Origin of the sequence: Streptomyces griseiscabiei, assembly GCF_020010925.1 — a bacterium.
GTDB lineage: Bacteria > Actinomycetota > Actinomycetes > Streptomycetales > Streptomycetaceae > Streptomyces > Streptomyces griseiscabiei.
In genome coordinates this window covers 965,728-1,021,461 of the sequence record NZ_JAGJBZ010000003.1, presented here as the reverse complement: position 1 = coordinate 1,021,461, position 55,734 = coordinate 965,728, and the positions used below count along the sequence as shown (strand labels likewise).

The window sequence follows — 55,734 nt, the reverse complement described above, 5'->3', positions numbered from 1 at the left end:
GTCAACGAGATGGCGGCCCTCTGCCACGACCTGAACGTCGACCTCTGGGACGTCATCCGCTGCGCCGAGACCAAGCCCTTCGGCTTCCAGGCCTTCCGCCCCGGCCCCGGCGTCGGCGGCCACGCCCTCCCCCAGGACCTCGCGGGCCACGCCCCCCGCTCGCTGCGCATGGTCGAACTGGCCCAGCGGGTCAACCACCGCATGCCCCAGTACGTCGTCCAGCGCGCCGCCACCCTCCTCAACGAGCACGGCAAGTCGGCCCGGGGCGCCCGCGTCCTCCTGCTGGGCGTCACCTACAAGCCCGACGTCCCCGACCAACAGGGCACCCCCGCCGACGAGATCGCCCGCCGCCTCATCGAACTCGGCGCCCACGTCAGCTACCACGACCCGCACATCCCCACCTGGAGCGTCCTCGACCGCCCCATCCCCCGCGCCGACTCCCTCTACGAGGCCACCGCCGACGCCGACCTGACGATCCTCCTCCAGCAGCACCGCACCTACGACCTCCAGGGCCTGTCGGTGAAGGCGCAACTGCTGCTGGACACGCGGGGAGCCACGCCCACGGGGGCGGCGCACAGGTTGTGAGAGGGGGCGCACGACACAGCCCTGGCCTCCGGGGCCGCTGGCAGCCGCCCGCCTCCACCGGTACCGTACGGAATCAGGCGGAGCCCGCCGCAGCGGACACTGCGACGAGCTCCTGGATGGTTCACGGAGTGTCCGCCCCTAGTTGACATGGGGGCGGCCGCTCACCATCCGTAAATCCGCAAGATCCACCTCCTCCGGCACTTCACCATCCGCAGACGGATCCGGTCCCAGCGAGTGGGCTTGCGGTGACGTCCCATGGGCGCCCCCTTCCACGACACCGCCCAGTGCCCGGTGGACGGTCCGTCGGAATCGGGCCGGGCCCCGAGGGCGGGGTCCGGATCGTGTCCTTGGAAGGGGGCTCCCAGCCAAGCTGGGGCGCCGGACACGAACGCTATCGCCCGGCTACGCCCGTTCGGCCCACATTCGCCCCGAACACAACCGCACGCTCCCGCCCCCGCAACTCACGCCCCCACCAGCCCACTTGGGCACGCGAAAGGGCCCGGTCGCCCTCAGGCGACCGAGCCCCAAACCCCGCTCAAGCCGAGCGCAGCGTCAGCTCACCGCATGTGCTGCGAGTCCGCCACCGTCACCTCGACGCGCTGGAACTCCTTCAGCTCGCTGTACCCGGTCGTGGCCATCGCCCGCCGCAGCGCACCGAAGAGGTTCATGGAGCCGTCGGGCGTGTGCGAGGGCCCGGTGAGGACCTCCTCGATCGTGCCGACGGTGCCGAGGTCGACCTTCTTGCCACGCGGCAGCTCCTCGTTCACCGCCTCCATGCCCCAATGGTTGCCCTTGCCGGGCGCGTCCGTCGCGCGGGCCAGCGGCGAGCCCATCATCACGGCGTCCGCGCCGCAGGCGATGGCCTTCGGGATGTCGCCGGACCAGCCGACACCGCCGTCGGCGATGACGTGGACGTACCGGCCGCCGGACTCGTCCATGTAGTCCCGGCGGGCGGCGGCGACGTCGGCGACCGCCGTGGCCATCGGGACCCGGATGCCGAGCACGTTGCGCGTGGTGTGCGCCGCGCCGCCGCCGAAGCCGACGAGGACACCGGCCGCGCCGGTGCGCATCAGGTGCAGGGCGGCCGTGTAGGTGGCGCAGCCGCCGACGATCACGGGGACGTCCAGCTCGTAGATGAACTGCTTCAGGTTCAGCGGCTCGTGCGAGCCGGAGACGTGCTCCGCCGACACGGTCGTCCCGCGGATGACGAAGATGTCGACGCCCGCGTCCACGACGGCCTTGGAGAACTGGGCGGTGCGCTGCGGCGAGAGCGCGGCGGCGGTGACCACACCGGAGTCGCGCACCTCCTTGATGCGCTGCCCGATCAGCTCCTCCTTGATGGGAGCGGCGTAGATCTCCTGGAGGCGGCGGGTCGCGGCCTCGTCGGGCAGGCCGGTGATCTCGTCGAGCAGCGGCTGCGGGTCCTCGTACCGCGTCCAGAGCCCTTCGAGGTTGAGGACGCCGAGCCCGCCCAGCTCGCCGATGCGGATCGCGGTGGCCGGGGAGACGACCGAGTCCATGGGGGCGGCCAGGAACGGCAGCTCGAAGCGGTAGGCGTCGATCTGCCAGGCGATCGAGACCTCCTTCGGGTCCCGCGTACGGCGGCTGGGGACGACGGCGATGTCGTCGAAGGCGTACGCCCGGCGGCCGCGCTTGCCGCGCCCGATCTCGATCTCAGTCACGTCTGTGGCCTTTCCCTGATGCGTTCAGCGTCTACCAGTATCGCCGACGGGCACGACGAGGGCGGCCCCGGATGCCCCGGGGCCGCCCTCGCGAAGCCTGGCGACTACGTACGGCTACTTACGGCTGTAGTTCGGCGCCTCGACCGTCATCTGGATGTCGTGCGGGTGGCTCTCCTTGAGGCCCGCGGAGGTGATCCGGACGAACCGGCCATTGGCCTGGAGGTCCGGGACGGTACGGCCGCCGACGTAGAACATCGACTGGCGCAGACCGCCGACCAGCTGGTGGACGACCGAGGAGAGCGGACCGCGGTAGGGCACCTGGCCCTCGATGCCCTCGGGGACGAGCTGCTCGTCGGAGGCGACGCCCTCCTGGAAGTAGCGGTCCTTGGAGAACGACTTGCGGTCGCCGCGCGACTGCATCGCGCCCAGCGAGCCCATGCCCCGGTACGACTTGAACTGCTTGCCGTTGATGAACATCAGCTCGCCCGGCGACTCGGCGCAGCCCGCGAGCAGCGAGCCCAGCATCACGGTGTCGGCGCCCGCGACCAGGGCCTTGGCGATGTCGCCGGAGTACTGCAGGCCACCGTCGCCGATGACCGGGATACCGGCCTCCTTGGCGGCGAGGGAGGCCTCGTAGATGGCGGTGACCTGCGGGACGCCGATACCGGCGACGACACGGGTCGTACAGATGGAGCCGGGGCCGACGCCGACCTTGATGCCGTCCACGCCGGCGTCGATGAGGGCCTGGGCGCCGTCACGGGTGGCGATGTTGCCGCCGATGACGTCGACGCCGGAGGAGTTCGACTTGATCTTGGCGACCATGTCGCCGACCAGCCGGGAGTGGCCGTGGGCGGTGTCGACGACGATGAAGTCGACGCCGTTCTCGATGAGGGCCTGGGCGCGCTCGAAGGAGTCCCCGGCGACACCGACGGCGGCGCCGACGAGGAGCCGGCCCTCGCCGTCCTTCGCCGCGTGCGGGTACTTCTCGGCCTTGACGAAGTCCTTGACCGTGATGAGGCCCTTGAGGATGCCTCCGTCGTCGACCAGCGGCAGCTTCTCGATCTTGTGCTTGCGCAGCAGCTCCATGGCCTCGACGCCGGAGATGCCCACCTTGCCGGTGACCAGCGGCATCGGCGTCATGACCTCGCGGACCTGGCGCGAGCGGTCGGACTCGAAGGCCATGTCGCGGTTGGTGACGATGCCGAGCAGCTTCTTGTTGCCGTCCGTCACCGGTACGCCGCTGATGCGGAACTTGGCGCACAGCGCGTCGGCCTCGGCGAGCGTGGCGTCCGGGTGCACGGTGATCGGGTCGGCGACCATGCCGGACTCGGAGCGCTTCACCAGGTCGACCTGGTTGGCCTGGTCCTCGATGGACAGGTTGCGGTGCAGTACACCGACGCCGCCCTGGCGGGCCATGGCGATGGCCATCCGGGACTCGGTGACCTTGTCCATCGCGGCCGAGAGCAGCGGGATGTTCACCCGCACGTTCCTGGAGACGTACGAGGCGGTGTCGATCTCGTCGGGCGCCATGTCCGACGCGCCCGGCAGCAGCAGCACGTCGTCGTAGGTCAGCCCGAGCGTCGCGAATTTTCCGGGCACTCCGTCGACGTTGGCAGTCATGACACCTTCCCCAAATGGCCTTGATCGGTGCGGATGTCCATGCTAACGGGAAGCGCGGAGCACACATTCCACGGTACGAAGGGACGGCCGGGCTTCGTATGTTCGTACGGAAGCCGCGCCGGTACGTACGGAAAAGGCGCCCCGCCTGTTCAGGCGGGACGCCCGGAGAGCCTGTGCGGCTACTGCTCCGCCAGCGCCCGGAGTCTGCTGAGCGCCCGGTGCTGGGCCACCCGGACCGCGCCCGGTGACATGCCCAGCATCTGTCCGGTCTCCTCGGCCGTGAGCCCCACCGCGATGCGCAGCAGCAGCAGTTCCCGCTGGTTCTCGGGGAGGTTGGCGAGGAGTTTCTTGGCCCACTCGGCGTCGCTGCTGAGCAGGGCGCGCTCCTCGGGACCCAGGGAGTCGTCGGGGCGCTCCGGCATCTCGTCGGAGGGGACCGCCGTCGACCCGGGGTGGCGCATCGCGGCGCGCTGCAGGTCGGCGACCTTGTGGCCGGCGATGGCGAAGACGAACGCCTCGAACGGCCTTCCGGTGTCCTTGTAGCGCGGCAGCGCGAGGAGGACGGCGACACAGACCTCCTGCGCCAGGTCCTCCACGAAGTGCCGCGCGTCGCCCGGCAGCCGGGACAGACGGGTGCGGCAGTAGCGCAGCGCCAAGGGATGGACATGGGCGAGCAGATCGTGCGTGGCCTGCTCGTCCCCGTCGACCGCGCGATGCACGAGCGCACCGATCACTGTCGTCTCGTCGTCGCGCATCGGTCCATGGTGCCTTGCGGCCGGCCGGTCCGTGGCGCCACGTCCGTGGTTGTGCACCGAAGCGTTATGAGCAGGCGCGCCGGAACTCATCTCCTGCGCCCTCCCCTCCCGCTCGTTCGACTGCTCCCCGAGGAACTCCACACCTCAAGGATGCGGCATCCGCGGCGAAACGAGCAGCGGGCCTCCGCCCGGCCCCGCTCACCTGGGCGTGAGCATCCCCGCCGACCTCGGTGTGAGCACCCCGGCCCACCTGGCGGTCAGCGCCCCCGCCCGCCTCTCGGCAGGCGGGGATTCCCGAACCCCCGTCGCGGCTCACCTAGCGAACCAGACCCCAGCGGAAGCCGAGCGCCACCGCGTGCGCGCGGTCCGAGGCGCCGAGCTTCTTGAACAGCCGCCGGGCGTGGGTCTTGACGGTGTCCTCGGAGAGGAACAGCTCGCGGCCGATCTCGGCGTTGGAACGGCCGTGGCTCATGCCCTCCAGCACCTGGATCTCGCGTGCGGTGAGGGTGGGCGCGGCGCCCATCTCGGCGGAGCGCAGCCGACGCGGGGCGAGCCGCCAGGTCGGGTCGGCGAGGGCCTGCGTCACCGTGGCGCGCAGTTCCGCGCGGGAGGCGTCCTTGTGCAGGTAGCCCCGGGCGCCGGCGGCGACCGCGAGGGCCACGCCGTCCAGGTCCTCGGCGACGGTGAGCATGATGATGCGCGCCCCGGGGTCGGCGGACAGCAGCCGCCGTACGGTCTCGACGCCGCCCAGTCCGGGCATGCGTACGTCCATCAGAATCAGATCCGAGCGGTCGGCCCCCCAGCGGCGGAGGACTTCCTCGCCGTTGGCCGCCGTGGTCACGCGCTCGACGCCGGGCACGGTCGCCACCGCGCGGCGCAGCGCCTCTCGGGCAAGCGGGGAGTCGTCGCAGACGAGGACGGATGTCATGGCCGCCCTCCGCAGCTGATGCGCGTCACCTTGAGCCTCCAGGCTGGTACGAAATCGTCACCTGTGCGGTCGACGCTCACGAGCGGACACGAACGCCTGCCCGAGCGCTTGTTCTTTCAACCGCCTCCGCCCGTCTCAACGACGGTCACTCGAAAGAGTTACGGGATGGCCGGCCACCTTCGGCACTCTACGTGAGGGCGCGCACACGGTGCAGACATGCACAACGGACCCTCAATGTTTCACCACAACCTATGCCCCATTCAGCCGTTTTTCTTCCCATTTGTTGGTGTCTGAGGCTAGATTCGCAATGAGTCATATTTTCATCTCCTTAGATAGTCGATGTACGGTCATGGGCAACATCTCCTACCAGAACGGCAACAAGGGGACACGTAATGGCAGATTTCTCCCGCCTTCCCGGACCGAACGCTGATCTGTGGGACTGGCAGCTCCTCGCGGCCTGCCGTGGGGTCGACAGCTCACTCTTCTTCCACCCCGAAGGAGAACGCGGTGCGGCACGGAGCGCTCGTGAGAACTCGGCCAAGGAGGTCTGCATGAGATGCCCGGTGCGCGCGCAGTGCGCGGCCCACGCCCTCGCGGTGCGCGAGCCGTACGGCGTGTGGGGCGGGCTGACCGAGGACGAGCGCGAGGAACTCATGGGCAGGGCGCGCCACCGGCTGGTGACGGCGTCCGCGTCCGGGACCGACGCCGGTTCGAACACCTGAAGGAACGTTTTTGCAAGGGCGGGCGTCCGCCCGGCCCTCCCGCGCGAGCGCTACCGCGCGGCCGCTCCGGCGAGCCGGTCCAGCGTCGCCGCGACCGTGGGCACCCGGGCCAGGTCCGGGAGCGTGAGCGCCACGATCTCCCGGCGCACCGCGGGCTCGACCGACACCGTCCGCACCCCCTCGGTGCGTACGGACTCGATGGCCAGCTCCGGCAGGACGGCCACGCCGAGGCCCGCGCCCACCAGGCCGACCACCGCCGGGTAGTCGTCGGTCGCGAAGTCGATACGGGGCGTGAAGCCCTCGCTCTCACAGATCCGCACCAGCTGCCCCCGGCAGCGCGGACAGCCGGCGATCCAGGGTTCCCCGGCGAGTTCCCCGATGCCGACGGACCCCGTGCGCGCCAGCCGGTGCCCCTCGGGCACGAGCCCGACGAGCCGGTCCGTGAGCAGGGGGCGTACGACCAGGTCGTCCCACTCCCCCTCCTCCGCGCCGGGCGCGCCCTCGTAACGGAAGGCCAGCGCGATGTCGCAGTCGCCCTCGCGGAGCATCCCGACCGAGCGCGGCGGTTCGGCCTCCTCCAGGGAGACACGGGTGCCGGGGTGCGCGGCGCGCAGGGCGGCCAGGGCGGTGGGGACCAGGGTGGAGCTGCCGCTGGGGAAGGAGACCAGGCGGACCCGTCCGGCGCGCAGTCCCGCGATGGCGGCGACCTCCTCCTCGGCCGCGGTGAGCCCGGCGAGGATGCCGGCCGCGTGCCGTACGAGCGCCTCGCCCGCCTGGGTCAGCCGCATCTCCCGGGCGCCGCGGACCAGCAGCGGGGTGCCGACGGAGGATTCCAGCGCTTTCATCTGCTGGCTCACGGCGGGCTGGGTGCAGCCGAGTTCGCGGCCGGCCGCCGAGAAGGAGCCGGTGGCGGCGACGGCGCGCAGGACACGGAGATGGCGGGCCTCGATCACGGGGTCGAGCATAAGCGGGGCTTGGGCAGGGTGCTGAATATCGCGTCGACGCTTTGACCCCCGGCGGCATACCGTGCCCGTATGAAGCTTCTGTCACTGAATGTGGGGCGTCCCAAGGCCGTCGACGTCGTGGAGGAGTCGAAGCGGGTCTCGGGCATCGACAAACGGCCGGTGGACGGGCCGGTGCGGGTGTTCGCACCCGGGCCCAAGGGCGTCGGGGCCAGCGGGGTGGCCGGGGACGCGGTGTGCAACACCAAGCACCACGGCGGCGACGACCAGGCGGTCTACGCCTTCGCCCGCGAGGACCTGGACGGCTGGGAGCGCGAACTGGACCGTACGCTGCCCAGCGGTACCTTCGGCGAGAACCTCACCACCGAGGGGCTCGACGTCTCCGGCGCCCTCGTCGGCGAGCGCTGGCGGATCGGCTCCGAGGTGGTCCTGGAGATCACCTCCGGCCGCGTTCCCTGTCTCAACTTCCAGCGCCACCTGGGTGAACGGCAGTGGGTCAAGCGCTTCACGCGCCAGGGCGCGCCCGGCGCGTATCTGCGGGTGATCGAGCCGGGCGAGATCCGTGCGGGCGACCCGATCGAGATCGTCCACCGACCGGACCACGACGTCACCGTGGCTCTCGTCTTCCGCGCCATGATGGATCAACACTCCCTGCTGCCGAGGCTGTTGGCGGCGGGTGAGGCGTTGCATCCCGAGGTGCTGGAGATCGCGCGGAAGTACGTGGCGGCGCAGGGATGACGGGCCGGTCCCGTGCGGGGCGCCGGTGAAGGTGCCGCGCCGGGGCGGGTGTTCACCGAGGGGCGGGCGAAGACGCTGGTGAACGTGCGGTGGAGCACACGGATGCGCACAGTCCCGGTCACTACGCTTGCGCCATGACAACGGCTCTGATTACGGGATCGACCGCGGGGATCGGTGCCGCCTTCGCGCGGCGGCTGGCGGCGGACGGGCACAACCTGGTGCTGGTGGCGCGTGACACCAAGCGGCTGCGGGAGCAGGCGACCGAACTGCACGACCGGCACGGCATCGAGGCGGAGGTGCTGACGGCCGACCTCGCGGAGGACGACGGCATCGAGACGGTGGCGCGGCGGCTGGCCGACCGCAGGAACCCGGTCGACCTGCTGATCAACAACGCCGGTTTCGGCAACAAGGGCCGCTATCTCGACGTCTCCATGGCCGACGAGCTGCGGATGCTCAAGGTCCACTGCGAGGCGGTGCTGCGTCTGACGTCGGCGGCGTCCGAGGCCATGCGCGAACGCGGTCGCGGCGGGGTCGTCAATGTCGCCTCGGTGGCCGCGTTCGTGCCGCGCGGTACGTACGGGGCCTCGAAGGCGTGGGTCGTGCAGTTCACCCAGGGCGCCGCGCGCGATCTGGCCGGTACCGGTGTCCGGCTCATGGCCCTGTGCCCCGGCTTCGTCCGCACCGAGTTCCACGACCGGGCCGGCATGGGCACCGACAACATCCCGTCCTGGATGTGGCTCGACGCCGACAAACTCGTCACCGCCGCCCTCGCCGACCTCTCCCGCGGCCGGACCGTCTCCATCCCCGACCCCCGCTACAAGGCCCTGATGGGTGTGGTGAAGGTGGTGCCGCGCGGGCTGCTGGGCGGGATCAGCTCGAAGACGGGGCGCAAGTACGGGCCGCAGTAGCCGTCGGGGGCGCGGCGCCAGCGGGTGAGAGGGAGGCGGCGCCGCGGGACAATGGAATCGTTCATCCGGACCCAGGGGGGCCGGGAGGCGGCGCATCATGACATTCGTGCAGCTCATCGACTGCAGGACCAGTCGGTTCGACGAGATGAACCGGCTGATGGACACATGGGTCGAGCAGACCAGGGGCAGGCGGACGGCCACGCACAGTCTGATCGGGAAGGACCGGTCGGACGGGGCGCACTTCGTGGAGATCGTGGAGTTCCCGTCGTACGAGGAGGCGATGCGGAACTCGAAACTGCCGGAGACGGACCGGATCTTCCAGGAGATGGTGGCGCTCTGCGACGAGGTGCCCACGTTCACGGATCTGGACGTGGTGCGGGACGAGCAGTTGTACGCGGCGACCGCGCGGCGGTTCCTGGCGACGATCGCGACGGAGGGCGAACTGCCGCCGCTCGACGATCTGCTCGTGGAGGACTACCACGACCACGTTCCCTCCGACGAGCCGGACGCCATCGGGATGGACGCGTTCCGGCGGACCGTCGAGATGTGGCGGGGCGGGTTCGACTTCGAGTTCACCGTGGAGGACCAGATCGCCCAGGACGACCGGGTCTGCACGCGGTGGACCTGGAACGCGACCCACCACGGGGACTTCCTCGGGATCGCGGCCAGTGGGCGGAAGGTCCGGATGACGGGGACGCTCGTGCAGCGGTGCTCCCCCGACGGGAAGATCGTCGAGGGCTGGTGGGAGTACGACCGGCTGGGGCTGATGGGGCAGTTGGGAGCGCTCGACGACCTGGAGAAGTAGCCGAGACAGCCGGGGGTGGGGCGCGGAAAGGCCCGGCACCCCCGAGGGGTGCCGGGCCTTTCCTACGGCTTACCGACGTCGTACGTCAGTGGGCGTGGCCGTGGCCGCCGTGGCCCGCGTCGGCCGGCTCCTCTTCCTTCTTCTCGACGACCAGGGTCTCGGTCGTCAGGAGGAGGGAGGCGATGGAGGCGGCGTTCTCCAGGGCGGAGCGGGTGACCTTGACCGGGTCGATGACACCGGACTTGACCAGGTCGCCGTACTCGCCGGTGGCGGCGTTGAAGCCCTGGCCCTTGTCCAGCTCGGCGACCTTGGAGGTGATGACGTAGCCCTCGAGGCCCGCGTTCTCCGCGATCCAGCGCAGCGGCTCGACGGCGGCCTTGCGGACGACGGCCACACCGGTGGCCTCGTCGCCGGTCTTGCCGAGGTTGCCCTCCAGGACCTTCACGGCGTGGACGAGCGCGGAGCCACCACCGGAGACGATGCCCTCCTCGACCGCGGCGCGGGTCGCGGAGATGGCGTCCTCCAGACGGTGCTTCTTCTCCTTCAGCTCCACCTCGGTGGCGGCGCCGACCTTGATCACGCACACGCCGCCGGCCAGCTTCGCGAGGCGCTCCTGGAGCTTCTCGCGGTCCCAGTCGGAGTCCGTGTTCTCGATCTCGGCCTTGATCTGGGCGACGCGGCCCTGCACGGCACCGGAGTCACCGGCGCCGTCGACGATCGTGGTGTCGTCCTTGGTGACGGTGACGCGGCGGGCGGAGCCGAGCACGTCCAGGCCGACCTGGTCGAGCTTGAGGCCGACCTCCTCGGAGATGACCTCCGCGCCGGTCAGCGTCGCCATGTCCTGCAGCATCGCCTTGCGACGGTCGCCGAAGCCGGGGGCCTTGACGGCGACCGCGTTGAAGGTGCCGCGGATCTTGTTGACGACCAGGGTCGACAGGGCCTCGCCCTCGACGTCCTCGGCGATGATCAGCAGCGGGCGCGAGGCGTTGGACTGGATGACCTTCTCCAGCAGGGGCAGCAGGTCGGCGATGGCGCCGATCTTGCCCTGGTGGATGAGGATGTACGGGTCGTCGAGGACGGCCTCCATACGCTCCTGGTCGGTGACGAAGTAGGGCGAGAGGTAGCCCTTGTCGAAGGCCATGCCCTCGGTGAAGTCCAGCTCCAGACCGAAGGTGTTGGACTCCTCGACGGTGATGACACCGTCCTTGCCGACCTTGTCCATCGCCTCGGCGATGAGCTCGCCGACCTGGCTGTCCTGGGCGGACAGACCGGCGACGGCCGCGATGTCGGACTTCTCGTCGATCGGGCGGGCGGTCGCGAGGAGCTCCTCGGACACGGCCTTGACCGCGGCGTCGATGCCCTTCTTCAGGGCGGCCGGGGAGGCACCCGCGGCGACGTTCTTCAGGCCCTCGCGCACGAGCGCCTGGGCGAGCACGGTGGCGGTGGTGGTGCCGTCACCCGCGATGTCGTTGGTCTTGGTCGCCACCTCCTTCACCAGCTGGGCACCGAGGTTCTCGTACGGGTCCTCGACCTCGACCTCACGGGCGATGGTCACGCCGTCGTTGGTGATGGTGGGGGCGCCGAACTTCTTGTCGATGACGACATTGCGGCCCTTGGGGCCGATCGTCACCTTGACCGTGTCGGCAAGCTTGTTGACGCCGCGCTCGAGGGCGCGACGGGCGTCCTCGTCGAACTTCAGGATCTTCGCCATGGGAGCGGTTCAGCCCTCTCGAAAAACGTGGGTGAAACGAACTGCGCCCCTCACGCCCGGCTGATTATGGTCGCGGGTGCCAGGGGCGCAGCTCAAAAGCAAGGTGCTTCGGTGAGGAAGCGGGTGAACTACTTCTCGATGATCGCGAGCACGTCGCGAGCCGAGAGGACGAGGTACTCCTCGCCGTTGTACTTCACCTCGGTGCCGCCGTACTTGCTGTACAGCACGATGTCGCCGGTCTTGACGTCGAGCGGCAGGCGCTCGCCGTTCTCGAAGCGGCCCGGGCCCACGGCCAGGACGACGCCCTCCTGGGGCTTCTCCTTGGCGGTGTCCGGGATGACCAGGCCAGAGGCCGTGGTCTGCTCGGCGTCGAGCGGCTGGACCACGATGCGGTCCTCGAGCGGCTTGATGGCAACCTTGGAGCTGGTGGTCGTCACGATCCGACCTCCCCCTTCGGAGATCTCACGGGGTTAACTGTCTGAGGTGGCGACCAGGTGGATCCGTCGTCGCGGGTGCCGGACCTGCCCGTCGCTGGTTGGCACTCTCCAGGGGGGAGTGCCAGACCTGAGACTATGACCGCGATTAGCACTCGGTCAAGCGGACTGCTAATTCCGGCTGCCGATGCCGTGGGGTGCGGCGGTCCTCGCGGCGTGTCAGAGGTAGTCCTCCAGGCGTCCGACCGTCAGGCCCTGGGCCTGGACGCGGCGCAGCAGCCGGGTCGTCATCTCCGTGAGGGTCGCACCCTTCAGCTGCTCCGGGCCCCGGAAGTGGGCGAGGACGATGTCACCGGGGCGGAGGCGGTCGCCGACCGCGTACCGGAGGTCGTTGATCTGCATCGACGCGCGCCACAGGACGACGGCCGTGATGCCGCAGTCGGCGGCGGCGCGGAGCGTGGTGGTGTCGTAGACGCCGTAGGGCGGGCGGAACAGGGTCGGCCGGATGCCGAAGCGCTGCCTCAGCTTGTTCTGCTGGCCGCAGATCTCGGCGCGCTGCCCGGCGTACGGCAGTCCGCGCAGACCGGTGTGGCCGAGCGTGTGGTTCTGCACGGTCGCGCCGACCGCCCGCAGCCGGGCGAAGTGGCCGTATCCCGGCCCCACGACGCTGTCCGTCAGGAACATGCTCACCGGCAGCCGCAGTTCCCTGACCATGTCCACGAACCGGGGGTCCTTCTCCGCGCCGTCGTCGTACGTCAGGAACACCACCTTGTCGCGGGTCCGCACCCGGTCGACGACGGGTGGCAGCCCGGGGCCCGCCGTGCGGGGTCGCGGGGGCCGGTCGGGGGTCTCGGGCGCGGGGGCGAGGGGGGCGGGCAGGCCCCAGCGGCGGTACGGGGGCGGGTGGGGGTGAGGATGGTCGGGGGTGGTGGAGCGGGGGGCGGAGGGGACGGTGAAGGGGGCGGTGCGGGCGGTGGGCCCGGCCGCGCATCCGGCGAGGAGCAGGACGGCGACGGTCGTGAGCGCGGAGAGGGTGGTCAGGGCGCGGGTGACCGCACGCCTCCTTCGCGCCGTGCGCCCAGCGCCCCCAGCCCTCACAGGTAGTCCTCCAGCCTCGCCACCGCGTAGCCCTCGGCGGTGGCGCGGTCCAGGAAGCGGCGGATCATGTCGGGCATGGTGCCCTTCCAGTCGGACGGGCCGCGGAAGTGGGTGAGGACGATGTCACCGGGGCGGAGTTCGCGGTCGGACTCGCGGTGGTCCCAGCGGTCGACGAAGACCTCCTCGTTCCAGAGGGGGACGGCCTCGATGCCGCAGGACTTGGCGGCGCGCAGGGTGTCCCGGTCGTAGTTGCCGTACGGCGGCCGGAAGAGCGTCGGCCGCTTGCCGTACCGCTTCTCGATGACGTCCTGCATGCCGCAGATCTCGCGCTTCTGGGCGGTGTGGGAGAGGGAGGGGAGGTGGCGGTGGTGGAGAGTGTGGTTGTGGAGGGTGACGCCCCGGTCCCGCATCCGCGCGAAGTAGCCGTAGTCCTCCTTGACCAGGTAGTCGCTGAGGAAGGCGGTGTAGGGGATGCCCAGTTCACTCATCATGCGCAGGAACGCGGGGTCCTTCTCCGCGCCGTCGTCGATGGTGAGGAAGAGGACCTTGTCGCGGGTGGGGACGGTGGTGAAGACCGGCGGGAGTCCGTCCTCCTCGTGGCCGTCGACCTCGAAGCCCTCGCGTGTGCCGAGCGCCGGTTTCCGCGCCGGGGGCGCCGGCGCGGTCAGCGGTACCGCCGCCAGCCCCCAGCGCTTCGCCGCGGCGACCCGCGCGGCGTGCGCCCGGCGCAGCCTCTCGGCGTACGAGTCGAGCGCCCGCGCGCCGGGGGCCTCGAAGGGCCGTTGCCCACCCTGCTGCCCGCGTTCCTGGCCGCGCTCCTGACCATGGGCCGCCTCCGCGGGCGCCCGTCGCCCGGCCGGTCCGCTCCGCGACGCGTCCTCCGCGCCGCCCTCCGCGCACCCGGACACGAGCACCGCCGCGGCGAGCAGGGCGACGCCGCCGCTCCCCCACCACCCCAGGAACCTCGACCGCTTCGCACTCTTTCGATCATTTTGTCGTACGAATCGCATGGCGCTGCATCCTCGCAGGGCGACCCCTCCCCACCGCCCCGACACCGCCGCCGGGCCCCGACCATCCACCGAGTGGCCCACACCGCCCCGCCCCCGCTCTCCCGCTGGCCGATGACCGACAATGAGCCGGTGAACGACCTCGACCCCGCCACCTTCCTCGCCCCCCTCCTCACCCCCGAGGGCCGCGCCCTCCTCGACGAGGTGCGCGGAGTCGAACCGGCGCGGGAGCTGGCCGTGGCGACCCGGCTGCGCCGCGACCACCCGGTGGAGCTGGTCTCGGCGGCCCTCGGCCAGGCCAGGCTGCGGCAGCGGGCGGTCGTGAAGTTCGGGGCGGCGGACGCGGACCGGATGTTCTTCACCCCGAACGGGGTCGAGCAGTCGACGCGGACGAGCGTGGCGACGTACCGGGCGGAGCGGATGCGCGCGCTGGGCGTGACCTCCGTCGCCGATCTGTGCTGCGGCATCGGCGGCGACGCGATCGCCCTCGCCCGGGCCGGAATCCGCGTGCTGGCCGTCGACCGCGACCCGCTGACGGCGGCGGTGGCCCGCGCCAACGCCGACGCGCTCGGCCTCGCCGGGCTGATCGAGGTGCGCGAGGCGGATGTGACGGAGGTGGAGACGGCCGGGTACGACGCCGTGTTCGTCGACCCCGCCCGGCGCTCCTCCGGCCGTGGCCGGATCTTCGACCCCGAGGCGTACTCGCCCCCGCTCTCCTGGGCCGTCGCCACCGCGCTCAAGGCCCCGCGAGCCGCCCTCAAGATCGCCCCGGGCATCCCGCACGAGGCGGTCCCCGCCGAGGCCGAGGCCGAGTGGATCTCGGACGGCGGCGATGTGAAGGAGGCGGTGCTCTGGTTCGGCACCGGGGCGGAGGGGGCGGTGCGGGCGACGCTGCTGCCCGGCCCCCGGAGTCTGCGCGGCCGGGGGCTGCCGGACCCCGAAGTCCGGCCCGTGGGGCGGTACTTGTACGAGCCCGACGGTGCCGTGATCCGCGCCCACCTCGTCGCCGAGGTCGCCGAGGAGCTGGCGGGCGGGCTGATCGACCCCACGATCGCGTACGTCACGGCCGACGAGCACCGGCCCGTCCCGTACGCCACCGCCTACGAGATCACCGATCAACTCCCCTTCAACGTCAAGAAGTTGAAGGCGCTGCTGCGGGAGCGCGAGGTGGGCATCCTGACCGTGAAGAAGCGGGGGTCGGCCGTCGAGCCGGAGGAACTGCGCAGGAAGGTGAAGCCGCAGGGGCGCCGTTCGGCGACGGTCTTCATGACGCGGGTAGCGGGGGCGCCGACGATGCTGATCGGGCACCCGGTCTGAAGCGTGCCACGAGGCGGCGGGCGGCCCTCGGCCGCCGGTCCTGGCCTCAGCCGCCGGTCTCCTCCGCCCGTGCGCGCAGCAGCGCGCGTTCCCGTTCGTTCCGGGCGAGCCCGGCCGCCCGTACGAACTCGGCGCGGGCCTCCCGCGTACGGCCGAGGCGGAGCAGCAGGTCGCCGCGGACGCTCGGCAGCAAGTGGTAGTCGCGGAGGGCGGGTTCGGCGGCGAGGTGGTCGACGATCTCCAGGGCGGGAGCGGGGCCGTCGGCCATGGAGACGGCGACCGCGCGGTTCAGCTCGACCACGGGGGACGGGGCGCGGGCGGCCAGCAGGGCGTACAGGGCGGCGATCCGGTTCCAGTCCGTCTCCTCGTACGTGTGGGCCTGGGCGTGGCACGCGGCGATGGCGGCCTGGAGCGCGTACGGGCCCGGGGCGCCGCTCGCCGCGGCGGTCGCGCGGCCGAGGGCGGTGAAGCCGCGGGCGATGAGCAGGCGGTTCCAGCGGCGCCGGTCCTGGTCCTTGAGGAGGACGGGTTCGCCGGTCGGTCCCGTACGGGCGGCGGCCCGCGACTCCTGGAGCTCCAGCAGCGCGACCAGACCGTGCACCTCGGGCTCCTTGGGCATCAACTGGGCGAGGACGCGCGCCAGTCGGAGGGCGTCCTCGCAGAGCGCGGGGCGCAGCAGGTCGTCGCCGGCGGTGGCCGCGTATCCCTCGTTGAAGATCAGGTAGATGACTTCGAGGACGGAGCCGAGGCGGGCCTCGCGGTCGGGGCCGTACGGCACCTCGAAGGCGACGTTCTTCGTCGCGAGCGTGCGCTTGGCGCGGACGACGCGCTGGGCGATGGTCGCCTCGGGGGCCAGGAAGGCGCGGGCGATCTCGGGTGTGGTCAGGCCGCCGAGGAGGCGGAGGGTGAGGGCGATCCGGGCCTCGGCGGAGAGCACCGGGTGGCAGGCCGTGAAGACGAGGCGGAGCAGGTCGTCGTCGATGTCGTCCGGGTCGGCGGGCCGGTCGAGATGCGGCCCCGCCGCCTCCAGGTCCCGCCCCACCTCCGCGAGCTTGCGCGCGTACCGCTCCCGGCGGCGTACGAGGTCGATCGCCCGGTGCTTGGCGGTGGCCGTCAGCCAGGCCCCCGGGTTGTCCGGCACCCCGTCGCGCGGCCACTGCTCCAGCGCCGCGACCAGCGCGTCCTGGGCCAGTTCCTCCGCGATCCCGACGTCCCGCACGATCCGGGCGACCCCGGCGATGACGCGGGGCGACTCGATCCGGAACACGGTCTCGACGGTCGTCTTGAGGTCCGGGGTGGGCTGTGAGGTCACAGCCCACCATCAGACACCCGGAGGACGGTCCCGCCAAGCAGGCTCCGGCTCAGCCCTCCATGACCTCCCGCACCTCACAGGTGACCGTCCACTCCTCCCCGTGCACCTTCACGAACCGCTTGGTCCACTCGATCGCCTCGGCCATGTCCTTGCACTGCATCAGCGCGTAGCCGCCGACGACCTCCTTGGACTCGGTGAACGGCCCGTCCGTGACGGAGACGTTCCCGCCCTCCCAGTGGACCCGCGCCCCCTGCGCGGACGGCGTCAGCCCGGCGGTGTCGAGCATGACCCCCGCCTTGGTGATCTCCTCCAGGAGCTCCCCCATCCGCTCCATCAGCTCAGGGCTCGGGCCCTCGGCGGGCGCGGTCTTCTCGTCGATCTGGACCAGTGACAGATAGCGCGGCATGGTGACTCCCAGAACATCGGCGAGCGGGGCCTGTCCCCGACTCTCACCCATGCGTCGAACGGCCGCACCTCGGATCGACACGGTCGCCGGAATTCCTCAAAAAAACTTCGGCGGGCGATCCAGACATCGCTTCCTACGGCTGCGCTGCGGAGTGGGCAGTGTCAGGAAAGCCCAGTTCGTCCAGCAGCGAGTCGAACAGCTCCTCCACGAAGGTCTCCTGTGCGCGCAGCAGTTCCTCGATCCGAGGCTGCTGTGCCATGGTCCGGACACCAGCTGCCGAAGCCCACCTGAGCGCGCCTTCGGCGTGGTTCGGCACCTCTGCATCGAGCTCAGCACGCCTGTGTCCGAGGGCTTCCTGAAACTCCGGCGTGGCTATCCACAGGCTCACGTCGTCCACGTCCTCGGGTTCCTCGACGAGGAGCGCCGCGGCGTTGTCCAGATTGAGCCATGCCTGCCAGCGGTGCCCGTCGGTGTCCAGACCGGTCACGAGGGCGACGCTGCTGTCGGAGACATCGGCGACGCAGGCCGGCGCACCGGACCATTCGACCAAGGCGAACAGGCTCTCGTCCTCCCAGATGCCGTGCTCCAACTGCAGGGTCTGCCAGCCGCCCGGTCGAGCTTGCCCCTCATGCACGCCCTCTCTCAGCCCTGGACCGGTGCTGCCGAACAGGGGTGCTTCCAGCAGGGGGCGCTCGCTGCGCGCAAAGACCAGATGGCCGGAAAAGCCCATGGAACCTCCTCGTCGAACACCAGCGCACCCTACGAGCCGTCACTGACACTACCGGCGCCGGCTGACTGGTGACCCTGGCTGTCGTGCATGTTCGCGCCGGAGATGCCCAGGGACAGCGGCGGCCCGTTCCTGCCTTCACGCCATGAGGAACGACGCCTCAGGGCAGGTGGCTCACGTCCCACCGGCGGACGGTGCCGTCCGCGCCGGCGCTGGCGAGTCCGGTGCCGTCCGCGCTGAAGCTCATGGCGTGCACCTGCCCCAAGTGTCCGCGCAGCGCCTTGCGGCGGGCCGGTGTCCCGTCGGTGCTCCAGAGTTCGATGGTTCCGTCGAGCGTCCGTTCATCGCCGTCCATCGCGTCCGTCCTGCTGACAGCGGCCAGAGGCTTGCTCGGGTGGAACACTACGGAGACGTCGGAGAGCTCGGGACCGGACTTCTCCCATCGGCCGGTCCGGTCGTTCATCCGCCAGAGCCTGCCGACGATTCCATCACCTTCCAGAAAGAGGTGGTCACCTCGTCGGCTGACCATCAGGTGGAAGCTGTTGACATAGCCGGCGATCACGTCGACCACCGGGGTGGAGACGGGTTCCTCAGTCATGTCCGGGACTCTGATGCGCACCAACCGCCCCGTCGATTTCAAGGCCACCAGGGCGTCCCCGCACATGTCCCACGTGACGATCTCGCGCTGCTCGCGCGCATTCACCTCGATGCGTGTCGGCCAACCGGCCCCATCGAGATCCCACAACGCGAGTCGCCCTTCGGAGCCACCCGCCAGGATGCGGCCGTCCTCACTCAAGGAGAGACGGCCTTCCAGAGCCGCCGGTCCCTGGCGGAAGCTCCAGTGCGACCGCCCCGTCATCCCCACGGCGAGCAGTCCGTCCCGCGCCACCACGAGACGATCCCCCCGGGCGTCGAACATCAACTGATCGACCCCCCGGAGGGTGTCGTAGTAGGGGGCCGCCGGAAGGACCATCCGCTCCTCCTCCCGACGCCCTCCTCGCCATACCCGCCCGTCGCTCGCACCCCACACCAGCTCCCCGGTACGGGGGTGAAACGCAACCGCTGTCATCCACGCCTCGTTCCGGTCCCAGTACACAACCTCCCCCTCCGCCGCATGCCGTCCGACGAACGCGACAGTCCCCCCGACCACCACGGCCGCCCCCACCCCCAGGAGCAGTCGTCGCGGCACCGTTCCCCGCGCCCCGGAGTCAGGCCCCCGCACATACACCGGCTCCCCTGCCAGCCCCTCCTGCAACCGAATGTGCCGGAACTGAAAGGCGCTGTTCGCCTGTCTGACGATCTCCCTGCGTCTGGCCTCACCGAGAAACGCGAAGAACCGCCAGGGCATACGCCCCGTCACCGCCAGCCAGAGCCGCACCAGCAGGAAGCGGAACCACGCGCGCGACAGCAGGACGAACAGCGCGAAGGCCACCCCGGGCAGCACGAAGGGCAGCCCCCAGCCGTGCGAGTCCGGGCCGAGCGCTTCGTTGATCCGCCGCCAGGAGACCTCCGCCGAGTCGGAGACATCGCCGGTCCCTGGCGACCCCGGCCACTCCGTGAGCGTGCGAAAGACCAGATCCCCCACCAACTGCCCGACATGCAGCCCGAACAGCCCGGCGCCGCCCACCACGAGCCCCGCCACGGCCGCTCCCGCCACCGCCGAACGCCGATCCTGGACGTACGAGTTGAACGGAGTGGCCTGGGTCGCCCGGGACGGCGGCGCGTTGAGCCAGTGGTGCGTGGCCAGGGCCACCCCGACCACCAGACTCAGCGTCACGCACATCGTCAGCGACTCGGAGACGATCCCGGCGGCCGGAAGGGACCCAGGACCGGGAGTGAAAGCCAGCACCTGGAACACGCACATCCCGCCGACTACGGGCACCACGGCGACAGCCCCCACCAGCACCCCCAGCCGGAAACCGCGCCACAACCGCCCCGCCGACCCCCGTAGCGAGAAAGAGAGCCGACCCGGCGGGCGGTTGCCCGCCGCGTACCAGATCAGACTGCTGATCAGGGCGAAGACTGCGCCGATGCACATCGGGACCAGCACGGCCTCACCGGACACCCCGGCGGCGAACCCTCGCGTCACCGCCGTCCACAGGATCGCCCCGACGGCCAGCACCAGCCCCAGGCCGAACGACACCGCCGGGCCCACCCACAGGGGAAGCACCCGGCCGCTCATCGCCCACCACTCCAGGTCCCGTTCCCGATGGTCGTGCAGATGGCGGGCCAGGAAGGTGAGCCAGCGCCGGGCCCGTACGGGATCCCACAGGCCGCGGGTCTCCGCGCCGTCCGGCAGCCCTGGATCCGGGCCGTACACGGCGTCCAGCACCCGATGCGTGAGATGGTCCTCCACCGCGTAACGGCAGTCGAAGCGCTCGCGGTCCAGCAGTTCGGCCGGGTCGCCGCAGCCCCGCTGGTACACCAGCCGCGCCGTCGTCACCATCAGCGGCGTCGACAGGGCCTCCGTGAGCGGGCCGTCCGGCTCGGTGCGCAGCCGGTCGAAGACGCGGCCCCAGCCCGTCGCGACGTGCTCGGGCCAGTCCACGGCCCGGAGGTAGGCGATCACGTCCCTCGGCGGCACCGGGGCGACCTCCACCACGGGCGCCTGGCGGAGGGTCGGCGCTCCGCCGTGGATCAGTTCCTCGTACTCCACAGCACGGCAGGTGACGACGACCGGCCGCTCGCCGCCGATCGCCTGGTTGATGCCCCGGATCGCCGCGCGTCGGGCCGACTCCGGGATCTCGTCCAGGCCGTCGAGGACGGGCAGCAGCAGGCCGTGAGCGAGGAGGGCGCGGGGGATCTCCTCGCGACCGCTGTAGTACGGGACCGCGAGGGTCCGCACGAGCCAGTCGTCCAGGGGCTCGCGCACGGGGTCCCAGGTCGAGACGGGGAGCAGGACCGGTACGGGCCCGCCCGGCTGCCGCGCGCCCAGCAGGCCCAGGGTGAGCAGCATCGCCAGGACCGTCTTGCCGGAGCCGGGCTCACCGATCACGACCAGTCGGTTCTGCGGCAACTGGTCGAACCCCTGGGCCAGTTGGGAGATGACTCGATCGAAGCGGCCGTCCAGCCTGCCGTCGAGGTGCACCCGCAGGACGCGGCCCCCCGTCACCGGGTCGCGGAGTTCGCCCGCGACCGGCCTTGTCGTTGTGGCCCAGGCAAGCGGCAGGACCTGAGGGTCGCGCAGCCGTCGGGCCCCCGCCTCCTCGAGCCACTGTGCCCGGAGGATGTGAGCGAGATCGTCGGCGTACCCGGCGGGATCGGGCGGGACCGGTTCCTGGCGGAAGAAGTCGACGAGCGCCAGGGCCAGCGCCGCGACGCCCACGGCGAGACTCGCGATCGTCGCCACGTCGGCGGCCTTGTGGTCGCCGAACTGCATCCAGACGGCGAGGCAGACGGACACCAGGCCCAGTCCGACGAGTGTCAGGTCACGGCCGAGACGCCGCCGCGCGCGTCGCTGAGGTCCCAGAAGCACCGCAGCATGATGGCGAGCGGCCCCCGGTGCTGTCCTCCCCGTCTACCTCCACCCGGGTGACCTGCGGAGATAACGCTCCGGCCGAGCCTCGCCCGTGCTATTCGGCGACGCTCACTTCAGCGACTCCCACAGCTCCCCCGCCTCCGGCTCGTCCGCGACGACGCGGTTGCGGTCGTACGGGGCCGTGACCACCGGCATCATCACCGTTCGGGTGTCGGTCGAGGTCAGGTTCTTCAGGCTTTCGCCGAGGGTCATCAGGTCGCGCAGGGAGGCCAGGCCGGTGTCCGTGGTCAGGCTGCCGGTGATGGCGTCGGCGGCGCGGTAGAGCTGGGCGGGGTTGGTGAGGAGGGCGGTGGAGGAGATCTGGTCGAGCAGGGACTTGACCAGTTTCTGCTGGAGACCGATGCGGCCGAGGTCGCTGCCGTCGCCGATGCCGTGGCGGGTGCGGGCGAGGGCGAGGGCCTGTTCGCCGTCCAGGTGGTGGGTGCCGGCGTCCAGGGTGAGGTGCGAGTCCTCGTCGTCGATGTCCTCGTCCGTGGTGACCGTGACGCCGCCGAGCGCGTCGACCAGGTTCGCGAAGCCGGAGAAGTCGATCTCGATGTAGTGGTCCATGCGGACGTCCGTCATCGACTCGACGGTCTTGACCGCGCAGACGGGGCCGCCGACCGCGTACGCCGTGTTGAACATGACGTTGTACGCGACCGATGTCGAACCGCCCGACTCCAGCGGGCAGGACGGGCGGGTGACGAGGGTGTCGCGGGGGATGCTGACGACCGTCGCCCCGGTCCGGCCCTCGTCGATGTGGACGACCATCGCGGTGTCCGAGCGGGCGCCCGAGTCCGTGTCGCCGCCGCCGAGTTCGGCGTTCTCCTTGCCGCTGCGGGAGTCGGAGCCGAGGACGAGGATGTTGAGGGCGCCGCTCGGCAGGGGTGCGGCGGAGGCCGACGCCGACGGCTCGGCGGCGGACCGGGCCTTCGCGGGGCGGTCGTCGCCGAGCGCGCCGTTGATGTCGACGCTCGTGATGTTGTCGTTCAGCCGCCAGAACGCCCAGCCCGCCCCGCCCGCGCCGAGGACGAGGGCGCCGGCGAGCACACAGCCGGCGATCTTCAGCCGGCGCCGGCGCCGCGGTCCGCCCGCGCTCCCGTTGTCGTCGTCCCCGGCGTCCCCGAACGCACTTTCTTCACCACTCACGCACAGGAACTTACGTCCGAATTGTTACGGGCAGAACCTCCTGCGCCCTTTCCTTCGGAAATTCTCAGACTTCTCAGCCCAGTGTCACCGTCGGTACCGGATTGCTGCCGCTCCAGGTGCCGTTGAAGCCGAAGCTCACCGAACCGCCGCTCGGGACACCGCCGTTCCAGGAGGCGTTGGAACAGGTGACGGCCGCGCCGCTCTGGGCGCAGGAGGCGTTCCAGGCCTGGCTCAGCTGTTGTCCCGCGCCGAACGTCCAGGCGACCCGCCAGGAGGAGAGCGAGGAACCGGCCGCGCAGCTGATCGTGACGTTGCCGGTGAAGCCGGTGTTCCACTGGTTCGGCACGCTGTACGCCGCCGAGCAGCCGGACGGGACCGGCGGTTCGGTCACCGTGCCGCCGAGTGCCGTCACGATGCCGTGGTACGCGGGTTTCGGCGCGTAGTTCTCGTCGTACGGGGTGGCCGCGCCCTCGCCCGGGAACGTGTCGGGGATCCAGGAGTCGGAGTCGGTGAAGCCCCAGACGGTGGCACCGGTGCAGCGGGTGACCGCCACGCAGGCCTTCACCACGGCGTCGTACTCGGTGCGCTGCTGCGCCAGCTTGGCCGCTGTGGCGGGCAGTTGCATACGGATGTCGAGTTCGGTGATGGCGACGTCCAGGCCCAGGTCGGCGAAGCGCTGGATGTTCTGCTGGAGGGTGGCGGGGACCTGGCCGAGGATCAGGTGGGCCTGGAGGCCGACGCCGTCGATCGGGACGCCGCGGGCCTTGAGGTCCCGGACCAGGTTGTAGAGGGCCGTGCTCTTGGCGTTGACGCCCTCGACGTTGTAGTCGTTGATGTAGAGCTTGGCGGCCGGGTCGGCGGCGCGGGCGGCGGTGAGGGCCTGGGCGATGTAGTCGGCGCCGAGGCCGTTGTACCAGAGGGTCTGGCGGTAGGTGCCGTCCTCGTTGAAGGGCTCGTTCACCACGTCCCAGGCGGCCAGGCGGCCCTTGTAGCGGCCGACTTCGAGCGCGATGTGGTCGTTCATCAGCGTACTGAGCTGGGCGGGCGTCCAGCTGCCGTTGGTCAGCCAGCTCGGGTTCTGGCTGTGCCAGACCAGGGTGTGGCCGCGTACGTCCTGGTCGTGGGCCTCGGCGAAGGCGACGATCTGGTCGGCCTCGGTCCAGTTGAAGGTGCCCCGGGTGGGTTCGACGGAGCCCCACTTCATGGCGTTGCCGGGGGTGAGCCAGTTGAACTCGCGGCCCGCGATGTCGCCGTAGGTGCCGGTGAGTTTGGAGCCGGTGACGGCGGTGCCGATCGCCTTGCCCTTGGCCGCGGCGAGGTCGCGCAGGGGCGGGTCGGCGGCGTGGGCGGTGGGGGTGGCGAGGAGCAGGGCGGCGACGGCGGTCAGGGCGGTGAGCAGGCCGCGCGGGGAGGGTCTCATTGCGGGTGCCTCCGAAAGTTTCGGTGGTGCAACCGATTGACTTCGGAGGAGTGTGGGGGTGGGTGACTCGGTCGTCAATACGTCAACTTCCGGCCAGGCGTCTGCCGGGTCGGGTCTGTGGCCGACTGCCGCGCCGCCGTGGCTCGCCGCGCAGTTCCCCGCGCAGTTCCCCGCGCCCCTAGGGCCTGTCTTCACATTCCCGCCGTCGCCCGGAGGGCGGCCCCGCGGCGTCGTGGGGGTACCTCCCGGTCGAGCGAAGCCGAGACTGGGGGAGCGTGCTCTCGGCGTGCCGGGCCCTGATCCGCGTACTGGACGTACTCGGGTCAGGGCCCGGTGCGGCGGTGGGGGTACCTCCCGCTCGAGCGAAGCCGAGAGTGGGGGAGCGTGCATGGCGTCGCGGGGCAGGCGGGAATTTGAAGACAGGCCCTAGAGGGGCGCGACCCCCGTACTGCTCCGCACCACCAGGCTCGTCGCCAGCTCCACCCGCGTCGCCGCCGAAGGCCCCCGGTCCTGGCGCCCCAGGTCCAGCACCAGCCGGGCCGCCGCCTCGGCCATCTCCATCAGCGGCTGGCGCACGGTCGTCAGCGGGGGCCCGACCCAGCGGGCCACCGGGAGGTCGTCGAAGCCGACGACGCTGAGGTCCTCCGGGATGCGCAGGCCCAGTTCACGGGCGGCCTCGTAGAGGCCGAGGGCCTGGAGGTCGTTGCCGGCGAAGACGGCGGTGGGGCGGTCGGGGCGGCGCAGCAGGTCGAGCCCGAGCCGGTAGCCGGTCTCGTGGTGGAAGTCCCCGGCCTTGATCAGGTCCGCGGCGACCGGCAGCCCGGCGGTCTCCAGCGCGGCCCGGTAGCCGTCGACCCGGGCGCGGCTGCACATCATCCGGGACGGTCCGCTGATGGCGCCGATCCGCCGGTGGCCGAGCTCGACCAGGTGCCGGGTGGCGGCGAGGCCGCCCTGCCAGTTGGTGGCGCCGATCGAGGGCACGTCGTCGCCGGGGTCGCCCGCCGGGTCCATCACCACGAACGGGATGGAGCGGCTGGTGAGCAGCGCCCGCTGGGACTCGTCGAGCCCCGACAGGACGAGCACGACGCCGTGCGGGCGCCGGGCGGCGACCTGGTCGGCCCAGGTGCGGCCGGGGGTGAGCCGCCCCGCGCTCTCGGAGAGGACGACGCTCAGCCCCTCCTCCCGGGCGACGTTCTCGACGCCCCGGATGACCTCCATCGCCCAGGCGCTCTCCAGCTCGTGGAAGACCAGGTCGATGAGGGGGGAGCGGGTCGCCTCGGCGCGCCGGCGGCGGTAGCCGTACTCGCGCAGCAGCTCCTCGACACGGGTGCGGGTCGCGGGCGCGACGTCCGCGCGGCCGTTGAGCACCTTCGAAACAGTCGGAGCGGAGACGCCGGCCTGGCGGGCGATCTCGGCGAGCGTCGCGGTCTGCGTGGACGGCGAGACACGCGCTCTTGTCTGGGTTTCCTCGGGCTTCGCGGGCTTCATGAGCGGGATCGTATCCCTGCGCGACCTCTTGACGAACCCTTTCGACGGCCATACGTTCCCGGAACATTCGAGCTGACATCCGAAACATTCGTCCCTCCACCCGCGAGAGGTGCTGTCCATGGAGTCGAACAGAGAGCGGACGTTCAGCAGGCGCTGGGTTCTCGGCGCCGGTTCCGCTTCCTTGCTCACCGCCGGTCTCGGGACCGGCCTCACCGGCTGTGGCTCGGGCGGTGGCGCGGGCGGCGGGGACGGCAAGACGCTCACCGCCTTCGTGTACGGCGACGACGCGGTGAAGGTCCAGCAGGCGGGCGTCGACCGGTTCAACAAGTCGGCGGCGGCGAAGAAGGCCGGCGGCACCGTCAAGCTGCAGAAGGTCCCCGGCTCCGACTACTCCCCCAAGCTCCGCACGGCCATGGGTTCCCCGAGCGCCCCGGACATCTTCTTCAACTGGGGCGGCGGCTCCATCAAGCCGTACGAGGAGGCGGGCAAGCTCGTCGACCTCACCGACGTCATCGAGGGCGACCCGGTCCTCAAGAGCGGCTTCCTGCCCTCGGTGCTCGCGGCCGGCGATCTCAAGGGCCGCCACTACGGCATCCCGATGCGCGGCATGCAGCCCGTGATCCTCTTCTACAACAAGTCCGTCTTCACCGAGCACAAGCTCCAGCCGCCCACCACCTGGGACCAACTCCTCGACATCAACGCCAAGTTGAAGAAGGCGAAGATCACCCCCTTCGCCCTCGGCGGCTCCGACGTCTGGCCCGAGCTGATGTGGCTGGAGTACCTGGTCGACCGGATCGGCGGCCCCGAGGTCTTCAAGCGCATCCAGGACGGCGACGCCGAGGGCTGGGGCGACCCGACCGTCCTCAAGGCCGCCGAACTGGTCAAGGAGCTCATCGACGACGGCGCCTTCGGCTCCAAGTTCACCTCGGTGTCGTACGTCAACGGCGGCGCCCCCGCGGTCTTCGCGCGCGGCAAGGCGGCCATGCACCTGATGGGCTCCTGGGAGTACTCGACCCAGCTCGGCAAGTTCCCGGACTTCGCCAAGGGCAATCTGGGCTGGGCCGCCTTCCCCACCGTCGAGGGCGGCACGGGCGACGTCCGCAACGTCGTCGGCAACCCCACCAACTACTGGTCGATCAACGCCCGTACGAAGAACAAGGACCTGGCGGTCGGCTTCCTGAAGGACTGCGCGTCGAAGGAGTACGCGCAGGCGCTCATCGACAACGGCGACGTCCCGACCACCTCCGGCGCGGCCGAGCTGCTCTCCTCCGCGCCCAACCCGGAGTACGCGAAGTTCCAGTACGACATGGTCCAGCAGGCCCCCGCCTTCACGCTCTCCTGGGACCAGGCGCTCGGCGACGGCCTCGGCACCAAGATGCACACGGAGATAGGCAAGCTGTTCGCGGGCCAGTCCTCCCCGGCCGACTTCGTGACGGCGTGCAAGGGGCTGAAGTGACCGTCACGGTCGACAAGGGGACCGCTCCGCGAAGCGCCCCCGCACACGGGTCGCGTGCGGGTCGCCCGCACGCCGCCTGGGCGCTCCCCGGCGTCCTCTTCTTCACCTTCTTCGCGGTCGTCCCGATGGCCCTGGCCCTCTATCTCTCCTTCACCAGCTGGGACGGCCTCGGCGACCCCACACCGGTCGGCCTCGACAACTGGCGGAAGCTCCTCGACGACCCGCGGATGACCCAGTCCCTGTGGCTGACGGTCGTCCTGACGGTCGCCAGCTGGGTCTTCCAGACGGTGATCGCCCTGCTCCTGGGCGTCTGGGCGGCGGGCCGGCAGCGCAACCGCGCGATCCTCTCCGCGGTCTTCTTCGTCCCGTTCCTGCTCTCCTCCACCGCCATCGCGATCCTGTTCTACGCCCTCCTCGACCCGAACTTCGGCATCATCCAGCAGGACACCCTGGGCTCGCAGAGCGGCGCGTTCCTCGCGATCGTGTTCGTCGGCGGCTGGCAGTTCATCCCCTTCCACACCCTGATCTACCAGGGCGGGGCCCGCCAGATCCCCGAGGTCCTCTACCAGGCGGCGGCCATCGACGGCGCCGGCCGCTACCGCCAGTTCTTCTCGATCACGCTCCCGCAGCTGCGCCACACGATCACGACCTCCACGGTCCTGATGGTGGTCGGCTCGCTGACGTACTTCGAGACGGTCCTGATCCTCACCAAGGGCGGCCCGGGCACGGACACGGCGATCCTGCCGTACCTGATGTACGAGGCGGGCTTCAAGACGTACGACTTCGGCTACGCCAGCGCCATCGCGTCCTTCCTGGTCATCGCCGCGACGGGGCTCTCCCTCGTCCTGGTCCGGCTGACGGGCTTCGGCGCCATGCGCAGCACGCGTGAAGGGATGTGACGGAGCGGCATGTCACACGACACACTGGCGCGCCCCACGAAGACCGACGAGCCCGCGCGCGAGCCGTCGCGCGCCCCCCGCCGCCGGCGCCACTGGACGCGGCGCGCCAACCCGGTCGCGGGCCTGGGCGCGTTCCTCTGGCTGGTCATCGTCCTGATCCCGATCTACGCGATGCTGTCGGCGTCCCTCACGGGCGCGGACAAGGCCCTCACCGGCAACCCCCTCAAACCTCCCACCGACCCGACCCTCGACAACTACAACACCGTCCTGACCAGCGGCTTCGGCCATCTGCTCAGCAATACGGCGGTCGTCGCGGTCTCGGTCGTCGGCATCGTCCTGGCCCTGTCCATCCCGCTGGCGTACGTCACCGTCCGCACCCGCGACCGCTGGTCGAACGCGGCTTTCCGCCTCTTCCTCCTGGGCGTGGCGATCCCGGCGCAGGCGGTCGTGGTCCCCCTCTATCTCCTCATCGCGAAGCTCGACCTCTACGACACCCTCCTCGCCGTCATCCTCCCGACGGCGGCCTTCGCGATGCCGGTCTCGGTGCTGGTCCTGGTGGGCACGCTCCGGGACGTCTCCGAAGACCTGTACGAGGCGATGGCGCTGGACGGCGCGTCACCCCTGCGCATGCTCTTCCAGCTGACGATCCCGCTGGCCAAGGGCGGCATCAGTACGGTCGTCATCTTCTCCGCACTCCAGGCGTGGAACGGCTTCCTCTTCCCGCTGATCTTCACCCAGTCCGACGGCCCCCGGGTGCTCACGCTCGGACTGTTCAACTACGTCAGCCAGTTCGGCGTCAACATCCCCGCCCTGCTCGCCTCGGTCGTCCTCTCCGGCATCCCGATCTTCGCCGTGTACCTGGTGGCGCGCCGGGCGCTGGTGGGCGGGCTGATGGGTGTGGGCGGCAAGTGACCCACCTGCTCCGGCACCCGCGACCTTCTGAAACTCGCCGACCCCTGAAGGAGTTTCATGACCACCCCTTGGCGTGACCCGGCCCTGCCCGCAGCGGCCCGGGTCGAGGATCTGCTCTCCCGGATGACCCTGGAGGAGAAGACCGCCCAGTTGTACGGCGTGTGGGTGAAGACCGACTCGAACGGCGAGGACATCGCCCCCGACGAGGAGGAGATGCGGGAGTCCTTCGACTTCGACGAGCTGATCACCCGGGGCCTCGGCCAGCTCACCCGCACCTTCGGTACGGCCCCCGTGGACCCGGCGCTCGGCGCGCGCGCCCTGGCCCGCGCCCAGCGCCGCATCATGGCCGCGAACCGCTTCGGCATCCCGGCCGTCGCCCACGAGGAGTGCCTCGCCGGCTTCACCGCATGGCGCGCGACCGCGTACCCCGTCCCGCTGGCCTGGGGCGCGACCTTCGACCCCGCGCTCGTGGAGGAGATGGCCCGGCACATCGGCCACGACCTGGCCTCCGTCGGCATCCACCAGGGTCTGTCGCCCGTCCTGGACGTGGTCCGCGACCCGCGCTGGGGGCGGGTCGAGGAGACGATCGGCGAGGACCCGTACCTCGTCGGCACGGTCGGTACGGCGTATGTGCGCGGCCTGGAGTCGGCCGGGATCGTGGCCACACTGAAGCACTTCGCCGGGTACGCGGCGTCCGTCGGCGCCCGCAACCACGCGCCCGTACGGGCGGGGGTACGGGAACTCGCGGACGTGACCCTGCCCCCGTTCGAGATGGCGCTGCGCGAGGGCGGGGCGCGCTCGGTGATGGCGGCGTACACGGAGACGGACGGCGTCCCGGTCTCGGCGGACCCTCAGCTCCTGACCGAACTCCTGCGCGAAGACTGGGGTTTCACCGGCACGGTCGTCTCCGACTACTTCGGCGTCGGCTTCCTGGAGACCAACCACCGCGTGGCCGGAAACCGCGCGGAGGCGGCGCACGCGGCGCTCGCGGCGGGCGTGGACGTGGAACTCCCCACCCTGCGCTGCTACGGCGAGCCCCTGGTGACCGCCGTCCGCGCGGGTGAGATCCCCGAGGCCCTGGTGGACCGGGCCGCCCGCCGGGTCCTGCTCCAGAAGTGCGAGCTGGGTCTGCTGGACGAGGACTGGACCCCGGAGGGAGCGGGCGGCGAGATCGACCTCGACCCCCGTGAGAACCGCGAGGTCGCCCGCCGCCTGGCCGAGCAGTCGATCGTGCTCCTGGACAACCCGGACGCGGTGCTGCCGCTGGCCCCGGACATCCGTATCGCCGTGGTGGGCCCCCGCGCGGACGACCCCCTGGCCATGCTCGGCTGCTACTCCTTCCCCTCCCACGTCCTCCCCGCCCACCCGGGCACCCCGCTGGGCATCGAGATCCCGACCGTGCTCCGGTCCGTCCGGGACGAACTCCCCGACGCGAAGATCACCTACGCGGCGGGCAGCGACGTGGACGGCGACGACACCGGCGGCTTCCCCGAGGCGGTGGCACGGGCCTCCGAGGCGGACGTCTGCGTGGCGGTCCTCGGCGACCGCGCGGGCCTCTTCGGCCGGGGCACCTCGGGCGAGGGCTGCGACGCGGAGGACCTCCGGTTGCCGGGGGTCCAGGCGGAGCTGCTGGACGCGCTCATCGCCACGGGGACGCCGGTGGTGGCGGTGCTGCTCACCGGGCGCCCCTACGCGCTCGGCCGCTGGCACGGCCGACTCGCGGGCGTGGTGCAGGCGTTCTTCCCCGGGGAGGAGGGCGGCCCGGCGGTGGCGGGAGTGCTGTCGGGCCGCGTCTGCCCCTCCGGCCGCCTCCCGGTGAGCGTCCCGCACCGCCCCGGGGGCCAGCCGTGGACGTACCTCCAGCCCCCGCTGGGCCTGCTGGGCGGAGCGAGCAACATCGACCCGACCCCGCTGTATCCCTTCGGGTACGGCCGCTCGTACACGACGTTCGCGTGGACGGACTTCGCGAACGAGGGTGACGAGGGCGGGGACGTCTCGGTGACCGTCCGCAACACGGGTGAGCGGGCTGGGGCGGAGGTGGTCCAGCTGTACCTGCACGATCCGGTGGCCTCGGTGACCCGCCCCGACGTACGCCTGATCGCCTACCAGCGGCTGGAGTTGGCCCCGGGCGAGGCCCGGCGGGTGACCTTCCGCTTCCACCCCGACGTGTCGTCCTTCCCGGACCGCTCGGGCCGCCGCGTGGTCGAACCGGGCGCGCTGGAACTGCGGTTGGGCACGTCGAGTGCGGACATCCACCACCGGGTACGGCTGACGCTGCCGGGGCCGGTACGCGAGGTGGGCCCGGACCGCCGGCTGCACTGCGGGACGGAGGTCCGGGTGGTGGAGCCCTGACGGCCTGAGGGTCAGCCCGCCTGGGCCGCCGCGTACGAGACGAACGCGGCCCAGGCGGAGGGGCCGAGGTCGAAGTGGGGGCGCGTGGTGTCTTTGGAGTCGCGGATGTGGATGGTGGTGGGGGTGGTGGCGATTTCTATGCAGTCGTCGCCCTGGGGGCTGCTGTAGCTGCTCTTGAACCACGTGAGGTCGGTGCTCACGACACTGCCTCAGCCCGCCTGGGCCGCCGCGTGCGCGACGAAGGCGGCCCAGGCGGAGGGGCCCAAGTCGAAGTGGGGGCGCGTGGTGTCTTTGGAGTCGCGGACGTGGATGGTGGCGGGGGTGGTGGCGACTTCTATGCAGTTGTCGCCTTGGGTGCCGCTGTAACTGGACTTGCGCCAGCCCAGGCCGACTTCAACGCAGCTGTCACCTTGATCCGTGCTGTGGCTGGACTTGAACCACGCCGGTTCGGTGATGCTCATAACGCTCCTCTGATCCGCTCCAACAGGCTCACGGAGTCCAGGGGGCTGAGAGCCTGTGCGCGGAGTGTCGCATACCGACGGTGCAGAATGGCCGCCTCTTTTCCGTCGGCAATCAGGCGCCCGGTCTCCTGCCCCTCGGCATAGGCAAGATGCCTCCCGTCCGGAGTTTCCAGCAGCGCCACCGGGCCGTCCAGCCCGGCGTGCACCTGGCATTCGAGCGGCATGATCTGGATCTCCACGTTGCGGAGCCGAGCGTGCTCCAGCATGTGATCGAGCAGACCCCGTAGCACCTCACCGCCGCCCAGCCGACGCCGGACAACGTGCTCATCCATGACGAAGCTGAACGAGGTGTTGGGTCGGTCGCGCAACATTTTCTGCCGTTCCATCCGCGCAGCGGCCTGCGCCTCCAGCTGCTCGTCCGACAGCGGCGGAATGCTGTTGCTGAACACCGCCCGCGCGTACCCCTCCGACTGAAGCAGCCCCGGCACCAAGCGGCACTCGTACGTAGCCAGATAGACGGCCTCCCGCTCCAACCTCGCCCACGTCCTGAACCACGCCGCCAACCCCGGCTGCCGAGCCATATGCCGAAACGCCCCCCGCACCGCCCCCGTGCCCCCCGTGGCCTCCTCCGCCAACTCCACGAACCGCTGATCCGCCAGCCGTCGCCCCAACTCGATGGAAGCCACCGAGTGCTTGGACAAATGGACCCGCGCCCCGAACTCCTCCCGGCTCAGCCCCGCATGCTCGCGCAGAGCCTGCACCACCGCCCCGAACGCCTTCATGCTGTCCGACGACTCGGGCTCACCACCCGGCCCCTGCGCAGCCCACTCCACACCGTGCACCATGCACTCAGAGTGACGGTCCGCTCACCGTACTGTCCACCGAACAGCCATGTACTCCCCCTCCAGTACACGCGACGGCGGCCCCGGCATCGCTAGGCGGGCGTCAGACGCCAGAAGCCGAAGGGGTTGTGGGAGAAGTCGTCCTCGTCGAGCTCGCACGCGACCCGGTGCATGATCCAGCGGGTGGCGTCCGGGGTGATGCGGAACCCCTCGCCGTCCTCGATCCCGCCTTCGGGCTGCTCCGTCAGCAGGTAGTACCGCGCGACGTCCATGGTGGTCAGCCACTCGCTCAACTGCTCCGGTTCAGGGTCGCGTCCGGGGGCCAGCTCCACGTCGGCCTGGCCGAGGAGATGCATGCCGCCGCTGTAGAAGGCGCCCTCGTCGAAGATGGCCGGCACCACCCATGCGTCGCACAGGGCGATCGCCAGATCGTCGACGTTGTCGGCGGCCGCGGCCCTGTCCGCCAGAGTCAGCCATCGCTCGCGCCCGCAGGCCACACCGCTGGAGTCGTTCTTCACCGCGGTGGCCCCGTTGGCCAGCAGAGCGGCCGTGACAGCCAGTGCCTGCCGGGAGACGTCGAGGGCGTTGAACTGGGAGATCGGCGGCGACAGGACATAGGCGACCGAGTCGTGCGCGTCCACCGCGGCCCAGTCCTCGTCACCGAACTCGTCGTCCCGGATGGCGCTGCGGGCGGCCAACGCGGCCTCGAACGCCTCCCGCATCCGGGGATCGGGCTCCTGCTCCCATTCCTCGACCGTGAACTCCCCCGCGCCCGCCTCCTCGACCACCCGGATGAGTATCTCGGGGTCCAGGCCCACTCCGACGACGCACAGCACATGCCTCGGCGTCACACCCGACGCCGGCACCAGGAGGTCGGAACCGTCCACGACGGTTCCCTGCCATGATCTGCTCATCCGCACAGCATCACAGACGAACGGCACACGTGATCCGTACATGCCGAAAGAGCACGCCGGTCAGTCCGTCCCCGCCGACTCGAACCTCCACCGGTGAACCGCCCTGGAGACCAACTCCGGCCCCGGCTCCGGCAGTTCGGGCAGCTCCGCGTCGAACTCCGCGTCCCACCACGTGATGACCAGCACCCGGTCCTGCGGCGCCCGGAACAACTCCCGCCGCAGCGGCCGTACGGAAAGCACCTGGGCCTCGACCTGATCCCGGGCCCAGGCGAGAAGCTCCTCCCCCCGCCCGGCCACCGCCCGCGCCTCCCACATCAGCGCGACCGTCACGAGTACAGGTTCTCCTTGCTGACCTCGTGGACGTGATCGTGACCGTGGGAGTGGCCGTGGGCGTGGGCATGACCGGCGGCGCTGCCCGGCACATGCGGGTCCGTCACCGGCAGCGACGAGTCCGCCGACAGGTCCCAGTCGGACGCGGCGCGCCCCCGCGCGACCATTTCCGCACCCAGCGCCGCCACCATCGCCCCGTTGTCCGTGCACAGCTTGGGCCGGGGCACCCGGAGCCGGATGCCGGCCGCCTCGCAGCGCTCCTGGGCGAGCACCCGCAGGCGGGAGTTGGCGGCGACACCGCCGCCGATCATCAGATGGTCGACGCCCTGGTCCTTGCAGGCCCGCACCGCCTTGCGCGTCAGCACGTCCACCACGGCCTCCTGGAAGGACGCGGCCACGTCCCGCACCGGAACGTCCTCCCCGGCCGCCCGCTTGGCCTCGATCCAGCGGGCCACCGCGGTCTTGAGGCCGGAGAAGGAGAAGTCGTAGGCGGGGTCGCGGGGCCCGGTCAGCCCGCGCGGGAAGGCGATGGCCGTCGGGTCGCCCTCCTTCGCGTACCGGTCGATGACCGGCCCGCCCGGGAAGCCGAGGTTCAGCACGCGGGCGATCTTGTCGAAGGCCTCGCCCGCCGCGTCGTCGATCGTCGCGCCCATGGGCCGTACGTCCGACGTGATGTCCGTCGACAGGAGCAGCGACGAGTGGCCGCCGCTCACCAGCAGCGCCATCGTCGGCTCGGGCAGCGCCCCGTGCTCCAGCTGGTCGACGCAGATGTGGGAGGCGAGGTGGTTGACGCCGTAGAGCGGCTTGCCGAGCGCGTACGCGTACGCCTTGGCCGCCGAGACGCCCACCAGCAGCGCGCCCGCGAGGCCGGGTCCGGCGGTGACCGCGATGCCGTCGAGGTCCTTCGCGCTGACGCCCGCCTCCTTCAGCGCCCGGTCGATGGTCGGGACCATCGCCTCCAGATGCGCGCGGGAGGCCACCTCGGGCACCACCCCGCCGAACCGGGCGTGCTCGTCGACGCTCGACGCGATGGCGTCCGCCAGCAGGGTCGTCCCGCGCACGACACCGACCCCGGTCTCGTCGCAGGAGGTCTCGATCCCGAGGACCAGAGGTTCGTCAGCCATTGCCCTAGCCATTGATCTCGGTTCCTTGTGCGGATACGGAAGTGGAGGGGTCGTCGAGGCGCATGACCAGCGCGTCCACGTTCCCCGGCTGGTAGTAGCCCCGGCGGAAGCCGATCGCCTCGAAGCCGAAGCGTTCGTAGAGCTTCTGGGCGCGGACGTTGTCCACCCGGCATTCGAGCATCACCTGGGCGCACTCGAAGGCGGTGGCGGCCCGCAGCAGTTCGGTGAGGAGCAGGGCGCCGAGGCCGGTGCCCCAGTGCTCACGGGCGACGGCGATGGTCTGTACGTCGGCGACGTCCCCGGCGGAGGCGAGACCGCCGTAGCCGATGATCCGCCCGCCGCCGCCGTCGTCCTCGGCCACGTAGTAGCGGCGGGTGGCGTTCGGCCCCCGCGCGTGGGCGAGGTCCGACCAGAACATGCCCCGGGACCAGGCATCCTCGGGGAAGAGGTCCTTCTCCAGCTCCAGGACGGGCTCGATGTCCCACCAGCGCATCTCGCGCAGCACCGGGGTCGTCACTTCGGGGTGACCACCTTGTAGTTCTTGGGCACCTGCGCGTCGGGCCGGCGCAGATACAGCGGCCGGGGCGCCTCCAACTCCTCGCCCGCCGCGAGCCGTTCGGCGGCGAGCGCGGCGAGGGCGGCGGCGGAGACATGCTCGGGCGCGCGGGCGTCGGGGAAGGTGTCGGGATACAGCAGCGCGCCCGCGCCCACGGCGGGCAGCCCGGCCACCAGCTCCGCGATCTCGGCGGGCCGGTCGACGGCCGGTTCGCTCACCCGGGCGCGCGGGCCGTCGTATCTCGCCCAGTACACCTCTTTGCGCCGGGCGTCGGTGGCCACCACGAACGGGCCCTCCACCGCGCCCTGCGCCTCGTACGCGAGGCCGTCGAGCGTGCACAGGCCGTGGACGGGGACCCCGAGGGCGAGTCCGAAGGTGTCGGCGGTCATGAGGCCGACGCGCAGCCCGGTGTACGGGCCGGGACCGACGCCCACGACGATGCCGGTGACGGCGTCGAGACGGGTGCCCGCCTCGGCGAGGACCCGGTCGACGGCGGGCAGCAGCAGTTCCCCGTGGCGCCGCGCGTCCACCTGGCTCGACGCGGCGACGACGTCGCTCCCGTCGTGCAGCGCGACGGTGACGGCGGGGGTGGCGGTATCCAGAGCGAGCAAGAGCACGCAAACAGCCTACGGCGCTTCGGGCGGGCAGACTGCCGACCCGGTGCACGTCGCCTCTGCTGCTACCGTCACAGCACAGACGTATTGCACAGGCGTACATGGGTACGAGAGGTGGGCGCAGAAGGTGGCCAGTAGCAGCTCGGTAGTCGTGGCCGGGCTCACCGCGGCGGCCATCGCCGCCGTCGGTTTCCTCACCTATCAGGCTTCGGCGAACGCGCCGGACGACCTCGGGAAACCGTCCGCATCGGAGTCTCCGAAGGCCAAGCAGTCCAAGACCCCGGCCGAGCGGGAGAAGGACACGGAGGACGTCCTCCCCGAGGACTCGGGCACCGGCGAGCGCGTCGTGTACTCCCTCGACGACGACCGTGTCTGGCTGGTCGGCGCGAACGAGAAGGTCACCCGCACGTTCGAGGTCACCCCGAGCACGGTCGACCCGACGCCCGCCACCTACACGGTCTCGTCCCGCTCCGCCGCCGTCACCGGCTCCGACGGCACCCCCATCGAGAACGTCGTCCGCTTCGCCTCCGTCGACGGCATCTCCGTCGGCTTCAGCGCGGCCGTCGACGGCTCCACCCCCGAGCCCGACCCCGCCACCAAGACCGGCGGCATCCGCGAGTCCCGCAAGGACGGCAAGGCCATGTGGGAGTTCGCGGGCATCGGCACGAAGGTGGTCGTGGTCGAGTAAGGGCGCTGTTTGGTCGCCGGGCAGGGGATCGCCGGTCCTTCTGGGGGCGGGGAACTGCGCGACCAGCCCCCACCCACCCGAGGCCGCGACACGACCCGGACGCCCCGCCCGGAGCGTTCAGAACGGCTACGCGGCCTTGGGGCGACGCACCGGCTCCGGTTCGGGCGCGCGCGGCGGCGTGGAGATCAGCCGCGCCGCGACCCCCGCCGCCAACAGGTCCCGCATGGACACCCCGGCCACCCCGGACGGCTGCCGCTCACGTCGCTCATCTGCCGCCATGGACGCCTCCTGGTGCTCCCGGCGAACCAAGTTAGGTACACCTAACCAAGGACCGGTTACCATGTGACCACGCCGGAACGCCGAACGCAACACGTTGCCGACACCTTGTCGGAACCCACACGGAACCAGGACAAGGCCGGACCAGGCCGACAGCGTCAGGCCGACAGCGCCCCCAGCTCCACGGCGGCCCACCGCCGCCCCAGCCCGGTGACCGTCACCCGCCGCACCTCGTCCGTCGTGTCCCCGACCGCACGGTGGATGACCACGTCGAGCCGGTCGTCGGTCAGCTCCTCGACCTTCCCCTCGCCCCACTCGACCACGATCACCGAGTCCGGCAGCGAGACATCGAGATCGAGATCCTCCATCTCGTCCAGCCCGCCGCCGAGGCGATACGCGTCGACGTGCACGAGCGGCGGCCCCTGGACCAGTGAGGGATGCACCCGGGCGATGACGAAGGTCGGCGAGGTGACCGCGCCCCGCACCCCCAGCCCCTCCCCGAGCCCCCGGGTGAGTGTCGTCTTCCCGGCGCCCAACTCCCCGTTGAGCATCACGAGATCACCCGTGCGCAGCAGCTTGGCCAGGCGACGGCCCAGCTCCAGCATCTGGTCGGGCGAGGTGACGGTGATCTGAAGAGACGACCCGGACGACCCGGACTCACCCGGGCCGTGCGGTGCTGCTGGCGCTTCCATAGCCACTAACCGTAGCCCCCGCCGGCACGGCCCCCGCCCGGGTGAGCAGGTCGGCGAGCCGGTCGGTCACCACCTCGGGGTGCTCCAGCATCACCAGATGCCCCGCGTCCGGGACGAGCACCAGCTCCGCGTCCGGCAGCAGATCGGCGATGGCCTCGCTGTGCTCGCTGGGTGTGACGAGGTCCTTGACCCCGGCCAGCACGAGCACCGGCAGCTCGGCGAACTCCGCGAGCGCCTCGGTCTTGTCGTGCTCGGTGAAGGCCGGATAGAACTCGGCGACGACGTCGATCGGCGTGCCCTCGATCATCCGTTCGGCGAACCGCGCGACCGCCGGGTCGACGTCCCGCGACGCGAACGAGTACCGCTTGATGATCCCGGCGAACAGATCGGCGGTCGCCCGCCGCCCCCGCTCCACCAGCGCGGCCTGCTGCCCCAGCGCCTTCAGCACCCCGGGCAGCACCCGCCGCACCGCGTTGACGCCCGCGACCGGCAACCCGAAGTTGACCTCGCCGAGCCGCCCCGACGACGTACCGACCAGTGCGACGGCGACGACCCGCTCACGGATCAGCTCGGGGAAGTGCGCGGCCAGCGCCATCACGGTCATGCCGCCCATGGAGTGCCCGACCAGCACGATGGGCCCCTCGGGCACCGCCGCGTCGATGACGGCCTTGAGGTCGCGGCCGAGCTGGTCGATGGTGACCGGCAGCCCGTCCTGCGCCTGGGCCGCACCGCGCCCGGAGCGGCCGTGGCTGCGCTGGTCCCAGTGCACGGTCCGGACGACACCGCGCAGCGCGGCCCGCTGGAAGTGCCAGGAGTCCTGGTTGAGGCAGTAGCCGTGGCTGAAGACGACGGTGACCGGGGCCGGGGCCTTGCGGCCGAAGAGACGGCGTCTGCGGGGCGAGAGACCGGCCTCGGGCTCGACGTCGTCGACCTCGTAGTACAGCTCGCAGCCGTCGTCGGCGTACGCCTTGGCGGGGGTGCCGCGCAGCGCCCCGTACGGACCGGTGGAGTCGAGCGCGAGGCGGGCCTTCCTGCGCATGCCGCGCCCGACGGTGAGCCGCTCTATGGCGACACCGGCCGCCGCGCCCGCCGCGACGACGCCTATCGCCGCCCCCGCGACCCCGGCCCGGCGCCAGATCCCGTCACCGGACGCGGCCGAGGCGACGGCCGCGCTCGCGACGGCCTCCACGGCCTCCGCGCTGCTCTCGCTCACGTCCCGCTCCTCTTCGCCGACCTGTCCGGTCTCGCTCTCGCCCCGTACACCTGTACGGAGTTACCCGTCTCGTTCGTCCTTCACCTGCTCGTGCGCCTCCTCATGATCGGGGTGCCCGGGTTCACATCCTCACGGGCCCCGGTCGGATGCGCCCGTTCACTCGCCCGTGTCGCCCTCGCCGTCCGCGTCGCCCTTGTCGACGTAGACGCGCGGAACGCGGGTTCCGATGCGCGTCACGATCTCGTACGCGATGGTTCCGGCCGCCTGCGCCCAGTCCTCGGCGGTCGGCTCGCCCCCGGTACCGGCGCCGAACAGCACGACCTCGTCCCCGGCGGCCGGTTCGTCACCGCCGAGGTCGACGACGAACTGGTCCATGGCGACCCGGCCCGCGACCGTCCGCCACTTCCCGCCGACCAGGACGGGCCCGGTGCCGGAGGCGTGCCGGGGGATACCGTCCGCGTAGCCGACGGGCACCAGGCCGAGCGTGGTGGCGCCGGGGGTGACGTAGTGATGGCCGTAGCTGACGCCGTGGCCCCCGGAGACATGCTTGACCAGCGCGAGCGAGGCGCTGAGCCGCATCACGGGCCGCAGTCCGAGATCGGCCGGGCTGCCCAGCTCGGGGCTGGGCGAGATGCCGTAGACCGCGATGCCCGTCCGGACGAGGTCGAGGTGCGCGTCCGGGCGGGTGAGGGTGGCCGGTGAGTTGGCGATGTGCCGTACCTCGGGGCGGACGCCCCGGTCCTCGGCGTACGCGGCCATGTCCCGGAAGCGGGTGAGCTGGGCGTCGACGGAGGGGTGCCCCGGCTCGTCGGCGCACGCGAGGTGCGACCAGAGCCCGGTGACCTTCACCAGCCCCTCGGCCTCCGCGCGCAGCGCCTCGGCGACGAGTTCCGGCCAGTCCTCGGGCTGGCAGCCGTTGCGCCCGAGCCCGGTGTCGGCCTTCAGCTGCACCCGCGCGCGTGCCCCGGCCGCACGGGCGGCGTCGGTGACCTCGCGCAGCGCCCACATCCCGCTGACCGCGACATCGAGATCGGCCTCGACCGCCTCGCGCCAGGGCCCGCCCGGCGCCCACAGCCAGCACATCAGCCGCCCGGTGAGCCCCGCCGCGCGCAGCGCCAGCGCCTCCTCGGGCGTGGCCGTCCCCAGCCAGGTCGCCCCCGCCTCGACCGCGGCCCGCGCACACCGCACCGCCCCGTGGCCGTACGCGTCCGACTTGACCACGGCCATCAGCTCGGCACCCGGCGCCAGGGCGCGCAGGGTCCGCACATTGGCCCGCAGGGCATCCAGATCGATCTCGGCACGGGCCCGAAGGGGCGCGCTCCGCACAGGTGCTGTCTCACTCATGTCCGCCCCAGTCTCTCAGAGGGCCGCCCGCGCGGAGCCATGGAGCCTGACGGGGCTCACGGAACGCCACCCTGTCACGTACAGTCACACTCGGCACACGACAGGTCGCGAACGGCTCGACACAGGGGTTGATATGTGCGGAATCGTGGGATACGTCGGCTCGCAGTCCGCGCTCGACGTGGTCCTCGCCGGTCTGAAGCGGCTGGAGTACCGGGGGTACGACTCCGCGGGCGTGGCGGTGCTGGCCGACGGGGGCCTCGCCGCCGCCAGGAAGGCCGGGAAACTGGTGAACCTGGAGAAGGAGCTGGTCGGCCGTCCGCTGCCGACCGGCTCGACGGGTGTCGGCCACACCCGCTGGGCCACCCACGGCGGCCCCACCGACACCAACGCCCACCCGCACCTCGACAACGCGGGCCGGGTCGCCGTCGTCCACAACGGCATCATCGAGAACTTCGCCGCGCTGCGCGCCGAACTGACCGAGCGGGGCCACGAACTGACCTCCGAGACGGACACCGAGGTCGTCGCCCACCTCCTCGCCGAGGAGTTCTCCTCGTGCGACGACCTCGCCGAGGCGATGCGGCTGGTGTGCCGCCGGCTGGAGGGCGCCTTCACCCTGGTCGCGGTGCACGCGGACGCGCCGGACGTGGTCGTGGGCGCCCGCCGCAACTCCCCGCTGGTGGTCGGCGTCGGCGAGGGCGAGTCCTTCCTCGCCTCGGACGTCGCCGCGTTCATCGCGCACACCCGCTCGGCGATCGAGCTGGGCCAGGACCAGGTGGTCGAACTGCGCCGCGACGGCGTGACGGTGACGACGTTCGACGGCCGCCCCGCCGAGGTCCGCTCGTACCACGTCGACTGGGACGCGTCGGCGGCGGAGAAGGGCGGCTACGACTACTTCATGCTCAAGGAGATCGCCGAGCAGCCGAAAGCGGTCGCGGACACACTCCTCGGCCGGATCGACGCGGCGGGCACGCTCTCCCTGGACGAGGTCCGCATCCCCGACTCCGAGCTGCGCGAGCTGGACAAGGTGGTCATCGTCGCGTGCGGTACGGCGTTCCACGCGGGCCTGATCGCCAAGTACGCCATCGAGCACTGGACCCGCATCCCCTGCGAGGTGGAGCTGGCCAGCGAGTTCCGCTACCGGGACCCGATCCTCGGCCCGCACACCCTGGTCGTCGCCATCTCCCAGTCCGGCGAGACCATGGACACGCTGATGGCGCTGCGGCACGCCCGCGAGCAGGGCGCCCGGGTCCTCGCGATCTGCAACACCAACGGCTCGACGATCCCCCGCGAGTCCGACGCGGTCCTCTACACCCACGCGGGCCCGGAGGTCGCGGTCGCCTCGACGAAGGCGTTCCTGACGCAGCTGGTGGCCTGCTACCTGGTCGCCCTGTACCTCGGCCAGGTGCGCGGCACCAAGTGGGGCGACGAGATCCGGGCCGTGGTCCGCGACCTCTCCCGGATCTCGTGCGAGGTGGAGCGGGTCCTCGAAACGATGGAGCCGGTACGGGAGTTGGCGCGCACGCTGGCCGACAAGAACACGGTGCTGTTCCTGGGCCGCCACGTGGGCTACCCCGTCGCCCTGGAAGGCGCCCTGAAACTCAAGGAGTTGGCCTACATGCACGCGGAGGGCTTCGCGGCGGGCGAGCTGAAGCACGGCCCGATCGCCCTGATCGAGGAGGACCTCCCGGTGGTGGTCGTGGTGCCCTCCCCTGCCGGGCGCTCCCTCCTCCACGACAAGATCGTCTCCAACATCCAGGAGATCCGCGCGCGCGGTGCCCGCACGATCGTCATCGCGGAGGAGGGCGACGAGGCGGTGGTCCCCTACGCCGACCACCTCATCCGCATCCCGGCCACCCCGACCCTCCTCCAGCCCCTGGTCGCCACGGTCCCCCTCCAGGTCTTCGCCTGCGAACTGGCCACGGCCCGGGGCAACGAGGTGGACCAGCCGCGGAACCTGGCGAAGTCGGTGACGGTGGAGTGAACTGATGGAGCCGGATCTCTGGGGCTAGGGTGCGGATCATGCCCATCATCGGAGTCGGCATCGACGTCGCCGAGATCGACCGCTTCCGTGCCTCGCTGGAACGTACGCCCAGCATGGCCGACCGTCTCTTCCTCCCCAGCGAGCTGTGCCTCCCCAGCGGGGAACGCCGGGGCGTCGCCTCCCTCGCGGCCCGCTTCGCCGCGAAGGAGGCTCTCGCCAAGGCCCTCGGCGCACCCAGCGGCCTCCGCTGGACGGACGCGGAGGTGTATGTCGAGCCGTCCGGGCAGCCCCGCCTCCGGGTGACCGGCACGGTGGCGTCCCGCGCCTCCGAGCTGGGCGTCAAGTCCTGGCACATCTCCCTGAGCCACGACGCGGGGGTGGCGTCGGCGGTGGTGATCGCGGAGGGGTGAGGGCGCGGCGCCTCATGGCTCGGGGGTGCGGGTCGTAGGGCGAGTGCGGACCGTACGTGGCTGGTCGCGCAGTTCCCCGCGCCCCTAAAGGCAGGGGCTGCGCCCCTGCCCTCCCACCCCACCTCCCACCCGCACCCGACCCGAGGCAGACTCGTCCCATGCGCTCAGCCCACCGCGTGGAAACCGTCCGCACAGCCGAACACGCCCTGATGGCCCGCCTCCCGGACGGCGCCCTGATGCAACGCGCCGCCGCGGGCCTGGCCGCGGCCTGCGCGGACGCCCTGCCCCGCGTCTACGGCAGCCGCGTCGTCCTCCTCACCGGCAGCGGCGACAACGGCGGCGACACCCTCTACGCCGGCGCCCGCCTGGCAAGGCGGGGCGCGGGCGTGACCGCCGTACTCCTCGCCCCCGACCGCACCCACCCCGAGGCCCTCGCAGCCCTCCTCCGGGCGGGCGGCACCACGGCCACCCCCACCGACGCGGCCCCCCTGCTCCACCGCGCCGACCTCGTCCTGGACGGCATCGTCGGCATCGGCGGCAGGGGCGGGCTCCGCCCCGAGGCCGCCCACCTCGCGGGCCTCCTCACCGCCTCCCCCGCCACGGTCATCGCCGTGGACCTGCCGAGCGGCATCGAAGCGGACACCGGCGAGGTGCACGGCGCGGCCGTCCGCGCCGACCTCACCGTCACCTTCGGCACCCACAAGCCGGGCCTCCTCGTCGACCCCGCCCGCGCGTACGCCGGTTCCGTACGCCTGATCGACATCGGCCTCGACGAGACCCTCCCCGCCACCCCCGCGCTGGAGTCCCTCCAGCACGCCGACGTGGCCGCCCTCCTCCCCCGCCCCACCGGCGAGAGCGACAAGTACCGCCGGGGCGTCGTGGGCATCGCGGCGGGCTCCGCCCGCTACCCGGGCGCGGCGGTCCTCGCGGTCGCGGGCGCCCTGCGCGGCGGCGCGGGCGCGATCCGCTACGTGGGCGCGGCAGGCGACGCCGTCCTGGCCCGCTTCCCGGAGACCCTGGTCTCGGACGCGGGCCCGAAGAAGGCGGGCCGGGTCCAGGCCTGGGTCGCGGGCCCGGGCGCGGGCGACGACCCGGCCCCCGTCGCCGAGGCCCTCGCCACCGACGTCCCCGTCCTCCTGGACGCCGACGGCCTCCGCCTCGCCGACCGCGACACGGTCCGCACGCGTACGGCCCCCACCCTCCTCACCCCGCACGCCGGGGAGGCGGCGGCCCTGCTGGGCATCTCCCGGGAGGAGGTCGAGTCGGCCCGTCTCACCGCCGTACACGCGCTGGCCCGCGCCTACGACGCCACCGTCCTCCTCAAGGGCTCCACCACCCTGATCGCCGGCCCGGACCCCGACGCCCCGGTGCGTGTCAACGCCACCGGCACCCCCTGGCTGGCGACGGCCGGCAGCGGCGACGTCCTCTCGGGCCTGGCGGGCTCCCTGCTGGCGGCCGGCCTCGCCCCGCCGGACGCGGCGAGCGTGGCGGCGTACCTCCACGGTCTGGCGGGCCGCTACGCCGCCGACGGCGCCCCGGCGGGCGCCCACGACGTGGCGGACGCGATCCCGGCGGCCTGGCGCGACATCACCTCACCGGGGCGCACCTGACCGAATCGCACCGGCCCGGACCGGGCCGGGCCGCACCGGGCCGACGACCTCACTCCCCCTCCTCGATCCGGTCGATGGCCTCCCGCACCATCCCCAGATACTCGACCTCCTCGCACCGCGGCTTACTCCCCATCCGGTACATGTCAATCGCGTCATCCAGGTGCTCGCCCAGATCCTCGTCCGGCAGGTCCGCCGAGAGCTCGCTGCACACCCGCCCGGCAAGATCCGCGTCACCGCGCGTAGACCCCCGCCGAACGGTGCCCCGTAACGTCAGACGTACTCCGAAAGCCATCTCGTTCCCCCATCTCCCCCTGGCAGACCGGGAGGCGGCTCCCTCCCGACCGCCCGGACGCTAGTCCTCCCCTCACCTCAGGTCCATACCTTCGCCACAGTTCACGCACAGCGAAGGGAGAACCCCGTACCGTGCCCCGCCCGGCGTGACGGAACCCACCGGCCCCCACGCCGCCACCCCGTTCAAACTCCGTTAACAATGGACTGTGATCTCACCGGTCTCCTCGTTGCCGCGGAGCGCCCACCGGCCCAGGCCGGAGGCGACTCCCTACGTCGACCTCACCCGTGCCGAGTGGAGCGCGCTGCGCGAAAAGACGCCGCTCCCGCTGAACGCCGAGGAGGTCGAGAAGCTGCGCGGCCTGGGCGATGTCATCGACCTCGACGAGGTACGGGACATCTACCTCCCGCTGTCCCGGCTCCTCAACCTCTATGTGGGCGCCACCGACGGCCTGCGCGGCGCCCTGAACACCTTCCTGGGCGAACAGGGTTCCCAGTCCGGCACCCCGTTCGTGATAGGCGTCGCCGGCTCCGTGGCCGTAGGCAAGTCGACCGTCGCCCGTCTCCTCCAGGCGCTGCTGGCCCGCTGGCCCGAACACCCGCGCGTCGAACTGGTCACCACCGACGGCTTCCTGCTCCCCATGAAGGACCTGCAGGAACGCGGCCTGGTCTCCCGCAAGGGCTTCCCCGAGTCGTACGACCGCCGGGCCCTGACCCGTTTCGTCGCCGACATCAAGGCAGGCAAGGACGAGGTGACGGCCCCCGTCTACTCCCACCTGATCTACGACATCGTCCCCGACCAGCGGCTCACGGTCCGCCGCCCCGACATCCTCATCGTCGAGGGCCTCAACGTCCTGCAGCCCGCCCTGCCGGGCAGCGACGGCCGCACCCGCGTCGGTCTCGCCGACTACTTCGACTTCAGCGTGTACGTCGACGCCGGCGCCGACGACATCGAGCGCTGGTACCTCAACCGCTTCAAGAAGCTCCGTCAGACCGCCTTCCAGAAGCCCGACTCGTACTTCCGCAAGTACACCCAGGTCTCCGAGGACGACGCCGTCGACTACGCCCGCGGCCTCTGGCGCACCATCAACAAGCCCAACCTGGTCGAGAACATCGCCCCCACCCGGGGCCGCGCCACCCTCATCATCCGCAAGGGCGCCGACCACAAGGTGCGCCGTCTCAGCCTGCGCAAGCTGTAGCCGCGACCGGGCCGGTTACCCTGCGGGCATGCTGCATCTCCGTCTGATCTCCCCGTCCGAGAAGACGGACGAGGTGGTGCGTCTGATCGAGGGGACGGTCGGGACCACCCATCTCGTCGTCCTGCCCGGCACCGCCCGCAACCCCGCCGGAGACGTCGTGATGTGCGACGTGGCCCGCGAGGCGGGCGACGAACTCATCGCCGCGCTCAGGGCGTCGGGCCTGGACGAGACCGGTTCGATCGCGGTCGAGAACATCGACCTGTCGCTGTCGAAGCGCGCCGACAAGGCGGAGAAGGAGGCGCCGGGCGAGGGCGCCGACGCGGTCCTCTGGGAACATCTGACGGACGCGACGCACGAGGAGTCGACGCTCTCCCTCACCTACATCGCCTTCATCACCCTCGCCACGATGATCGCGGCCTGCGGTGTGGTCCTCGACAACGCGGTCCTGATCGTGGGCGCGATGGCGGTGGGCCCGGAGTTCGGCCCGCTGGCCGGCATCAGCACGTCCATCGTCCAGCGCCACCCGCGGCTGGCCGTACGGTCACTCGTCGCCCTGTTGGTGGGCTTCGCCGTGGCGATGGCGGTGACGGTGGGCTTCAGCCTCTTCATGGACGCGCTCGGCTACTTCACGGAAGCCAAGCTGGAGGCCGACCGCCCCAACACCGCCTTCGTCTACGCCCCCGACGCCTTCTCGTTCATCGTGGCGGTCCTGGCGGGCATCGCCGGAACCCTCTCCCTGACCTCGGCCAAGTCCGGGGCCCTGGTAGGCGTCGCCATCTCGGTCACCACGGTCCCGGCGGCGGCGAACGCGGCGGTCGCCCTGGCCTACGGAGACACCAAGCAGACGGTGGGCTCCACGGAGCAACTGCTCCTGAACCTGCTGGGCATCATCCTGGCAGGCACCCTCACCCTGCTCCTGCAGAAGTGGCTGTGGTCGAAGCCCCGCTGACCGCGCCCCTGAAAAGCAGGGGGCGCAGCCCCTGCTTTTCAGGGGCGCGGGGAACTGCGCGACAAGCCACGACGAACCCGCAGCCCGCAACACACAGAACCCCACACCGCTACCCGGCCGTCAACTCACCCGAGCGCGGACTTCACCACATCGGCGAGCCGCCCGGCAACCGCCCGAGCCTGCTCGATGTCCGCCGCCTCCACCATCACCCGAACCAGCGGCTCGGTCCCGGAAGGCCGCAACAACACCCGCCCCGTGGAGCCCAGTTCCCCCTCGGCCTCGGCAACCGCCGCCGCCAGCTCCGCCGACGTGGACACCCGCGACCGATCCACGTCCGGCACATTGACGAGCACCTGCGGCAACCGCTCCATCACCCCGGCGAGATCCCGCAGCGTACGCCCGGTCTGCGCGAGCCGGGCCGCCAGCAGCAGCCCCGTCAGCGTGCCGTCACCCGTCGTCGCGTGGTCGGAGATGATCACATGCCCGGACTGCTCGCCCCCGAGGGCGTACCCGTGCTCCTTCATCTCCTCCAGCACATACCGGTCCCCGACCGCGGTCTGCACCAGCTTGAGCCCCTCGCGCTCCAGCGCCAGCTTGAAGCCGAGGTTGGACATCACGGTGGCGACCACGGTGTCCGCGGGAAGCTGCCCGCGCTCCCGCAGGGCCAGCGCCAGCACGGCGAGGATCTGGTCGCCGTCCACCTCGTCGCCCTGGTGGTCCACGGCGAGGCACCGGTCCGCGTCACCGTCGTGCGCGATGCCGAGGTGCGCCCCGTGCTCGACGACGGCGGCCTTCAGCTTGCCCAGGTGCGTCGACCCGCAGCCGTCGTTGATGTTGAGCCCGTCCGGCTCGGCCCCGATCGTGACGATCTCGGCGCCGGCCCGGGTGAACACCTCGGGCGAGACCCCGGAGGCGGCACCGTGCGCCTCGTCGAGGACGACCTTCAGCCCGTCGAGCCGGTTGGGCAGCGCCGCGAGCAGATGCTCGACGTACCGCTCGAAGCCCTCGTCGTACGACCGGATACGCCCGACGCCCGCACCCGTCGGCCGGTCCCAGGGGGCGCCGGTGCGGTGCTCCTCGTACACGCCCTCGATCCGGTCCTCCAGATCGTCGGCGAGCTTGTGGCCGCCGCGGGCGAAGAACTTGACGCCGTTGTCGGGCATGGCGTTGTGGCTGGCGGAGAGCATCACACCGAGGTCGGCGCCCAGCTCACCGGTGAGGAACGCCACCGCGGGGGTGGGCAGCACACCGACGCGCAGCACGTCGACGCCCGCGCTGGCGAGACCGGCCACGACGGCGGCCTCCAGGAACTCTCCGGACGCCCGCGGATCCCGCCCGACCACCGCCACCGGCTTGTGGCCCTCGAAGGTTCCCGCCTCGGCGAGTACATGTGCCGCCGCGACGGAGAGTCCGAGCGCGAGCTCGGCCGTCAGATCCGCGTTGGCGACACCGCGCACGCCGTCCGTGCCGAAGAGTCGTCCCACAGTGGTGTCCTCCGAATTGCTGAGAATGTGCGGCTCGTACCAGGTGTCCACGAGTGTCCCGGCACTCCCTGGACCAAGTACATCCCCTGAGACTGTCCTCCCCCTGTAGGGGTTGTACCGACACTCTGTGCGTAAGCCTGCGATAAGCGATAGATCCTGCTAAGCAAACCGCCCCGGCGGCACGGGAACGTGCCGCCGGGGCGATGCGCGTGGTGCTGCGAGCGCGAGATTTAGCGCTTGCTGTACTGCGGGGCCTTACGGGCCTTCTTCAGACCGGCCTTCTTGCGCTCGACCGCACGGTCGTCGCGGCGGAGGAAGCCGGCCTTCTTGAGGGCGCCACGGTTGTTGTCGACGTCGGCCTCGTTCAGCGCGCGGGCGACACCGAGACGGAGCGCACCGGCCTGGCCGGAGACACCGCCACCGGAGATACGGGCGATGACGTCGTAACGGCCTTCGAGCTCAAGAACCTTGAACGGCTCGTTGACCTCCTGCTGGTGCACCTTGTTGGGGAAGTAGTCCTCAAGGGTGCGGCCGTTGATCTTCCACTTGCCGGTGCCCGGGACGATCCGGACGCGGGCGATGGCGTTCTTGCGACGGCCCAGGCCAGCGGCCGGCTGCGGGTCGCCGAAGCGGGACGCCATGGACTCGGAGGTGTACTCGCCCTCGACGGGGACGTCCGACTCCGTGGTGTAGCTGTCGATGTCGACAAGCTCGGTCTCGGTCTCTTCGACCGGCTGCTCAGCGGTGGTCTCGGCCACGATGCTCCTCAGATCTTTTCTGTTTGGTGGTGTGGCCGGAACTACTGCGCGACCTGGGTGATCTCGAACGGCACCGGCTGCTGCGCAGCGTGCGGGTGCTGGTCGCCCGAGTAGACCTTCAGCTTCGAGAGCATCTGACGGCCCAGGGTGTTCTTGGGGATCATGCCCTTGATGGCCTTCTCGACGGCCTTCTCGGGGTTCTTCGCCAGCAGCTCGTCGTAACGGACGGAGCGCAGACCACCGGGGTAGCCGGAGTGGCGGTACGCCAGCTTCTGGGTCTTCTTGTTGCCGGACAGGTGAACCTTGTCGGCGTTGATGATGATGACGAAGTCGCCCATGTCCATGTGCGGGGCATAGGTCGGCTTGTGCTTGCCGCGGAGGAGGTTCGCGGCAGTGGTAGCCAGACGGCCCAGGACGATGTCCTGTGCGTCGATGACGTGCCACTGGCGAGTCACATCGCCGGGCTTGGGGCTGTACGTACGCACTTCGCAGCCTTCTTCTTCAGTGGATGGGTGCTGACACATGGCATCACTGAAGCGATCGTGCAGCTGGGGACGACAGTGCCGGGAACGCTGCCCGTATGCCGCCCACTGGTAACTGCTCCAGGGAACCTACGTAAGGGCTTCTCGCCTGAGAGCGACCAAGCCAGTACGCATAACAATCCGCAAGAGTACTCGGGCGGCCCCTGGCGGGTCAAAACGACCTCCGGAGGGGGACCACGACACCCGTTGATCGACTTCGCCCTCGGGTTCGATACGATCCCGCACCACGTGCCGCGAGGTACGTGATTCTGTCATGCAAGCTGCAAACAACGGGGTTCACACATGAAGTTCCGCAAGAACGTTGCCGCCGCGATCGTCGCGGCCGGAGTCGCGCTGACGCTGGGCAGCGCCGGGACGGCGTCCGCGTCGAGCCACTACTCGGTGCCCGGCGGCCAGGTGAAGTTCACGTCCAAGGGCGAGATCCTCAAGGTCTGGGACACCAAGGCGGGCAACACCGGCATCCTCGTCATCGTGGACGACCTGTCCGCGAAGAACCCGACGATGGACAAGTGCAACGTCAAGGGCAAGGGCAAGACCAAGACCTGCGACATGAAGTTCACCAACGGGCACAAGCTGCAGATCGACGTCTTCTCGTACAAGACGCTCAGCGACCACAGCACGCGCAAGCTCGTCGCCAGCTGGAAGGACAAGGCGTAAGCCACAACCGGGACAAGCCGTCCCCGGGCGGCCGTCGGCGTGACCCATAACTGAAGAAGGCCTTCCCCCGCCCGTCTAAACTGCGCCCCATGAGCTTTGGGCAGGGGGGGTCTCAGTGGAGCCCCGGGGGTTCCCACAATCCGTGGGACAGTCAGTGGAGTTCCTCCAGTAACCAGACCCCGGACTGGGCGTCACTCGCCGAGCAGTCCGAAACACGCAACAGGCGCCGCAGACTCCTGCTGATCGTCGGCGGCGCCCTCGCCACGGTCGGCATAGGCGTCGCCGTGGCCGTCGCCGTCGTCAACACCGACGGCGGCAGCACCACGGCGAACGGTCCGAACGACCTCCCGACCGCCGCGGACATCCCGAGCGCCAGCGCCAAGACGGACCCGTCGTTCGCCCCGACCTCGGCCCCGCCGCCGCTGGACCCGAAGGAGTTCATCTCCAGCTCGGGCAAGGACAAGGCGCCGATCAGCCCGGACATCCTCTTCCCGGGCTCGCAGCTGACCACACGCGACAACCTCGTCTACCGCAAGGGCCCCACGGCCTCGACGAAGGACTGCGCCGCGGTCGTCCAGGGCACCCTCGACACCCTGCTGACCAGCAACGACTGCACTCGCTTCCTGCGCGTGACCTACTTCCGGGAGAAGATCGCGGTCACGATCGGCGTCGCGCTGTTCGACACCGAGGCGAAGGCGACCAAGGTCAAGGACGACTGGGACAAGAAGAGCACCATCGTCTCCCTCTCCGGTGAGGACGTCCCCGCCTTCTGCCGGACGACGGTGTGCCGGACCACCGCCAACTCCTACGGCCGCTACGCCTACTTCACCCTCTCCGGCTTCACCGACGGCAAGGACGTGACGGAGAAGGACAAGGCCGTCTTCGCGGCCGGCGACGGCCTCGGCAAGTCCACCTTCGACCAGATCCACCGCCGGGGCCAGACCCAGGCCGCCGCGGCGGCCAACGGCCAGTAGCCCCCATCCCCTCCGCCCCGGGGTCAGCAGCAGCCGGCCCCGGGTGCCCCCGGCAGGCTCCGCCGGTTGCGCGCCTCCCTGCTCCGCGCGGCCAGCAGCTCGTCGGCCGGGTACCCGACCTCCTCCAGGGTCAGCCCGTGCGGCCGTACGACGTGCACGGCGGAGTCCCGCACCCCGGCGGCCAGCACCTTCCCGGGCCACTCGGGTCCGCGGTGCCCGTCGCCCACGAAGAGCAGCGCCCCGATCAGCGACCGCACCATGTTGTGGCAGAACGCGTCGGCCCGCACGGTCGCGGTGATCACCCCGTCGTCCCCCCGCACCAGGCTCAGCCGCTGCAGCGTACGGATGGTGGTCGCCCCCTCCCGCCGCTTGCAGTACGCCGCGAAGTCGTGCTCCCCCAGCAACCGCGCCGCCGCCTCGTTCATGGCGTCCACGTCCAGCGGCCAGTCGTGCCACAGCACGTGGTTCCGCAGCAACGGATCGACACCGCCGGGGTTGTCCGTCACCCGGTACGCGTACCGCCGCCAGACGGCCGAGAACCGCGCGTTGAAGCCGCTGGGCGCCTCCCTGAGGGCCCACACCCGCACATCCCTCGGCAACCGCCCCGCGAGCCGCTTCAGCAGCTTCTCGTGGTGTTCACGCCAGACCGTCTCCGGCAGATCCACATGCGCCACCTGCCCCCGCGCGTGCACCCCGGCGTCCGTCCGCCCGGCCACGGTCAGCTCGTACGTCTCCCGGGACCGGGTGACCGTCCGCAGCGCGTCCTCGATCTCCCCCTGCACGGTCCGCCGCCCCCCGGCCTGCTTGGCCCACCCGGAGAACTCGCTCCCGTCGTACGACAGGTCCAGCCGGACGCGCACATGACCGGGCGCCGCTTCATCACTCACGTACAGATCCTCTCAGGTACGAAAAAGCGGGCCCGCTCCTGTGAAAGGAACGGGCCCGCTGCAGAACGCTTACGCGTCCTTCGACTCCTCGGCGGCCTCGTCGGCGTCGTCGGCCTTGGTGGTGTCCACCTTGGTCTCGACGGCCTCGGTGGTCTCCGCGTCCTTGGCCGCACGCTTGGTGGCGGCCTCGGCCTCACCGGTGGCCTCCTGCGCGACCGTCAGCGCCTCGACCAGCTCGATGACGGCCATGGGCGCGTTGTCGCCACGGCGGTTACCGATCTTGGTGATACGGGTGTAGCCACCCGGACGGTTCTCGTACCGCGGGCCGATCTCGGTGAAGAGCGTGTGCACGACGCTCTTGTCCGTGATGACCTGGAGCACCTGGCGGCGGTTGTGAAGGTCGCCCTTCTTGCCCTTGGTGATCAGGCGCTCGGCGTACGGCCGCAGACGGCGGGCCTTCGCCTCGGTGGTGGTGATGCGGCCGTGCTCGAAGAGCGACTTCGCGAGGTTCGCGAGCAGCAGCTTCTCGTGCGCGGCACTGCCGCCCAGACGGGCACCCTTGGTGGGCTTCGGCATGGTGTTTCTCCTAGGTGTCTGCCCCGGCCGTATCAGGTACCGGGGTCAGTATCCGAGCGGGCGGATGCCCGTCGAAGATCCGGAGTCCTTTTCGACTCCGGAGGGTCCGCGCCCCGTAAGGGGCGCGGGGAACTGCGCGACCAGCCACTACGGACCCGCAGTCGGAATCCGGCCGTCTCGCGGAGCGACTAGTACTGCTCGGTCTCCACGAACCCGGCGTCCGCGTCGTCGTCGGCGCCGAAGGCGTCCGCGGCGGCGGTCGGGTCGAACCCGGGAGGCGAGTCCTTGAGCGCCAGACCCATGCCCGCCAGCTTCGCCTTGACCTCGTCGATCGACTTCGCACCGAAGTTGCGGATGTCGAGCAGGTCCGCCTCGCTGCGCGCGACCAGCTCACCCACGGAGTGGATGCCCTCACGCTTGAGGCAGTTGTACGACCGAACGGTGAGCTCCAGCTCCTCGATCGGCAGCGCCAGATCGGCGGCGAGCGCGGCGTCCGTCGGGGACGGACCCATGTCGATGCCCTCGGCGTCGATGTTCAGCTCGCGGGCGAGACCGAACAGCTCGACCAGGGTCTTGCCGGCGGAGGCCATGGCGTCACGGGGACGCATCGCCTGCTTGGTCTCGACGTCGACGATCAGCTTGTCGAAGTCGGTGCGCTGCTCGACACGAGTCGCCTCGACCTTGTACGTGACCTTGAGAACCGGCGAGTAGATGGAGTCGACCGGGATACGGCCGATCTCCTGGCCCACCTGCTTGTTCTGCACGGCGGAGACATAACCGCGGCCACGCTCGACCGTCAGCTCCATCTCCAGCTTGCCCTTGCCGTTGAGCGTGGCGAGGACCAGGTCGGGGTTGTGCACCTCGACACCGGCCGGGGGCGCGATGTCGGCGGCGGTGACCAGACCCGGGCCCTGCTTGCGCAGGTACATCACGACCGGCTCGTCGTGCTCCGAGGAGACGACCAGCTGCTTGATGTTGAGGATCAGGTCGGTGACGTCCTCCTTGACGCCCGGCACGGTGGTGAACTCGTGCAGGACACCGTCGATCCGGATGCTGGTGACAGCGGCACCGGGGATCGACGACAGGAGCGTACGGCGGAGGCTGTTGCCGAGGGTGTAGCCGAAGCCCGGCTCCAGCGGCTCGATCACGAACCGGGAGCGGAATTCGTCGACGACCTCTTCGGTCAACGAGGGACGCTGAGCGATCAGCATGTGGTGAGTCCTTCAGTCATGGGCACCCACTATTTGATGCCCTTGAGTACTACAAGGGTACGGGCGGTACGCCCCGTAAGAGCCGTACCGCCCGAAAACCTCAGACCAAGCAGTCGTACGACCGACCCGAAGGGTCAGACGCGGCGGCGCTTGGGGGGACGGCAGCCGTTGTGCGGGGTGGGCGTGACGTCCTGGATGGAGCCGACCTCGAGACCGGTCGCCTGCAGCGAACGGATGGCCGTCTCACGACCCGAACCCGGGCCCTTGACGAACACGTCGACCTTGCGCATGCCGTGCTCCTGCGCGCGACGGGCGGCCGACTCGGCGGCCATCTGCGCGGCGAACGGCGTGGACTTCCGGGAGCCCTTGAAGCCGACGTGGCCGGCGGAGGCCCAGGAGATCACGTTGCCCGAGGGGTCCGTGATCGAGACGATCGTGTTGTTGAACGTGCTCTTGATGTGCGCGTGGCCGTGAGCGACGTTCTTCTTTTCCTTGCGGCGCACCTTCTTGGCAGCGCCCTGACGACCCTTGGGGGGCATCTACAAACTCCTACGGGGAGGTGGTCGGTCCTACAGCGAAGACCGCTGATGAAGCGTTGTCCGCTGAGGACTACTTCTTGCCCGGCTTCTTCTTACCGGCGATGGCGCGACGCGGGCCCTTGCGGGTGCGGGCGTTCGTGCTGGTGCGCTGACCGCGGACGGGCAGACCACGACGGTGACGGAGGCCCTGGTAGCAACCGATCTCGACCTTGCGGCGGATGTCGGCCTGGACCTCGCGACGGAGGTCACCCTCGGTCTTGATGTTGTTGTCCACGTACTCGCGGATCGCGACGAGCTGCTCCTCGGAGAGGTCGCGAACGCGGGTGTTCGGGTTGACGCCGGTCGCTGCCAGCGTCTCCTGGGAGAGGGTCCGGCCGATGCCGAACACGTAGGTGAGGGCGACCTCCACGCGCTTGTCGCGCGGGATGTCAACACCGGAAACGCGTGCCATTCAATGGCTCCTGGTGATTGTCGGAGGTCTTCCACAGAACCGAACCCCAGCCGCCGGCCTCCTCTGTCGTGAGGATTAGGTACGGACTGGGTCCCCGGCCTCCGAGCCGGGGGTGTCAGACACGTCGTAGAGCCGTGTCTGGGTCCTGCATATGAACAAATTCAGCTCGCGTCGCGCGAATCCCTGCGATGTAGATGCAGAGGGAGTGGTCGAACGTGCGTCAGCCCTGGCGCTGCTTGTGGCGCGGGTTCTCGCAGATGACCATGACCCGACCGTGACGGCGGATCACCCTGCACTTGTCGCAGATCTTCTTGACGCTCGGCTTGACCTTCATGGGATCGAGGTTCTCCGAGTCAGAGGGATCTACTTGTAGCGGTAGACGATCCGGCCACGCGTCAGGTCGTACGGAGACAGCTCCACCACGACCCGGTCGTCAGGGAGGATGCGGATGTAGTGCATACGCATCTTGCCGCTGATGTGTGCCAGGACCTGGTGGCCGTTCTGGAGCTCGACCTTGAACATGGCGTTCGGAAGAGACTCGACGACAGTGCCCTCGATCTCGATGGCACCTTGCTTCTTGGCCACGCTTCGCCCTTCGAATCGACTACCTTGATCGACTCCGCGTAACCGAATGAGGACACACGGGAACACGAGAGCCGACGAGTCAGTCTACGCCAGGGCCTCCAGAAACACGAATTCGGTATGCATGCCCAAGGCTGAAGATCCTTACGCCGCCCCGCGGAAGCGCCCTTGAAAGGGGGGCGGGGAACCGCGCGAGAAGCCCCACGCCCCGCGCCCCGCGACGGACCCTCAGCCCACCGGGTCAGGAGCCGCGACGATCCCGAACTCCGCCAGCTTCGCCTTGCCGCCGTCGGGGGCGGTGAGCACCAGCGGCCCCTCCGCCGTGAGCGCCACCGAGTGCTCCCAGTGCGACGACCACGTCCCGTCCGTGGACACCACGGTCCAGTCGTCCGCCAGGACCTTGGTCTTCGGCGTCCCCAGCGCCACCATCGGCTCGATCGCGAGACAGAACCCGGGCACCAGCTTCGGCCCCTTGCCCCGGCGCCGCTCGACGTAGTTCAGCAGATGCGGGTCCATGTGCATCTCGGTGCCGATGCCGTGGCCGCCGTAGTCCTCGACGATCCCGTACTTCCCGCCGCCCGGCTTCGGCTGCCGGCGGATGTACGTCTCGATGGCGCGCGAGACGTCGACCAGCCGGTTGCCCACCTTCATCGCGGCGATGCCGGCCCACAT

General features: G+C 70.8%; 58 protein-coding genes (2 of these 58 cut by a window edge). 18 read left to right on the top strand and 40 right to left on the bottom strand.

Annotation, left to right across the window (positions count from 1 at the left end; translation table 11 throughout):
• On the top strand, positions 1-585 hold the 3' end of the coding sequence (locus J8M51_RS38575; protein ID WP_216590535.1) for a nucleotide sugar dehydrogenase. The gene continues 624 nt to the left of window position 1, outside the view; 585 of the gene's 1,209 nt are visible here — the last part of the coding sequence; the start codon falls outside the window, past its left edge; its stop codon occupies positions 583-585.
• 557 nt (positions 586-1,142) lie between these two features.
• On the opposite strand, the gene J8M51_RS38570 is transcribed toward J8M51_RS38575, so the two are convergent.
• From J8M51_RS38570 to J8M51_RS38555, 4 genes are all read right to left on the bottom strand, one after another.
• Positions 1,143-2,267, bottom strand: a complete 1,125-nt coding sequence (locus J8M51_RS38570) for a GuaB3 family IMP dehydrogenase-related protein (protein WP_060883593.1) — start codon at positions 2,265-2,267, stop codon at positions 1,143-1,145.
• Between the two features lie 114 nt (positions 2,268-2,381).
• Positions 2,382-3,887, bottom strand: a complete 1,506-nt coding sequence (gene guaB / locus J8M51_RS38565) for an IMP dehydrogenase (RefSeq protein WP_086751499.1) — start codon at positions 3,885-3,887, stop codon at positions 2,382-2,384.
• Positions 3,888-4,066: 179 nt separating this feature from the next.
• Positions 4,067-4,642: a sigma-70 family RNA polymerase sigma factor gene (locus tag J8M51_RS38560; RefSeq protein ID WP_005481141.1), complete on the bottom strand. Its 576-nt coding sequence runs from the start codon at positions 4,640-4,642 to the stop codon at positions 4,067-4,069.
• 316 nt (positions 4,643-4,958) lie between these two features.
• Positions 4,959-5,570, bottom strand: coding sequence for a response regulator transcription factor (locus J8M51_RS38555; RefSeq protein WP_003948568.1), 612 nt, complete (start codon positions 5,568-5,570; stop codon positions 4,959-4,961).
• 392 nt (positions 5,571-5,962) lie between these two features.
• Between J8M51_RS38555 and J8M51_RS38550 the strand changes: the two genes are divergently transcribed.
• Positions 5,963-6,292, top strand: coding sequence for a WhiB family transcriptional regulator (locus tag J8M51_RS38550; protein ID WP_086751501.1), 330 nt, complete (start codon positions 5,963-5,965; stop codon positions 6,290-6,292).
• Positions 6,293-6,342: 50 nt separating this feature from the next.
• On the opposite strand, the gene J8M51_RS38545 is transcribed toward J8M51_RS38550, so the two are convergent.
• Entirely contained in the window at positions 6,343-7,245 is a 903-nt protein-coding gene (locus tag J8M51_RS38545; protein ID WP_086751505.1) for a LysR family transcriptional regulator, read from the bottom strand.
• A gap of 81 nt (positions 7,246-7,326) precedes the next feature.
• Between J8M51_RS38545 and J8M51_RS38540 the strand changes: the two genes are divergently transcribed.
• From J8M51_RS38540 to J8M51_RS38530, 3 genes are all read left to right on the top strand, one after another.
• Positions 7,327-7,992 (top strand): MOSC domain-containing protein, encoded by a 666-nt coding sequence (locus J8M51_RS38540; RefSeq protein WP_179202845.1) that lies wholly within the window; start codon positions 7,327-7,329, stop codon positions 7,990-7,992.
• Positions 7,993-8,126: 134 nt separating this feature from the next.
• Entirely contained in the window at positions 8,127-8,900 is a 774-nt protein-coding gene (locus J8M51_RS38535) for an SDR family NAD(P)-dependent oxidoreductase (RefSeq protein WP_086751503.1), read from the top strand.
• A gap of 97 nt (positions 8,901-8,997) precedes the next feature.
• Positions 8,998-9,705 carry an ester cyclase gene (locus J8M51_RS38530; protein ID WP_086763912.1) on the top strand — a complete coding sequence of 236 codons (708 nt, stop codon included), beginning with the start codon at positions 8,998-9,000 and terminating at the stop codon, positions 9,703-9,705.
• Positions 9,706-9,790: 85 nt separating this feature from the next.
• Here the strand turns inward: J8M51_RS38530 and groL are convergent, their stop codons facing one another.
• The 4 genes from groL to J8M51_RS38510 all read right to left on the bottom strand — a co-directional run bounded on the left by groL (position 9,791) and on the right by J8M51_RS38510 (position 13,958).
• Positions 9,791-11,416 (bottom strand): chaperonin GroEL, encoded by a 1,626-nt coding sequence (groL, locus tag J8M51_RS38525; protein ID WP_086763910.1) that lies wholly within the window; start codon positions 11,414-11,416, stop codon positions 9,791-9,793.
• A gap of 128 nt (positions 11,417-11,544) precedes the next feature.
• A complete protein-coding gene (groES, locus tag J8M51_RS38520; RefSeq protein WP_003998759.1) occupies positions 11,545-11,853 on the bottom strand; it encodes a co-chaperone GroES in 309 nt (102 codons plus the stop codon).
• Positions 11,854-12,069: 216 nt separating this feature from the next.
• Positions 12,070-12,948 carry a polysaccharide deacetylase family protein gene (locus tag J8M51_RS38515; protein WP_398857723.1) on the bottom strand — a complete coding sequence of 293 codons (879 nt, stop codon included), beginning with the start codon at positions 12,946-12,948 and terminating at the stop codon, positions 12,070-12,072.
• Positions 12,945-13,958: a polysaccharide deacetylase family protein gene (locus tag J8M51_RS38510; RefSeq protein ID WP_216590808.1), complete on the bottom strand. Its 1,014-nt coding sequence runs from the start codon at positions 13,956-13,958 to the stop codon at positions 12,945-12,947. The genes J8M51_RS38515 and J8M51_RS38510 overlap by 4 nt, the downstream gene beginning before the upstream one ends.
• Positions 13,959-14,069: 111 nt before the next feature.
• Here J8M51_RS38510 and J8M51_RS38505 point away from each other — a divergent pair, with 111 nt between their 5' ends.
• Positions 14,070-15,272: a class I SAM-dependent methyltransferase gene (locus J8M51_RS38505; protein WP_267299910.1), complete on the top strand. Its 1,203-nt coding sequence runs from the start codon at positions 14,070-14,072 to the stop codon at positions 15,270-15,272.
• A gap of 46 nt (positions 15,273-15,318) precedes the next feature.
• Here the strand turns inward: J8M51_RS38505 and J8M51_RS38500 are convergent, their stop codons facing one another.
• From J8M51_RS38500 to J8M51_RS38470, 7 genes are all read right to left on the bottom strand, one after another.
• A complete protein-coding gene (locus J8M51_RS38500; RefSeq protein ID WP_086753097.1) occupies positions 15,319-16,584 on the bottom strand; it encodes an RNA polymerase sigma factor in 1,266 nt (421 codons plus the stop codon).
• Positions 16,585-16,633: 49 nt separating this feature from the next.
• Positions 16,634-16,990, bottom strand: a complete 357-nt coding sequence (locus J8M51_RS38495; RefSeq protein WP_086753099.1) for a YciI family protein — start codon at positions 16,988-16,990, stop codon at positions 16,634-16,636.
• 133 nt (positions 16,991-17,123) lie between these two features.
• The gene (locus tag J8M51_RS38490) at positions 17,124-17,720 is read right to left on the bottom strand and encodes a hypothetical protein (protein WP_086753101.1); all 597 of its coding nucleotides are present in this window, start codon (positions 17,718-17,720) and stop codon (positions 17,124-17,126) included.
• 157 nt (positions 17,721-17,877) lie between these two features.
• Positions 17,878-21,192, bottom strand: a complete 3,315-nt coding sequence (locus tag J8M51_RS38485; RefSeq protein ID WP_267299863.1) for an NACHT domain-containing protein — start codon at positions 21,190-21,192, stop codon at positions 17,878-17,880.
• Positions 21,193-21,303: 111 nt separating this feature from the next.
• Complete coding sequence (locus J8M51_RS38480; protein WP_267299909.1) at positions 21,304-22,389, bottom strand: LCP family protein; 1,086 nt, start codon at positions 22,387-22,389, stop codon at positions 21,304-21,306.
• Positions 22,390-22,456: 67 nt separating this feature from the next.
• Positions 22,457-23,803 carry an endo-1,4-beta-xylanase gene (locus tag J8M51_RS38475; protein ID WP_267299862.1) on the bottom strand — a complete coding sequence of 449 codons (1,347 nt, stop codon included), beginning with the start codon at positions 23,801-23,803 and terminating at the stop codon, positions 22,457-22,459.
• 426 nt (positions 23,804-24,229) lie between these two features.
• On the bottom strand, positions 24,230-25,291 hold the full coding sequence (locus J8M51_RS38470) for a LacI family DNA-binding transcriptional regulator (RefSeq protein WP_086757425.1): 1,062 nt from the start codon (positions 25,289-25,291) through the stop codon (positions 24,230-24,232).
• A 118-nt stretch (positions 25,292-25,409) separates the two neighbouring features.
• Between J8M51_RS38470 and J8M51_RS38465 the strand changes: the two genes are divergently transcribed.
• Genes J8M51_RS38465 through J8M51_RS38450 form a run of 4 tightly spaced genes read left to right on the top strand, consistent with a single transcriptional unit; the run spans position 25,410 to position 30,910 of the window.
• Positions 25,410-26,747, top strand: coding sequence for an ABC transporter substrate-binding protein (locus J8M51_RS38465; protein WP_086757426.1), 1,338 nt, complete (start codon positions 25,410-25,412; stop codon positions 26,745-26,747).
• Positions 26,744-27,646: a carbohydrate ABC transporter permease gene (locus J8M51_RS38460; protein WP_086757427.1), complete on the top strand. Its 903-nt coding sequence runs from the start codon at positions 26,744-26,746 to the stop codon at positions 27,644-27,646. The genes J8M51_RS38465 and J8M51_RS38460 overlap by 4 nt, the downstream gene beginning before the upstream one ends.
• A 9-nt stretch (positions 27,647-27,655) precedes the next feature.
• Positions 27,656-28,558, top strand: a complete 903-nt coding sequence (locus J8M51_RS38455) for a carbohydrate ABC transporter permease (RefSeq protein ID WP_086757429.1) — start codon at positions 27,656-27,658, stop codon at positions 28,556-28,558.
• Between the two features lie 57 nt (positions 28,559-28,615).
• Positions 28,616-30,910: a beta-xylosidase/alpha-l-arabinosidase gene (locus J8M51_RS38450; RefSeq protein ID WP_086757431.1), complete on the top strand. Its 2,295-nt coding sequence runs from the start codon at positions 28,616-28,618 to the stop codon at positions 30,908-30,910.
• An 11-nt stretch (positions 30,911-30,921) separates the two neighbouring features.
• Here J8M51_RS38450 and J8M51_RS38445 read toward each other — a convergent pair whose 3' ends face one another.
• The 8 genes from J8M51_RS38445 to tsaB all read right to left on the bottom strand — a co-directional run bounded on the left by J8M51_RS38445 (position 30,922) and on the right by tsaB (position 35,754).
• A complete protein-coding gene (locus J8M51_RS38445; RefSeq protein ID WP_086757432.1) occupies positions 30,922-31,110 on the bottom strand; it encodes a DUF397 domain-containing protein in 189 nt (62 codons plus the stop codon).
• A gap of 9 nt (positions 31,111-31,119) precedes the next feature.
• Positions 31,120-31,371, bottom strand: coding sequence for a DUF397 domain-containing protein (locus J8M51_RS38440; protein WP_216590818.1), 252 nt, complete (start codon positions 31,369-31,371; stop codon positions 31,120-31,122).
• Positions 31,368-32,216, bottom strand: a complete 849-nt coding sequence (locus J8M51_RS38435; RefSeq protein ID WP_267299861.1) for a helix-turn-helix domain-containing protein — start codon at positions 32,214-32,216, stop codon at positions 31,368-31,370. Before J8M51_RS38435 ends, J8M51_RS38440 begins: the two co-directional genes overlap by 4 nt.
• A gap of 89 nt (positions 32,217-32,305) precedes the next feature.
• The gene (locus J8M51_RS38430) at positions 32,306-33,127 is read right to left on the bottom strand and encodes a hypothetical protein (protein WP_143673185.1); all 822 of its coding nucleotides are present in this window, start codon (positions 33,125-33,127) and stop codon (positions 32,306-32,308) included.
• Positions 33,128-33,187: 60 nt separating this feature from the next.
• On the bottom strand, positions 33,188-33,457 hold the full coding sequence (locus J8M51_RS38425) for a hypothetical protein (protein ID WP_086755824.1): 270 nt from the start codon (positions 33,455-33,457) through the stop codon (positions 33,188-33,190).
• Entirely contained in the window at positions 33,454-34,581 is a 1,128-nt protein-coding gene (tsaD, locus tag J8M51_RS38420) for a tRNA (adenosine(37)-N6)-threonylcarbamoyltransferase complex transferase subunit TsaD (RefSeq protein ID WP_398857716.1), read from the bottom strand. Before tsaD ends, J8M51_RS38425 begins: the two co-directional genes overlap by 4 nt.
• Before the next feature lie 4 nt (positions 34,582-34,585).
• A complete protein-coding gene (rimI, locus tag J8M51_RS38415) occupies positions 34,586-35,098 on the bottom strand; it encodes a ribosomal protein S18-alanine N-acetyltransferase (protein WP_086755826.1) in 513 nt (170 codons plus the stop codon).
• Positions 35,095-35,754, bottom strand: coding sequence for a tRNA (adenosine(37)-N6)-threonylcarbamoyltransferase complex dimerization subunit type 1 TsaB (gene tsaB / locus J8M51_RS38410; protein WP_086755827.1), 660 nt, complete (start codon positions 35,752-35,754; stop codon positions 35,095-35,097). The genes rimI and tsaB overlap by 4 nt, the downstream gene beginning before the upstream one ends.
• A gap of 124 nt (positions 35,755-35,878) precedes the next feature.
• On the opposite strand from tsaB, the gene J8M51_RS38405 reads away from it, so the two are divergent.
• Positions 35,879-36,439, top strand: coding sequence for a L,D-transpeptidase (locus J8M51_RS38405; protein WP_179203098.1), 561 nt, complete (start codon positions 35,879-35,881; stop codon positions 36,437-36,439).
• A gap of 126 nt (positions 36,440-36,565) precedes the next feature.
• Here J8M51_RS38405 and J8M51_RS38400 read toward each other — a convergent pair whose 3' ends face one another.
• The 4 genes from J8M51_RS38400 to alr form a co-directional block, all read right to left on the bottom strand.
• Positions 36,566-36,718 carry a hypothetical protein gene (locus J8M51_RS38400; protein WP_216591302.1) on the bottom strand — a complete coding sequence of 51 codons (153 nt, stop codon included), beginning with the start codon at positions 36,716-36,718 and terminating at the stop codon, positions 36,566-36,568.
• A gap of 155 nt (positions 36,719-36,873) precedes the next feature.
• The gene (tsaE, locus tag J8M51_RS38395; protein WP_216591301.1) at positions 36,874-37,407 is read right to left on the bottom strand and encodes a tRNA (adenosine(37)-N6)-threonylcarbamoyltransferase complex ATPase subunit type 1 TsaE; all 534 of its coding nucleotides are present in this window, start codon (positions 37,405-37,407) and stop codon (positions 36,874-36,876) included.
• The gene (locus J8M51_RS38390) at positions 37,373-38,620 is read right to left on the bottom strand and encodes an alpha/beta fold hydrolase (RefSeq protein ID WP_216591300.1); all 1,248 of its coding nucleotides are present in this window, start codon (positions 38,618-38,620) and stop codon (positions 37,373-37,375) included. The genes tsaE and J8M51_RS38390 overlap by 35 nt, the downstream gene beginning before the upstream one ends.
• A gap of 156 nt (positions 38,621-38,776) precedes the next feature.
• Positions 38,777-39,964, bottom strand: coding sequence for an alanine racemase (alr, locus tag J8M51_RS38385; RefSeq protein ID WP_086760142.1), 1,188 nt, complete (start codon positions 39,962-39,964; stop codon positions 38,777-38,779).
• A gap of 133 nt (positions 39,965-40,097) precedes the next feature.
• Here alr and glmS point away from each other — a divergent pair, with 133 nt between their 5' ends.
• The 3 genes from glmS to J8M51_RS38370 all read left to right on the top strand — a co-directional run bounded on the left by glmS (position 40,098) and on the right by J8M51_RS38370 (position 43,965).
• Positions 40,098-41,945: a glutamine--fructose-6-phosphate transaminase (isomerizing) gene (gene glmS, locus J8M51_RS38380; protein ID WP_086760140.1), complete on the top strand. Its 1,848-nt coding sequence runs from the start codon at positions 40,098-40,100 to the stop codon at positions 41,943-41,945.
• Positions 41,946-41,983: 38 nt separating this feature from the next.
• Positions 41,984-42,355, top strand: a complete 372-nt coding sequence (locus J8M51_RS38375) for a holo-ACP synthase (RefSeq protein ID WP_086760144.1) — start codon at positions 41,984-41,986, stop codon at positions 42,353-42,355.
• A gap of 158 nt (positions 42,356-42,513) precedes the next feature.
• Entirely contained in the window at positions 42,514-43,965 is a 1,452-nt protein-coding gene (locus J8M51_RS38370; protein ID WP_267299860.1) for an NAD(P)H-hydrate dehydratase, read from the top strand.
• A gap of 49 nt (positions 43,966-44,014) precedes the next feature.
• Here the strand turns inward: J8M51_RS38370 and J8M51_RS38365 are convergent, their stop codons facing one another.
• Positions 44,015-44,176 (bottom strand): hypothetical protein, encoded by a 162-nt coding sequence (locus tag J8M51_RS38365; protein ID WP_179202903.1) that lies wholly within the window; start codon positions 44,174-44,176, stop codon positions 44,015-44,017.
• 286 nt (positions 44,177-44,462) lie between these two features.
• Between J8M51_RS38365 and coaA the strand changes: the two genes are divergently transcribed.
• Both coaA and J8M51_RS38355 read left to right on the top strand, forming a co-directional pair.
• Positions 44,463-45,452 (top strand): type I pantothenate kinase, encoded by a 990-nt coding sequence (gene coaA, locus J8M51_RS38360; RefSeq protein ID WP_086752886.1) that lies wholly within the window; start codon positions 44,463-44,465, stop codon positions 45,450-45,452.
• A 28-nt stretch (positions 45,453-45,480) separates the two neighbouring features.
• On the top strand, positions 45,481-46,401 hold the full coding sequence (locus tag J8M51_RS38355; RefSeq protein ID WP_086752883.1) for a DUF389 domain-containing protein: 921 nt from the start codon (positions 45,481-45,483) through the stop codon (positions 46,399-46,401).
• Between the two features lie 125 nt (positions 46,402-46,526).
• Here the strand turns inward: J8M51_RS38355 and glmM are convergent, their stop codons facing one another.
• The 3 genes from glmM to rplM all read right to left on the bottom strand — a co-directional run bounded on the left by glmM (position 46,527) and on the right by rplM (position 49,128).
• Positions 46,527-47,885 carry a phosphoglucosamine mutase gene (gene glmM, locus J8M51_RS38350; RefSeq protein ID WP_086752892.1) on the bottom strand — a complete coding sequence of 453 codons (1,359 nt, stop codon included), beginning with the start codon at positions 47,883-47,885 and terminating at the stop codon, positions 46,527-46,529.
• A gap of 230 nt (positions 47,886-48,115) precedes the next feature.
• Positions 48,116-48,643, bottom strand: a complete 528-nt coding sequence (gene rpsI, locus J8M51_RS38345; protein ID WP_086752881.1) for a 30S ribosomal protein S9 — start codon at positions 48,641-48,643, stop codon at positions 48,116-48,118.
• A gap of 41 nt (positions 48,644-48,684) precedes the next feature.
• Entirely contained in the window at positions 48,685-49,128 is a 444-nt protein-coding gene (gene rplM, locus J8M51_RS38340; protein WP_045559465.1) for a 50S ribosomal protein L13, read from the bottom strand.
• A gap of 339 nt (positions 49,129-49,467) precedes the next feature.
• Here rplM and J8M51_RS38335 point away from each other — a divergent pair, with 339 nt between their 5' ends.
• Both J8M51_RS38335 and J8M51_RS38330 read left to right on the top strand, forming a co-directional pair.
• Positions 49,468-49,842 carry a hypothetical protein gene (locus tag J8M51_RS38335; RefSeq protein WP_086752879.1) on the top strand — a complete coding sequence of 125 codons (375 nt, stop codon included), beginning with the start codon at positions 49,468-49,470 and terminating at the stop codon, positions 49,840-49,842.
• Positions 49,843-49,931: 89 nt separating this feature from the next.
• Positions 49,932-50,816, top strand: coding sequence for a hypothetical protein (locus J8M51_RS38330; RefSeq protein WP_236067749.1), 885 nt, complete (start codon positions 49,932-49,934; stop codon positions 50,814-50,816).
• 23 nt (positions 50,817-50,839) lie between these two features.
• Here J8M51_RS38330 and truA read toward each other — a convergent pair whose 3' ends face one another.
• The 8 genes from truA to map all read right to left on the bottom strand — a co-directional run.
• Positions 50,840-51,703, bottom strand: coding sequence for a tRNA pseudouridine(38-40) synthase TruA (gene truA, locus J8M51_RS38325; protein ID WP_086752877.1), 864 nt, complete (start codon positions 51,701-51,703; stop codon positions 50,840-50,842).
• 69 nt (positions 51,704-51,772) lie between these two features.
• Positions 51,773-52,279: a 50S ribosomal protein L17 gene (gene rplQ / locus J8M51_RS38320; protein WP_086752875.1), complete on the bottom strand. Its 507-nt coding sequence runs from the start codon at positions 52,277-52,279 to the stop codon at positions 51,773-51,775.
• A gap of 188 nt (positions 52,280-52,467) precedes the next feature.
• Positions 52,468-53,490, bottom strand: coding sequence for a DNA-directed RNA polymerase subunit alpha (locus tag J8M51_RS38315; RefSeq protein ID WP_003966937.1), 1,023 nt, complete (start codon positions 53,488-53,490; stop codon positions 52,468-52,470).
• A gap of 134 nt (positions 53,491-53,624) precedes the next feature.
• Positions 53,625-54,029, bottom strand: a complete 405-nt coding sequence (rpsK, locus tag J8M51_RS38310) for a 30S ribosomal protein S11 (RefSeq protein ID WP_003956432.1) — start codon at positions 54,027-54,029, stop codon at positions 53,625-53,627.
• 70 nt (positions 54,030-54,099) lie between these two features.
• On the bottom strand, positions 54,100-54,480 hold the full coding sequence (gene rpsM, locus J8M51_RS38305; RefSeq protein ID WP_086752873.1) for a 30S ribosomal protein S13: 381 nt from the start codon (positions 54,478-54,480) through the stop codon (positions 54,100-54,102).
• Between the two features lie 220 nt (positions 54,481-54,700).
• Positions 54,701-54,814: a 50S ribosomal protein L36 gene (gene rpmJ / locus J8M51_RS38300; RefSeq protein WP_003998809.1), complete on the bottom strand. Its 114-nt coding sequence runs from the start codon at positions 54,812-54,814 to the stop codon at positions 54,701-54,703.
• A 29-nt stretch (positions 54,815-54,843) separates the two neighbouring features.
• Positions 54,844-55,065: a translation initiation factor IF-1 gene (gene infA, locus J8M51_RS38295; protein WP_003948620.1), complete on the bottom strand. Its 222-nt coding sequence runs from the start codon at positions 55,063-55,065 to the stop codon at positions 54,844-54,846.
• A gap of 225 nt (positions 55,066-55,290) precedes the next feature.
• A protein-coding gene (gene map / locus J8M51_RS38290; RefSeq protein WP_086752871.1) for a type I methionyl aminopeptidase crosses the window boundary here: on the bottom strand, positions 55,291-55,734 show its 3' portion. Its footprint extends 393 nt past the window's final position; only the last 444 of its 837 coding nucleotides appear in the window; its start codon lies beyond the right edge, outside the window — the gene reads right to left on this strand; the stop codon is at positions 55,291-55,293.

Excerpts from the sequence above, each read along its gene's own strand:
- guaB (WP_086751499.1), bottom strand. The coding sequence starts at position 3,887 with ATGACTGCCAACGTCGACGGAGTGCCCGGAAAATTCGCGACGCTCGGG.
- J8M51_RS38560 (WP_005481141.1), bottom strand. The coding sequence starts at position 4,642 with ATGCGCGACGACGAGACGACAGTGATCGGTGCGCTCGTGCATCGCGCG.
- J8M51_RS38555 (WP_003948568.1), bottom strand. The coding sequence starts at position 5,570 with ATGACATCCGTCCTCGTCTGCGACGACTCCCCGCTTGCCCGAGAGGCG.
- J8M51_RS38550 (WP_086751501.1), top strand. The coding sequence starts at position 5,963 with ATGGCAGATTTCTCCCGCCTTCCCGGACCGAACGCTGATCTGTGGGAC.
- J8M51_RS38540 (WP_179202845.1), top strand. The coding sequence starts at position 7,327 with ATGAAGCTTCTGTCACTGAATGTGGGGCGTCCCAAGGCCGTCGACGTC.
- J8M51_RS38535 (WP_086751503.1), top strand. The coding sequence starts at position 8,127 with ATGACAACGGCTCTGATTACGGGATCGACCGCGGGGATCGGTGCCGCC.
- J8M51_RS38530 (WP_086763912.1), top strand. The coding sequence starts at position 8,998 with ATGACATTCGTGCAGCTCATCGACTGCAGGACCAGTCGGTTCGACGAG.
- groL (WP_086763910.1), bottom strand. The coding sequence starts at position 11,416 with ATGGCGAAGATCCTGAAGTTCGACGAGGACGCCCGTCGCGCCCTCGAG.
- J8M51_RS38510 (WP_216590808.1), bottom strand. The coding sequence starts at position 13,958 with ATGCGATTCGTACGACAAAATGATCGAAAGAGTGCGAAGCGGTCGAGG.
- J8M51_RS38505 (WP_267299910.1), top strand. The coding sequence starts at position 14,070 with ATGACCGACAATGAGCCGGTGAACGACCTCGACCCCGCCACCTTCCTC.
- J8M51_RS38495 (WP_086753099.1), bottom strand. The coding sequence starts at position 16,990 with ATGCCGCGCTATCTGTCACTGGTCCAGATCGACGAGAAGACCGCGCCC.
- J8M51_RS38490 (WP_086753101.1), bottom strand. The coding sequence starts at position 17,720 with ATGGGCTTTTCCGGCCATCTGGTCTTTGCGCGCAGCGAGCGCCCCCTG.
- J8M51_RS38475 (WP_267299862.1), bottom strand. The coding sequence starts at position 23,803 with ATGAGACCCTCCCCGCGCGGCCTGCTCACCGCCCTGACCGCCGTCGCC.
- J8M51_RS38470 (WP_086757425.1), bottom strand. The coding sequence starts at position 25,291 with ATGAAGCCCGCGAAGCCCGAGGAAACCCAGACAAGAGCGCGTGTCTCG.
- J8M51_RS38465 (WP_086757426.1), top strand. The coding sequence starts at position 25,410 with ATGGAGTCGAACAGAGAGCGGACGTTCAGCAGGCGCTGGGTTCTCGGC.
- J8M51_RS38455 (WP_086757429.1), top strand. The coding sequence starts at position 27,656 with ATGTCACACGACACACTGGCGCGCCCCACGAAGACCGACGAGCCCGCG.
- J8M51_RS38450 (WP_086757431.1), top strand. The coding sequence starts at position 28,616 with ATGACCACCCCTTGGCGTGACCCGGCCCTGCCCGCAGCGGCCCGGGTC.
- J8M51_RS38440 (WP_216590818.1), bottom strand. The coding sequence starts at position 31,371 with ATGAGCATCACCGAACCGGCGTGGTTCAAGTCCAGCCACAGCACGGAT.
- J8M51_RS38435 (WP_267299861.1), bottom strand. The coding sequence starts at position 32,216 with ATGGTGCACGGTGTGGAGTGGGCTGCGCAGGGGCCGGGTGGTGAGCCC.
- J8M51_RS38430 (WP_143673185.1), bottom strand. The coding sequence starts at position 33,127 with ATGAGCAGATCATGGCAGGGAACCGTCGTGGACGGTTCCGACCTCCTG.
- tsaD (WP_398857716.1), bottom strand. The coding sequence starts at position 34,581 with ATGGCTGACGAACCTCTGGTCCTCGGGATCGAGACCTCCTGCGACGAG.
- J8M51_RS38400 (WP_216591302.1), bottom strand. The coding sequence starts at position 36,718 with ATGGCGGCAGATGAGCGACGTGAGCGGCAGCCGTCCGGGGTGGCCGGG.
- tsaE (WP_216591301.1), bottom strand. The coding sequence starts at position 37,407 with ATGGAAGCGCCAGCAGCACCGCACGGCCCGGGTGAGTCCGGGTCGTCC.
- alr (WP_086760142.1), bottom strand. The coding sequence starts at position 39,964 with ATGAGTGAGACAGCACCTGTGCGGAGCGCGCCCCTTCGGGCCCGTGCC.
- glmS (WP_086760140.1), top strand. The coding sequence starts at position 40,098 with ATGTGCGGAATCGTGGGATACGTCGGCTCGCAGTCCGCGCTCGACGTG.
- J8M51_RS38375 (WP_086760144.1), top strand. The coding sequence starts at position 41,984 with ATGCCCATCATCGGAGTCGGCATCGACGTCGCCGAGATCGACCGCTTC.
- J8M51_RS38370 (WP_267299860.1), top strand. The coding sequence starts at position 42,514 with ATGCGCTCAGCCCACCGCGTGGAAACCGTCCGCACAGCCGAACACGCC.
- J8M51_RS38355 (WP_086752883.1), top strand. The coding sequence starts at position 45,481 with ATGCTGCATCTCCGTCTGATCTCCCCGTCCGAGAAGACGGACGAGGTG.
- J8M51_RS38335 (WP_086752879.1), top strand. The coding sequence starts at position 49,468 with ATGAAGTTCCGCAAGAACGTTGCCGCCGCGATCGTCGCGGCCGGAGTC.
- J8M51_RS38330 (WP_236067749.1), top strand. The coding sequence starts at position 49,932 with ATGAGCTTTGGGCAGGGGGGGTCTCAGTGGAGCCCCGGGGGTTCCCAC.
- rplQ (WP_086752875.1), bottom strand. The coding sequence starts at position 52,279 with ATGCCGAAGCCCACCAAGGGTGCCCGTCTGGGCGGCAGTGCCGCGCAC.
- J8M51_RS38315 (WP_003966937.1), bottom strand. The coding sequence starts at position 53,490 with ATGCTGATCGCTCAGCGTCCCTCGTTGACCGAAGAGGTCGTCGACGAA.
- rpsK (WP_003956432.1), bottom strand. The coding sequence starts at position 54,029 with ATGCCCCCCAAGGGTCGTCAGGGCGCTGCCAAGAAGGTGCGCCGCAAG.
- rpsM (WP_086752873.1), bottom strand. The coding sequence starts at position 54,480 with ATGGCACGCGTTTCCGGTGTTGACATCCCGCGCGACAAGCGCGTGGAG.
- rpmJ (WP_003998809.1), bottom strand. The coding sequence starts at position 54,814 with ATGAAGGTCAAGCCGAGCGTCAAGAAGATCTGCGACAAGTGCAGGGTG.